This is a genomic window from Streptomyces sp. NPDC087845 (assembly GCF_044742755.1).
Taxonomy (GTDB): domain Bacteria; phylum Actinomycetota; class Actinomycetes; order Streptomycetales; family Streptomycetaceae; genus Streptomyces.
On sequence record NZ_JBIUVC010000005.1, the window covers coordinates 169,992 to 225,110 of the forward strand.

Here is a 55,119-nt window from a genome sequence, read left to right on the forward strand (position 1 = left end):
CAGGATCTTGTGCACCGACACGGGGGTCCGGGCGAGCTTCACGAGGTGGGCGTTGTCGAGTGTGAAGGAGAACGTCGGCCCCGGCGGGCGGGGCGGAAGCTGGTAGGTGCATTTGAGCTGCACCTTTATGGTCACTTCGTCGTCCACGGTGTGGCCGGGGGCGCCGTGGCTGACGTGCCAGTCGATGCCGTTGTCGGGGAAGGGCTGCGACAGGGAGCACCCCGCCGCGGCCGCGACGGCGTGCAGGTAACCCACCTGGAGCGTCTCCATGCAGGCGGTGGTGGCGAGTGTGCCGCGCAGCGGTGCGATCCGCTGGGACAGCAGCCCGCTCGGGTCTGGCTGCGCGAGCGCCATGGCTGCGTGTGCCTTCCGGGCTGTGCCGATCGGTTCTTCGACGGAGGGATGCCGGGAGAGGAACGACGGACAACTTCCTTTCCCGTCATCTGTGTTGTCACCGCACGGAACAGCGCGCAAACGGCGTATCAGGCAAAGGGTGCGGGTATCACCGGACCGGGCAGGGGAATCACACCATCTGCCGTTCGGGCGCAAGGAGTTCGGGGATGACTCACTGGTACGAAGGGCCACTGGCCGCTTTTGACACGGAGACAACGGGAGTGGACGTCGAGGAGGACCGGATCGTTTCGGCCGCCCTGGTCGTCCAGGACACGGCGGGCGGGCGGTTGCGGGTCACCCGCTGGCTGGTGAATCCGGGGGTTCCGGTACCCGCGGGGGCGACCGAGATCCACGGTCTGACCGACGATCACCTTCAGCGCAACGGCCGCTGGCCGGCGCCGGTGGTGGAGGAGATAGCCCGCGCGCTCACCGAGCAGTGCGCAGCCGGCCGGCCGCTCGTCGTGATGAACGCGCCGTTCGATCTGACGTTGCTGGACCGGGAGTTGAGGCGCCACCGCGCGTCGTCGCTCGCCGGGTACCTGCAGAACGCACCGCTGTGCGTGCTGGATCCGCGCGTGCTCGACAAGCATCTCGACCGCTACCGCAAAGGGCGGCGGACCCTCACCGATCTCTGCGAGCTGTACGGGGTGGCGCTGGACGGCGCGCATGACGCGGCGGCCGACGCGGCGGCCTCGCTGGAGCTGGTACGGGCGGTGGGGCGGCGGTTCTCCTCCCGTCTGGAGCGGCTGACCCCGCCGGAACTGCACACCTTGCAGGCCGTGTGGCATGCGGCACAGGCACGCGGTCTCCAGGCGTGGTTCGCGAAGAACGGCACCGTGGAAGCGGTGGATCCCGCGTGGCCGCTGCGCCCGGAAGTTCCCGCCGCGGCATGACCGGACGGGCGGGGCCGATGGACACCGGCACGGCCCCCGTGCCCGGACACGCAGAAGCCGGTCCGTCGATTCTGCTGACGGACCGGCCTCTCCCGGGTGGGCGATACTGGGTTCGAACCAGTGACCTCTTCGGTGTGAACGAAGCGCTCTCCCACTGAGCTAATCGCCCGGGAACGGGTTGAACCATACAGGGCTCGGCGGGTCCGGTTCAAACTCCTTCCAGCCAGGCCGCGAGGCCCCGGCGTCCGGCGCGCATCATCAGGGCGTGGTTGGCCCGGAACACGGCCCGTCCGGGCACCGCGAGGAGTCGCATCAACCGCCTGTTCACCTCGACCTCCTGCTCGTACGTGGCACGGCTGCCGGTGCCGTGTGCGATGACCGTCCACCGGGCCCAGCCGACGAGATCACCCCCGAGGGCCGCTTCGAGGATCCGGGCCCCGGGGTCGCGGCGGCGTTCGCGGACGGTCATGACGAGGTCGTACGGGAGGAGGGAGCGGATGCGCGTGGTGCCGGTGGTGCCGTCGACCGTGGTGACCTCGCGGACCTGCGGCCACCATCGGGGGTAGTCGTCGGCGCGTTCGAGGATCCCGTAGACGGTGTCGGGCGGCCCCGGCAGGTCCCAGATACTCACAAAGCGGTAGTGACTCCAGTCCATGGCCCCAGTCTGCGCGTACTCAGCCGGGGAACTGAGTATCCGAGCGCATGTCCGATCCGGTGGCTCGCGCCACACTCCCGGTCATGGAACATGTGCCGCCGCCCGCCGAGGAATTGGCGCTCCTCGATCGCGAGCTGGCCCGGTTGGACGCCCACCGGTCCCAGCTGCTGGTTCGCCGTGCCTGGCTGGTGAGCGTGCTGGCGCAGCCCGTCGCGCGCCCCGCCGTGCCGCCCGCACCCCCGTTCGCCCCGCCGGCGCCGGTCCGGCCGCAGTCCCCGTTCACGGCGCCGTTCGGGCCTCCCGCGCCGCCTGCCGGGCCGCGCAGCGCGCAGAACGTGCTGCTCACCCTGGGCGGTCTGCTGCTGACGATCGCCGCGATCGCGTTCACCCTGGTCAGCTGGGGTCACATGGGCATCGGTGGCCGCTCGGCGGTGCTCGGGGTGGTGACGGTCGCCGCGCTCTCCGCTCCCGCCGTGCTGGTGCGGCGCGGGCTGCCCTCGACGGCCGAGGCGCTCGCCGCCCTGGCGTCGGTGCTGATGGTGCTGGACGCGTACGCGCTGCACCGGGTGGCGGTGCCGGAGGCCGGCGGTCCCGGTTTCGCCGCGGTCGCCTCGGCGGTGCTGGCCGTGCTCTGGGGTGCGTACGGGCTGCTGCTCGACCGGCTTCGGCTGCCGTTGCCGCTGGCGGTGGTGACCGCGCAGCTGCCGCTGGTGCTGTGGGCGTGGTCGGCGGGTGCGGGGGCCATGGCGTTCGGCTGGGCCCTGCTGGTGACGGCTGCGCTGGACTGTGCGATCGCGGTGCGGGGCAAGGGCGTCGCGGTACGGGTGACGGCCTGCGTCTGCTGCTGGGCGACGGGTCTGCTGGGACTGCTGGTGGCTCTGGGGCAGTCGGTGTCCGCCGACGCGGCGGCGGCCGCGGCGGCGCCGGGTGCGCTGCTGCTCGTGGGTGCGGCGGTCGCCGTGTCCGGGGCGTGGCGTGCGCCCGAGGGGCTCGCGGTGGCCGGCGGTGTGGTGGCCGGGCTCGGCGGAGTGGCCGCCGTGGGCGGAGTGCTGGCTGCCGGGGTGACCGGGAGCTGGTCGGTGCCGCTGTATCTGCTGTGCGGTGTGGTGCTGTTGGCGGCGGTGCGGGCTCCGCTGCCGCGCCGGGTCGGACAGGGGCTGGTGTGGGCTTCGTCGGCGGTGGTGGCGGGGGCGGTGCTGGCCGCGGTGCCGCCCGTCGGTCTGTCGCTGACGGGGGCGGTGTCGCAGCTGGTCCGGGTGTGGTCGGGTGAGCCGGACGGTGGCGTCCGGGGCGCGCTGGGCGTGGAGGGTCCGACTTGGTCCGCCATGGCTTCGGCCCCGGTGGTGCTGTTGGCGGTGGCCGCCCTGTCGGGGGCGGCGTACCGGTCGTGGGAACGGTTGGTACGGGTGGCCGGGCCGGTGCTGGTGCCGGGTGCGGCGTGGCGGGGTGCGGCGGGGGCCGTCGCGGTGGTGCTCGGCTGGGCGGGGTTCACCGCGTTGCCCGCGGTGCTGGGGCTGTCGTACGCGGCTGCTGTGTCGGCGCACGCGGCGCTGGTCGCCGGGGTGTTCGCGGTGGCAGTGCGGGGCTTGCGCCGGGGGACGGACGGGGTGGGGCCGACCGCGCTGGCGTGCGGTCTGGTCGGTGCGGTGAGCGTGGGGATGCTGTCGCTCGCCACTCAGGCCGCCACGTATGCGGTGTTCACGGTGTTGCTGGTGGTGTTCGGGGCGGCTGCGGTGGTGCTCGGAGGCGCCGCCGTGTCGGCGGCTCGGTCCTTGCCGCCGCTGCCAACCGTTCAGGCGGCGCGCGCGGCAGGGGTGCTGCGGACCGTGCAGGCGGTGCCCGCGTGCGGTGCGGTGGTGTGCGGGCTGGTGCTGGCCCGTGCGGCGGGGGCGTCGTGGGGACTGGCCGGGTATCGGGCGGCACCGGTCGTGCTGGTCGTCCCTGCGGTGACGGTGCTGCTCGGGGCGCGGCTGCGGGGCCGCCCGTCGGCTCTGCCGGTCGAGCTGACCGGGGCGGTGGCGGGTGTCGTGGCGGTGGGCATGGCGGTCCCGGACCGGCCGTTCCTGGCGTTGGTGCTGGCGCTGTGCGGGGTGCTGGCGGCCGGTACGGCCGTACGGCCCGAGCGCCGGCCGGTGGCCGGGTATCTGGCGACGGCGCTGTTCGTCCTGGCGGCCTGGCTGCGGCTGTCGGCTTCGGGGGCGTCCACCCCGGAGGCGTACACCCTGCCGGTGACGGTGCCCGCCCTGGCGGTCGGGATGCTGCGCCGGCGCCGTGATCGGGAGGCGTCGTCCTGGACGGCCTACGGGGCGGGTCTCGCGGCGACCCTGGTGCCGAGTCTCTTCGCGGCGTGGGCCGATCCGCACTGGGTACGGCCGCTGCTGCTCGGCGCCGCGGCGCTGGCGATCACCCTCGCGGGCGCGCGGCTGCGGCTGCAGGCTCTGCTGCTGCTCGGTGGTGCGGTGCTGGCGCTGGACGCCCTGCACGAACTCGCGCCGTACGTGGTGCAGGTCGTCGGCGCGCTGCCGCGCTGGCTGCCGCCCGCGCTGGCCGGGGTGCTGCTGCTGGTGGTCGGAGCGACGTACGAACAGCGGCTGCGCGACGCGCGGCGCCTGAAGGACGCCCTGGGCCGGATGCGCTGACGGGGTGCCGCATGCCGGCCCGGGACGTCCTCGGAGTCCCGGGCCGGCATGCGGTCTCCGGCGGGGGCGGGGTTCTCCTTGCCGGGATTTCCGTCCTTCACCCGGGAATTGAGATCGAACAGCACCCTTGCGTCCGTCGTCGTACTCGCGCGGGAATGCGACGGAGTTCCGGGAGACATCGGGTGCATTGCCCGCAGGGGCTTGGGTGTTGAACTCCTTCCAGGAATTCCCGTGGCCCTGGAAGTCCGTCGTGATCGCGGCGCTTCGGTCACCTCTTCCCGAAAAGCGCGAGCGTCCTGCCGATGAGCGTGGCCCGCTTCCAGCGGCCGTACGGGGAGCAGCACCCGTCCCGAGCGGGAAACGCAGAGGGCCCGTGAGACTCTGCGGTCTCACGGGCCCTCTGTCCCGGGGTGGGCGATACTGGGTTCGAACCAGTGACCTCTTCGGTGTGAACGAAGCGCTCTCCCACTGAGCTAATCGCCCGGGCGCAGGCCAAACATTACCGCATGTCAGCGGCGCCCCGTGACCATCCCCCGGTCACTCGTGGATCTTCCACGGCATGGTGATGCCGAACTTCCAGACGTAGATCCCCATGAGCACCGCGATGATCACCAGACCGATCACGGTGAGGATGATGTTGCGCCGCCGGACCTTGGGATCGAGCGCCCGCTGGGCGGCCTCGGTGACCTTCCGCCGCGTCCAGCGCAGCACCAGCTGCGCCCAGACGAACTCGGTCGCCCAGATCGCCATGCCGCCGAAGATCACCAGCCAGCCGGGGCCGGGCAGCGGCAGCATGATGATCCCCGCCACGACCACCGCGAGGCCGATCACGAAGACCCCGACCTGCCAGCTCAGGTGCAGCGTCCGCGACGCCCTGATGAACCCGGGCGCGCGGGAGCCGAGCTCCCGGTCCTCCTTCGTCACACCCTCCGTGACGTCTCCCGTCACGCCCTGGGTCACATCCCCCGTGGCGGATACCGGTTTCGCCGGTACGGCGCTCCCGGCCCGCTCGTCACTGTCCGCGCTCATGGGAGCCAACTTACCGGAACGCTCTTCGTCACCGGAATGGCCGTATAACCGAAAGTTACACACCGCCGTACGAGCTACCTGAAGGGACACAAAAAGGTCAGAGGGGTTTACAACGCCACCGTAGGTGGCATGTCGATTTCGCCGACGTGCGAATCCCCGAGCGCACACTGAGCGAAAGGCCCTGGCGCTTATGAACACCACGGTCAGCTGCGAGCTGCACCTGCGCCTCGTTGTGTCGAGCGAGTCCTCACTGCCTGTACCCGCGGGCCTGCGGTATGACACGGCCGATCCTTATGCCGTGCACGCCACCTTCCATACCGGAGCGGAGGAAACGGTCGAATGGGTTTTCGCCCGTGACCTCCTTGCCGAGGGGCTGCACCGGCCCACCGGCACCGGAGACGTCCGCGTCTGGCCATCCCGTAGTCACGGCCAGGGCGTCGTCTGCATCGCACTGAGCTCCCCAGAGGGCGAAGCCCTGCTCGAAGCCCCGGCGAGGGCCCTGGAGTCGTTCCTGAAGCGGACCGACGCCGCGGTTCCTCCGGGCACCGAGCATCGCCACTTCGACCTCGACACGGAGCTCTCACACATCCTGGCCGAGAGCTGAGCCAGGCCGAGAGCTGCACGGCGCCGTCCGACTCGGGGAGACGGCGCCGCGCGGACAACCTCATAGGGCTGACACCGACGCCGTCCTCACGGAATCCACCGTGGTGACGGCGTCGGCGCGTGTACTCCCCGTACCGGCACGCACCCGCTCCGCGCACCGGTGCGCAGCCGCCGGCCCGGACGCCCGCCGACCGCCCCGGCAGGCGGCCACCGGCCAGGGATGCCCATGGGTGGCCGGTAAGCGCTCCCCGCACCCCTCATGGGCCCTCTCGGGCCTCTGTGCGGCGGCACCGAGCCAGTAGAGTCAGCCGCCATCGGATCGGCGGGCACCCGCCCGCCGGAGGCCAGGGAGCGGAAGCGTGCTGATCCCCCACGACACCAGGATCGCCCTCGACACGGTGGTCGATCTGCTGAACACGGCGCCGGAGAGCGAACCGCCGGCGAGCGGGCTGCCCGGGGCCGGGCCGGCCGACGGCCTCGTCGGCATCGAAGCGCTGTACGACTTCACGCGCCGCCATCGCATCAGCGGGGTGGGCGAGCTGCACGAGAAGGACCTGCGCGCCGTACGGGACGTACGGACGCGCTTCGCCGAGATCTTCGCGACGGACGACGCCGTGACCGCCGCCTCGCTCGTCAACGCCCTCGTCGCCGCCGCCGGCACCACACCGCAGCTCAGCAACCACGACGGCTACGACTGGCATGTGCACTACTTCGCTCCGGACGCCTCGATCGCCGACCATCTCGCGGCCGACTGCGGCATGGCGCTGGCGTTCATCGTGGTGGCGGGCGAGCAGGAACGGCTGCGTCGCTGCGAGGCGCCGGACTGCCGGCACGCCTTCGTCGACCTCTCCCGCAACCGCTCCCGCCGCTACTGCTCAAGCCGCACCTGCGGCAACCGTCTGCATGTGGCCGCGTACCGGGCACGCCGCAAGGAAGCGGCCGGCTGACCGCTCACAGCATGAAGAGATCATGCACCGCGGCCATCAGCAGAAGACTGCCGATCACCGCGAGGAAGATCATCAAAGGGGGCTGGGAAAGCGCGAAGAGGCAACCGCGCGGCTCTTCGGCAGGGCTTGCGGGGGCATCGCCCCGGGAGGTGTCCACCATCTCGGGACGATCATGACTCAGACCGGGCCCCGTTGGCGATCAAGATGCCTTGTTTCGCCGGGAGTTCACCCGTCCCCGGGGCGCGATTCGCTCCGGTGTCCGATCGGTCGTCAGATTTTCGGTACGACAGCCCCTGAAGGGAACGTCGTTGACCCCGTCGCATCACAACAGCACAGCCCTGACCTTGAGTTCGGGACCGCCGGATGCGGGTCGGGCAACGCGCGGCGCACCGCCGGGGACCTCGGAGCCGCCCCCTTCGCCGGAATCCGCGCACCGGCAAGGGAGTTGGGCCGGGAGCGGCGCGAGGAAAGCGGAGCGGGCAGGCCCGCGCCCTCAGCGCGGTGCCGCGCTGGAGGCGCGCACCACGAGTTCCGGCTGGAGCACCACGCCGCGGTGCTCGTGGGTACCGTCCTCGTCGTCCGCCTCCTCCAGGAGGAGTTCCGCGGCCATCCGGCCCATCACGGCCGCGGGCTGACGGACCGAGGTCAGCGGTACGGCAGCGGCGGCGGCGAACTCGATGTCGTCGTAGCCGACGATGGCGATGTCGTGCGGCACCCGCACACCCGCCGCGTACAGCGCCTGCAGCACACCGAGGGCGAGCAGGTCGTTGGCGCAGAACACCGCGGTCGGCCGGGGCACAAGCCCGAGCAGCCTGGCCCCCGCGTCGCGCCCCGCCGCCACGTCCAGACGGCCGGAGGGGATCTCGACGAGGGCCTCCGGCGGCAGTCCGGCGCCGGCGAGGGCTGCCAGGGCACCCTCGCGCCGGTCCCTGATCTGGTGGAGGTCACCGGGCCCGCTGACGTACGCCACCGAGCGGTGCCCGGCCGAGACCAGGTGACCGACGGCGAGCGCACCACCACGGACGTCGTCGACGGAGACCGCGCAGGTCCCCGCGCCGGACGCCACCCGGTCCACCAGCACGAACGGGATCCGGTGACGGCGGAAGGCCTCCAGATTGCGGCCGGTCGCGTCGGCCGGGGTGACCAGGACGCCGCACACCCGCTGCTCGGCGAAGAGCCCGAGGTACTCGGCCTCCTCCGTCGGACTCTGGTCGCTGTTGCAGACCATGACGCCGAGACCGGCCTCACGGGCGGCGCGCTCGGCGCCACGGGCCACGTCGACGAAGAACGGGTTGCCCATGTCCAGGACGAGCAGTGCCATGATCCGGCTGCGGCCCGCCCTGAGCTGGCGGGCCGACTCGCTGCGCACGTACCCGAGCTCCTCGATGGCGGCCAGCACCCGGGCGCGGGTCTCCGGCAGCACCGCCTGTGGCCGGTTGATCACATTGGACACGGTGCCCACGGAGACTCCGGCCTGCCGGGCCACATCCTTGATCCCTGCCACGCGCGCCACTTGCCCTGCCCCACTGAATGCCCTCGGCCGCACCCGTCCACGGCGCCGCCCCGACGTACGGGCGTGCCCGCGAGCCGCCCGGCCGTTGCGGGCCGGCTGCCCCGGGGCCGCCCGCCCTCGGAATGATCGGAATGAATTGTTTCAAACCGCTCGGGACGCTAGCTCCCTCCCGCAACACCGTCAAGGCGCTGCATGAATCGATTCACTCCCGTCTGGAACAGCGCGCCCCCGCCGGGAGGGGGCGGGGGCGCGGGTCAGATGCCGTGCTTCTTCAGGATGGCCTCGATGTCACTGAAGTCCTCACCGGGCGACGCGGACTGATCCTTCGCCTTCGCCCTCGGGGCCTGCGCCCGGGTCGCCGGGAGCCCGGACCCCAGGGAGGGTGCCGAGGCCGCCGGGGCGACGGCCCCGTCCCGCGCCGCCCGTGCGGCGGCCTTGCGCTCCTGACGGGTACCGACGCCTCGGCGTTCGACCGCCCGTGTGGTCATGAACAGCAGCCAGGCCACGGCGAGCACCCCGAAGCCGAGCCAGACGCTCGGCTTGAAGGCGATTCCGGCGACCCAGTCCACGATCCCGGTCAGGACCAGGCCGATCGGGACCAGGGAGTAGGCGGCGATCCGGGCCGCCGCGAGGAAGCGCTTCCGGTACGCGGTGACGGCGGCGATGCCCAAGCCCGCCGCGGACACCGCGGAGCAAATGGTCTCGGCAAGCATCGGGGCCTCCATGCGCAAGGGGAAACGTCCCTTCCATCCTGCACCGCCCACCACCCGGGCGGCCATGATCCCGGACCACATCAGGGACATTTCAGGGCCGGGATCCTCCCCAGGTGCCGATTCCGAAGCACTCCGGCCGCGCGGAGCCGGGTCGGGCCCGACGCGGATTGGGACGCTCGCCCGGACCCTGGGAGACTGGCCGCATGAGCGATTCCACCCCCGCGGCGCCGGTCGTCCTCGACCTCTGGTGCGAGCTCCAGTGCCCCGACTGTCATCAGGCCCTCACCGATGTGCACGCCCTGCGGGCCAGGTACGGCGACCGGTTGGAGGTGCGGCTGCGGCACTTCCCGCTGGAGAAGCACAAGCACGCCTATGCCGCCGCGCAGGCCGCCGAGGAGGCGGCCGTCCAGGGCAAGGGCTGGCCGTACACCGAGGCGGTTCTGGCCCGCACCGACGACCTCGGCCGCACCGGCGAACCGCTGCTGATCGAGGTTGCGCGGGAACTCGGCCTGGACGCCGAGGAGATGGACACCGCCCTGATCGACGGACGCCACCTGCTGATCGTCGACGCCGACCAGGCCGAGGGCAAGGCGATCGGGGTCACCGGCACGCCGACGTACGTGATCGGCGACGAGCGGCTGGACGGCGGCAGGAGCCAGGACGGGCTGCGCGCACGCATCGAGGAGATCGTCGACCGGCTGCTCGCCAAGCAGGGCTGAGCCCGCCGGTCACGGCACTAGAGCGTCTTGGCCAGGCTGTACAGAGTCGTCCGGTAGCCGAGCGACTCGTACAGCCGCAGGGCCGGCGTGTTGGAGGCGAGGACATGCAGACCGATCCGGTCGTCGCCCGCCTCCAGCGCGATGCGTTCGGCCTGGAGCATCAACGCGCGGCCGTATCCCCGTCCCCGGAACTCCTCGCGCACCTCGACGTCGAACACGTACCCCACCAGCATTCCCGGGTGCATCTCGAATCGCGCCACCCAGACATGGCCCACGTCCTCGCCCTCGTGGACGAGGACGTGCAGATGCGCCCCCTCGGTGGCGAGGCCGTCCGGCAGATTCAGGGCGTGGCTCGTCTCGGCCTTCCTCATGGCCTGCTCGGCGGGAACGCCACGGGCGATCCAGGTCTGCGCGTACGCGGTGATCGCGTCGCGCTCCCAGTGCGTGAACTCGTCGTCGGTCATCGGGCGGCCCACGACACCGTCCGGCAGACCGGGCGGAGCCTGCGGCAGTTGTTTGACCATGTTCCGGCTGCGCTCGGCATAGCCCAGCGCCGTGGCCAGCCCCTGCGCCGCCGTCTCGTCCGCCCGGACCGCCGCTGTCACCTGGGTGCAGCCCCATCCGCGCAGCACCTCCTCGGCCGCAAGCACCGCGATGGTGCCGCGACCGCGCCTGCGTCGGGTTTCGTCGATGCGCAGGGAGCGGAGCACACCCGCCTGTGCGCCGAAACCCGGATCCGTGCCGATCTCGACTGCGCCGACGGGCCGCCCGTTGTCGCACACGTCGTACGCACGGTTCTTCACGCCGTCGGCGCCTTGCTGGATCGGCCCGGTCGGCCGGAGGGTCGTGGTCATCGGAGACGTTCTATCCGGTGAGCCCCGCCGCGTCACCCGTTTTTACGGGTTCGAGGCACGGGTTCTACGGGTCGAGGTCGTTCCCGGCCCGCTCGTCGAAGATCCGCATGGCCTTGAGGGTCACCGGCCCGGGCCCGCCGGGCAGCTCCCGGTCGTCCACCCGGTGGACGGCCTGCACATCACGCAGGGTGGAGGTCAGGAAGATCTCCTCGGCCCGCTCCAGGACGTCGAACGGCAGGTCGGTCTCCTGAGCCCCCGTCCACTCCACGGCCAGCGCGCGGGTGATCCCGGCGAGGCAGCCGGAAGCGACCGGCGGGGTGTGCAGCTGCCCGTCGAGCACGACGAAGACATTGGACCCGGTGCCTTCGCAGAGCCGTCCGACCGTGTTGGCGAAGAGCGCCTCGGACGCGCCGTGCCCGTGGGCGCGGGCGAGGGCGACGACGTTCTCGGCGTACGAGGTCGTCTTGAGCCCGGCGAGCGCGCCGCGTTCGTTGCGCGTCCAGGGGACCGTGATCACGGCGGTCGTGTCGGGGCGGCGCCCCGCCTCCCCGAGGGCGACGACGAGGCCGGGGCCGGCGTGGCCGCGGTCCGAGCCGAGCGGGGAGAGTCCTCCGGTGTAGGTGATGCGCAGCCGGCCGAGCGCCGTCGGATTGGCGTCGACGACGGCGGCGCAGGCGCGGCGCACCTCGTCGAGGTCGGGGTCGGGGAGGCCGAGGCCGCGGGCCGAGCGGGTCAGCCGGTCGAGGTGGCGGGTGAGGGCGAAGGGCCTGCCGCCGACGGTCTTGACCGTCTCGAAGATGCCGTCCCCCACGGTGAGCCCGTGGTCGAGTACGGACACCCGGGCGTCGTCGGCGTCCCGCAGTCCGCCGTTGACCCAAATCCTCATCACGCGGTCCTTCCAGTCTCTTCGTGAGCGCCCGACGCTACAGCGAGCAGCCGGGCGGCCTTCAGTTCGGTCTCGTCCCATTCGCGCTCCGGGTCCGAGCCCCAGGTGATACCGGCCCCGGTGCCGAAGCGGAGGGCCGGGGCGGCGCCGGTCCGGTCGATCCAGAACGTCCGTATGCCGACGGCCAGGGCGGCGGTGCGGCGGTCGGCGTCGACCCAGCCGATGCCGCCGCAGTAGGGCCCGCGCGGCGCGGTCTCCAGGGCCTCGATGATTCCGAGGGCGCTGGACTTGGGCGCGCCGGTGACGGAGCCGGGCGGAAACGCTGCGTCGAGGAGTTCGGGCCAGCCGGTGCCCTCGGCGAGCTCCCCGCGCACGGTGGAGACGAGGTGGACGAGGCCGGGGTGCTTCTCCACCACGCAGAGGTCGGGGACCGTGACCGATCCGGTGGCGCAGACCCGGCCGAGGTCGTTGCGGACCAGGTCGACGATCATCACGTTCTCGGCGTGGTCCTTCTCCAGCAGATCGCCCTCGGTCCGCCCGGTGCCCTTGATCGGTCCCGACTCGACGGTCCGGCCGTCCCGCCTCAGGAAGAGCTCGGGGGAGGCGGTGGCGATCTCCACACCGTGCGCGGGCAGCCGGATCGTTCCCGCGTAGGGAGCCGGGTTGCCGCGCGCCAGCAGGGCGGTCAGCGCGTCCACGTCCGAGGCGGCCGGGTCGGGCAGTGCCGCGGTCATCACCCGGCAGAGGTTGGCCTGGTAGACCTCGCCCGCCGCGATGTGCTCGCGGATCCGCCGCACACCCGCGGTGTAGGCGGCACGGTCCAGGGACGAGCTCCAGTCACCGGCCCCGGGCCCGCGCCAGGCGCCGCGGACCGGGGCGGGCACCGCTTCCGTACGTACCGTGCCGAAGCGCGCGCAGACGAGTCGTCCCTCGAAATCGGCGGACACGGCCCAGAAGCCGGACGAGTCGAGGGCGGTGGGATCACTGGTCACGTCCTGCAGATCGGACGCGACGAGGCCGCCGAAGCGGGCCATTGGGGCGAGGGCGTGCACGCCGTTGAGTCTAGGACGGTGCGTGATGACCTGCGCCGGGACGAACGCACCTCAGCACGCTGCACAAACGCGTTTTTGTACTGGCCCGGGAATCCGCTAGAGTTCAACACGTCGCCGGGACGCGCAAGCGGACCGGGAAAGACAAGCGGACGTAGCTCAGTTGGTAGAGCGCAACCTTGCCAAGGTTGAGGTCGCCAGTTCGAACCTGGTCGTCCGCTCGCAGAAAGTGGGGGATCTTCCCGAACCCCCACTCCTGGTGGAGTGGCCGAGAGGCGAGGCAACGGCCTGCAAAGCCGTCTACACGGGTTCAAATCCCGTCTCCACCTCCAAGGACGATTAGCTCAGCGGGAGAGCGCTTCCCTGACACGGAAGAGGTCACTGGTTCAATCCCAGTATCGTCCACTGATCCACAAGGATCCCCGCGCGATTAGCTCAGCGGGAGAGCGCTTCCCTGACACGGAAGAGGTCACTGGTTCAATCCCAGTATCGCGCACGCAGTACACGCAGGTTAACCCTGCGCGATTAGCTCAGCGGGAGAGCGCTTCCCTGACACGGAAGAGGTCACTGGTTCAATCCCAGTATCGCGCACCAGCACAAGCCCCAGTCGTCTCGACGACCGGGGCTTCGTCGTTTCCGCGGTGAGCGGCGGCCCGTGCGTCGGCGCGCTGCGGGCCCGGACACCTCCCGCCGGACGCTTTCCGTCCGTGCCCGCAGCGCCTTCGCTCAGGAGGAGAAGAGCATGTGGCCGAAGCTCTTGTGCCGGTAGTGACCGCCGTGGTGGCCACCGTGGTGCTGCGGGGCGCCCCAGGCAGGCGCAGGGGCGGCCGGATAGGCCTGCGGGGCGGGCGGGTATGCCTGCGGCGGGGCGGGCGGGGCGGGTGGGGCCTGCTGCGTCCACTGGGCCTCGATGCGGGTCAGGGACTCCAGCTCGCCGTAGTCGAGGAAGATCCCCCGGCAGCCGCTGCACTGCTCGATCTGTATGCCATTGCGGTTGTACGTCTGCATCTGTGCGTGGCACTTGGGACACTGCATGGTTCGGCTCACTCCTCGCCGTCGGGTCGCCGCCGCCGGAATGCATGCCCGGCGGCGGTCGGTTCAGCCTACGACGAGTGTTCGGCGGCCAACTCGGGCGGGAGAGAGGCAATTCGGGCACAGGCATCGATCATGGTCTGTTCCACCTCATCCGGAGTCCGGCCCTCCGCCGCGGACTTGGCGAGGGCGAGTGCCGCGGTCTGAACGGTCAGGGCACGGGCCGGGACGTCCAGTTCGGGCCAGGGGTCGCCCTCGGCCGGTACGGCGGGTCCGCCCGCCGCCCGGTAGGTGTCCAGGAAGCGGAGCCAGACGCCGGGGGGCAGCAGTCCGGCCGCGTACCACGCCGCGGGGCGGGCGAGGTCCCAGGCGGGGTCACCGAGACCGGTGTCGTCGATGTCGATGAGCAGCCAGGGGCCGTGCGGCGCGGGGTGGCGGACGAGTTGGCCGAGGTGCAGATCGCCGTGGCAGAGGAAGCCGGATCGGTGCGATGGTGCGGCGGCCTCGCCGCGGGCCCAGCCGGGCAGGCGGTGCCAGGCTTCGAGTACGGGGGCGGTGGCCGGGTCGGCGGGGCGGGCGGCGCGCATCCGCGCAACGGCGAGCGCGGCCTTGGCGGGTCCCCGCATGGGCGGGAGGGCGAGGGAGGGCGGGGTCCGGTGCAGTCCGGCGAGCAGGGCGGCGGCCTCTTCCCAGGGGGCGGCGTCGGGGTCGCCGGGGTCGACGGGCCGGCCGTGGGGCCACAGGGTGACCGGGCGGCCGTGGAGCGTGGAGGCGCGGGTGCCCAGCGGGGCGAGCAGGATGCCGGTCAGGCGGGGGTCGTTCGCGAGGGTCAGGCGGCTCAGCAGGTCGGCGGTGTCCGTACCGGGCGCGTGAACCTTGGCGACGACGGGGCCGCTGCGGACCACCGTGCCGTCCGCGCGGTCCGCGAGCACGGCCGGTGGCGGGCAGGCGCAGTCGGCCTCGGGTCGGGTATGGGCGGCCCGGTGGGCGAGAGCGCCGAGCGCGCGTACGACTGCGGTGGTCACGGTCTCCCCCGGTGGCGGGTGCGGGCGGGGCCGGTCCGCTCCGGTCCCGTCGATGAGCGTACGCGCGCCGCACAAAGGGCCCGGACAGCGCGATGTCCGGTCAGCTCCCCAGCTGACCGGACAAACGCTGCCGTCCGCCGCACCCCCGTCCCCACGGGGTTGTTGGCCGGATGTCCCGGTCCGGACCGCTCTTCCGGACCCGGGGCGCCGCTCAGCGCCCCAGCATCACGCCCACGGACGACGCCTGTGTGACCACCGCGTCCCAGCCGCCGAAGACGACTGTGAGCAGGGCCGCCAGAGGAAGAACCATCGCCGTCGCCACCAGCGGGTGGCGCGTACCGGACGACGGGCGGCCGCCGAACGCGGCATGGACCCTGCGTCCCCGCGTGCGGGTCATGGTCCGCGTTGCCGTGTCCGCCATGGTTCCTCTCCTGACCGTATGTGGGGCGGCGGGCGTGTGACCTCGGGGGACGAGTACTGCACCCGCCGCTTGACCTCAACATTAGGGACGCCGAGGGCGTACGACGTCATGCCCTCGTACCGAATGCCGGGCCTCCCGGAGGATGAGCCGTGGGTAGCCGGTGTACTCCCCTGGGTGGAGATCGGGCGCCTGCATTCCGGGTCATCCCGGAGGGGTGCCCCGGGGGCTACCCGGAGCATTGCGGATCCGGCGGGCGGACGAATGCGGCGGCGGCCCGGACGCGGGGCTCGGACGAGGCCGTCTGCGGGTCGGACCATGACCATGACCGTGACTTCACTCACTCGCCCACGCCCCGGTTCCCGGCAACGGGCCGGTGCGGTGTCGTCCCGGCCGGTGCGGGCCCGTACCCGCCGGGTCGCCGTGCCCCGCCGCACTCGCCGGTGCCGCGGCCCTGCGAGCGCCAACCCCTCGTCACCGCAACCGCATTGAGAACCGGACGGCGTTCGGGGCCCGACCGGCCCTCGCCCCACTTCCCGTCATGGGCCGTGCCACGCACCGACAATCGATCCGCGGGCGAGGGCGCGGCCTCTGAGCGCCCCGGGCGCCGGGTACGTAAGCTGTGCCTCGTCAGGCGTACCAGGCAGCGGGGATGGGCAGACATGGCGATGATGCGGCTCCGGCGCGAGGACCCGCGTGTCGTCGGCTCGTTCAGGCTGCACCGGCGGCTCGGAGCGGGCGGCATGGGTGTCGTCTACCTCGGTTCGGACCGGCGGGGCCAGCGGGTGGCGCTGAAGGTGATCCGGCCGGATCTGGCGGAGGACCAGGAGTTCCGCTCGCGGTTCGCGCGCGAGGTGTCCGCCGCCCGGCGGATCCGCGGCGGCTGTACGGCGCGCCTGGTGGCCGCCGATCTGGAGGCGGACCGCCCGTGGTTCGCCACGCAGTACGTCCCGGGGCCCTCGCTGCACGACAAGGTGGCCGAGGAGGGCCCGCTGTCGGCGGCCGAGGTGGCCTCGATCGGGGCGGCGCTCTCCGAGGGGCTGGTGGCGGTGCACGAGGCCGGTGTCGTCCACCGCGACCTGAAGCCGTCGAACATCCTCCTCTCCCCCAAGGGCCCCCGGATCATCGACTTCGGGATCGCCTGGGCGACCGGGGCGTCCACCCTCACCCATGTCGGTACGGCGGTGGGTTCGCCGGGATTCCTGGCTCCCGAGCAAGTACGCGGCGCGGCGGTGACGCCCGCGACGGACGTGTTCTCGCTCGGTGCCACGCTGGCGTACGCCGCGATGGCCGACTCGCCTTTCGGACACGGCAGTTCCGAGGTGATGCTGTACCGGGTGGTGCACGAGGAACCGCAGCTGTACGACGTGCACGACGCGCTGGCGCCGCTCGTGAGCGCCTGTCTGGCGAAGGACCCCGAGGAGCGGCCGAGCACGCTTCAACTCTCCATGCGGCTCAAGGAGATCGCGGCACGGGAGGCGCAGGGACTGCACGAGAGCCGTCCGCCCGTCCAGCGTTCGGCGCAGGAGCTGGACCGGCCGACCGGCCGTATCGACGGCCCGTACACCGAGCAGCAGACCCGGCGTACGGCGCCTCCGCCGCCCCGTCGGCAGAAGCAGAAACAACCGCAGAGCGGTCGGCAGGCCACGTCGTCGCGGGCCGGGTCGCCGCGTACCGGTGGTTCGCGCCCGCAGCCGCATCAGCCGCCGCGCAGCACGACACGGTCCGGCAAGCGCCCGCAGGGCACGAACGGGACGAACGGCCGGCCGGGCACGCGCTCCGGGGTCCGCAAGACCTCGACGGGGCGGCGTCCCGCCAACCCGAGGCTGCTGCGCCAGCGGCTCGTCGTCTTCGTCGTGGTGACGCTGCTGGTGGCACTGGGCATCGCGGCGGCTCAGGGCTGCCAGGGGCCGGCCCGCGGGCTGGGCACCGACCGGCCCCAGGTCCAGCCGCAGAGCCAGGAGCAGGCGCAGAGCCGGGGCGAGGTGCGGGCCCGGGTTCAGGGGCTCCGGTAGCCGGTCAGCTCTGCGGGCGGCCCGAGGCCACGGCGTAGAACGCGACCGCGGCGGCGGCTCCCACGTTCAGCGAATCGACGCCGTGCGCCATCGGGATGCGCACCCATTCGTCGGCGGCGACCAGGGCCTGGGTGGAGAGTCCGTCGCCCTCGGCGCCGAGCATCAGCGCCACCTTGTCCATCCGGTGCGGTGCCGCCTCGTCGATGCTGCTGGCCTTTTCGTCCGGGGTCAGCGCGAGGAGTTCGAAGCCCGCTTCCCGTACGGTCTCCAGGGCCTTGGGCCAGGTGTCGAGGCGGGCGTAGGGGACGGAGAAGACCGCGCCCATCGAGACCTTGACCGAACGCCGGTAGAGCGGATCGGCGCAGTCCGGCGAGAGCAGCACCGCGTCCATGCCCAGGGCGGCGGCGCTGCGGAAGATCGCTCCGATGTTGGTGTGGTCGTTGACGGCCTCCATGACGACCACCCGGCGGGTCGTCGCCAGCAGTTCGTCGGCCGTCGGCAGCGGTTTGCGCTGCATCGAGGCGAGAGCGCCGCGGTGGACGTGGTATCCGGTGACCCGCTCGGCGAGCTCGGGGCTGACCGCGTACACCGGGGCGGGGACCTCGTCGATGACATCGCGCATCAGATCGACCCACTTCGCCGAGAGCAGCATCGACCGCATCTCGTACCCGGCGTGCCTGGCACGTCTGATCACCTTTTCGCCCTCGGCGATGAAGAGCCCCTCGGCGGGCTCTCGCCTGCGCCGGAGTTCGACATCGGTCAGTCCGGTGTAGTCGCGCAAGCGGGGGTCGTCGGGGTCGTCGACGGTGATGAGGTCAGCCACGGGTTTGATACTGCCTTGTCCGGTGTGTGGTGCCAACGGCTTGGGAGAAGATCTGTTACCGCTGGTTACTCGGCGGGGGTGCGGGCGGTGCTCGTGCCGGCTATGCGGCGGGCAGCGGTGCGGGGCCCGTACCGACGGCGACGACGTCGCCGATGACGATGACGGCCGGAGGGCGTACGTCTTCGGCGACGGCCCTTTCGGCAACGGTCGCGAGCGTCGCGTCGACCCGGCGCTGAGCCGCCGTGGTTCCCTCCTGGACCAGGGCGACCGGGGTCTCGGGGGCCTTGCCGTGGGCGATGAGGGTGCGGGCGATGGCGGCGATCTTGTCGACGGCCATCAGGAGCACGAGGGTGCCGCGCAGCTTGGCGAGAGCCTGCCAGTCGACGAGCGAGCGTGCGTCGTCGGGGGCGACGTGGCCGCTGACGACGGTGAACTCGTGGGCCACCCCGCGGTGGGTGACGGGGATTCCGGCCGCGCCGGGCACGGAGATCGAGCTGGAGATGCCGGGGACGACGGTGCAGGCGATGCCTTCGGCGGCGAGCGCGCGGGCCTCCTCCATGCCCCGGCCGAAGACGAACGGGTCGCCACCCTTGAGCCGCACGACGGCCTTGCCCGCCTTGGCGTGCTCGATGAGCGCCTGGTTGATCGCCTCCTGGGCCATGGAGCGGCCGTACGGGATCTTCGCCGCGTCGATCACCTCGACATGCGGCGGGAGTTCGTCGAGCAGGTCGCGCGGGCCGAGGCGGTCGGCGATGACGACGTCGGCCTCGGCGAGGAGGCGGCGGCCGCGCACCGTGATCAGGTCGGGGTCCCCGGGACCGCCGCCGACCAGGGCGACGCCGGGGGTCCGCATGCGGTGGTGGGGCGCGGCGAGCGTGCCCTCGCGCAGTCCTTCCACGATGGCGTCGCGGACGGCGGCGGAGTGGCGCGGGTCGCGGTCGTGGGTGTCGGTGGTGAGGACGGCGACGGTCACGCCTTCGCTGCGGCCGGTGGCCGGGGTCCAGGCCGTGGCGGCGTCGGCGTCGTCGCTGCGGACGCACCAGGTGCGGGTGCGCTCGGCCTCGGCGGAGGCGGCGTCGTTCGCCGCGGTGTCGTCGGACGCGATGAGCGCGTACCAGGCGTCGGCCAGGTCGCCGTCGGCGTACGCGCGGCGCTCCCAGCGGATCTCGCCGGCGTCGGCCATCGCCTCGACGGACGGGGTCGCGGCCGGCGATACGAGGAGGATGTCGGCGCCCGCCGCGATGAGCGCGGGAAGGCGGCGCTGGGCGACCTGGCCGCCGCCGACCACGACGACGCGGCGGCCAACGAGAAGCAGTCCGACGGGGTACGCAGGGTGATCGGCGTGATCTGCGTGCTCGGCCATGGCGGTGCGGGCTCCTCGTACGGGGGGACGGAGTGCGGCGGCCGCTGCGGCGGTGGAGCGGCTGTGACGTGCGGGCTTGTGGGCGGGGTCCACGATACGGGGTGGGGCGCGGGGGCGGCGGGATGCAAGGGGAGGGCGGGGCCGGGGCCCCGCGGCGGGCTTGCTCCCCCGCCCGCCCCTCCCCGGGACCGGGGCTCCGCCCCGGCCCCGCGCCCCGAACGCCGACGGGGCTTGTTCTCGGCCCCGCTACTTCTCCGTGACGCCCGCGGAGTCGAACGTGGCCACCTCGTGTATCGCCCGCGCCGCGCTCTGCACGATCGGCAGCGCCAGCAGCGCACCCGTGCCCTCGCCGAGGCGGAGGTCGAGGTCGACCAGCGGGCGCAGGCCCAGCTTGTTGAGTGCGGCGACGTGACCGGGCTCGGCGCTGCGGTGGCCCGCGATGCAGGCGGCCAGGGCCTCGGGGGCGATCGCGCGGGCGACCAGGGCCGCGGCGCCCGCGCTCACGCCGTCGAGGATGACCGGTGTACGGAGCGAGGCACCGCCCAGCAGGAAACCGGCCATCGCCGCGTGTTCGAGGCCGCCGACCGCCGCCAGGACACCGATCGGGTCGGCCGGGTCGGGCTGGTGGAGTTCGAGGGCCCGGCGGACCACGTCGACCTTGCGGGCGTGCATCTCGTCGTTGATGCCGGTACCGCGACCGGTCACCTCCGCCGGGTCCATGCCCGTGTACACGCAGATCAGAGCGGCCGACGCGGTGGTGTTGGCGATGCCCATCTCACCGGTGAGCAGCCCCTTGTTGCCCGCCGCGACCAGATCGCGGGCGGTCTCGATACCGACCTCGACGGCCGCGAGGACCTCTTCGCGGGTGAGCGCGGGGCCGGTCGTGAAGTCGGCCGTTCCGGCGCGCACCTTGCGGGGAAGGAGCCCCGGCGTCGCGGGCAGTTCCATGGCCACACCGACGTCGACCACGCAGACCTCGGCGCCGACCTGGGCCGCGAACGCGTTGCAGACCGCGCCGCCGCCGAGGAAGTTGGCGACCATCTGGCCGGTGACCTCCTGCGGCCAGGCGGTGACGCCCTGGGCGTGCACCCCGTGGTCACCCGCGAAGATCGCGACGGCTGCGGGCTCCGGGATCGGCGGCGGGCACATCCGGGAGAGCCCCGACAGCTGCGCGGAGATGATCTCCAGCATGCCGAGCGCACCGGCGGGCTTCGTCATCCGCTTCTGCCGCTCCCACGCCTCGCCGAGTGCCTTGGCGTCCAGCGGGCGGATGTTGGAGATGGTCTCCTGGAGCAGGTCGTGCGGTTCCTCGCCGGGCAGGGCGCGGCGGCCGTACGTCTCCTCATGGACGACCCACGACAGCGGGCGGCGCTTGGACCAGCCCGCCTGCATCAGCTCGGGCTCCTCGGGGAACTCGTCGACGTAACCGACACAGAGGTACGCGACGACTTCGAGGTGCTCGGGCAGGCCCAGGGCGCGGACCATCTCGCGCTCGTCGAAGAAGCTGACCCAGCCGACGCCGAGACCCTCGGCGCGGGCGGCGAGCCAGAGGTTCTCGACGGCGAGTGCCGAGGAGTACGGGGCCATCTGCGGCTGGGTGTGCCGGCCGAGGGTGTGGCGGCCGCCGCGGGTGGGGTCGGCGGTGACGACGATGTTGACCGGGGTGTCGAGGATCGCCTCGATCTTCAGTTCCTTGAACTGCTTGGCCCGGCCCTTGGGAAGCGACTTGGCGTAGGCATCGCGTTGCCGCTGTGCCAGTTCGTGCATGGAACGGCGGGTCTCCGCCGAGCGGATGACGACGAAGTCCCAGGGCTGCGAGTGGCCGACACTGGGCGCCGTGTGCGCGGCTTCGAGGACGCGGAGCAGGACCTCGTGCGGAATCGGGTCGCTGCGGAAGCCGTTGCGGATGTCGCGGCGCTCGCGCATGACACGAAGCACCGCCTCGCGCTCGGCGTCGTCGTAGCCGGGAGCGGGCGGGGTGTCGGGGGCCCCGGTCTCCTCGAGCTCGGCCGCCCGGGGCTCGGGGGCCTCGGGGGCCTCGGGGGCCTCGGGGGCCTGAGCCTCCTCGGCGTCGGGCCGGGGCAGGCTCTCGGACCGCGGGGACTCCACCTGCGCGGTCACCGCGGCTTCCGCGCTGTCCGCGGGGGCCGTGCTGTCCGGGGTCTCGATGACCTCCGGTCCCCGCTCGGGCTCGGGCACCGCCTCGGGGGCGGGGGCCGGCGCGGTGACCGGCTCGGGCGCCTCGGTGGGCGCTACGGTCTCGGCGGTCTCGGCCGGCGCCGCGGCCTCGGCGGTCCGGGGCTGAGCGGGCTGGACCGGCTCCATGGCGATCGCCACACGCTCGGGTTCGGGTTCGGCCTCCGCGGCCTGCTCCACGACGGGCGTCGGTGCCAGGTGCGGTGTGGTCGGCACCGGGCCCTCCACGGGCACGGACCCACCCGCGGGAACGGGTTCCTGGACCTCCGCCGACGCGGCCTCCTCCGGCACGGCGGCGGCGGTCTCCACGGCGGGAGCCCCGGCGCCGGCCTCGGCCGCTGCCTCGATCCCTGTCCCGTCCTCGGGCCGGGACTCGGACTCGGGCTCGGCCTCTGCCGCGCCCTCGACGCCTGCCCCGGAAGAGACTTCGGAAGGAACCTCGGCCGGAACCTCGGAAGAAACCTCGGCCGGGGTCCCGGCAGCGGTCGGCATCGCGTCGGCCGCCGGAGCGCTCATGGCCTCCGCGGACGGCACCGGCGCGACCTGCACGGGCTGCGCCGCGGGCGCCGGCTCGGCGACCGGCTCGGCGACCGGCTCCGGAACGACCGTTTCTGCCGCCACCGGGGCGGCGACCGGCTCGGGTGCCTGGGCCGCCCACGGGCTGCCGCCCTGCGGCAGGATCTCACCGAGCTGCGGGCCCGGCAGTACGGCCGCCTCGTCGCCCGGCGCCTCGAAGTACTCGGGCCCGACGGTGGGCGGTCCCGCGTGGCGTGCGGGCGCCTGGGGCTGGACCTGCGTCTGGGGGGCGTCCGCGGGTCCCCGGTCGGCCAGCGAACGGACCACTCCGCCGGTCGGCGATCCGCCGTAGGACGGCCCGCCGTCGGCCACGACCGGACCGCGATGCAGCGGTCGGCGCACCGGAGTCTGGGTCTGGGGCTGCGGCTGGGGCGCCGGAGCGGGGGCCGGGGTGGGCGAGGGGATGCGTACGCCCCGCAGGTCGACCGAACCGGAGTCGCGGCCACCGGACTCGTGCGTCCCCTGGCCGCTCTCGGGCAGCGGTCCGGCCGCCGGCTGCTGCGCCGCGTACACGTCCGCAACCTGGACGGACTCCTGCACCTGTACCTGGACGGGTTCCTGCACCTGTACCTGCACGTACCCCTGGGGCTGCCCGGGGGCCTCGAAGGCGGACTGGGGGTGGGCCGCCTGTACCGCGGCCCGGCCCTGGTGGGGGCCCTGTTCGGGCAGTGCCGCCTGTGCGGGGACGCCCTCGGGGTACTGGCCGGGGGCCGGTACCGTCTGCGGGTCGCTCCAGGCGCCCTGGGGGCTCGGCATCAGCAGGACGTCGTCGTCCTCGGGCACATGCGCGGAGGGAGCGAGGAAGGTGTACGCATCCGGGGCGGCGACGCCCGGCTGCTCCACCATGCCTGCGTTCTCCGGCAGTCCCTCACCCGGGATCTGGCCGGTGTCGGTCATGCGTACCCCTCGCCCATCGTCAGTGCTCCTTCGGCCCTTCGCCCGGGACGCCCGAACACGCCACGCCGGCGCTCGTCAACAAGAACGAGCGGGCACGCCGCGCGGCACGAAACGGTCGCGGACATACTGCATTCTCGCGGCCGTTCGCCGCCGCGGCAGCTCATTTCGCCACGGCCCGCTGTGGACTGCGCCACGTCGCGCGTCCCCCGGTTCTGCCGTACCACAACGAGGGCCAAAACGGTCCCCTTTTCCGGACATTGACGAACGAAGCGACGAACGTCCAGCCGCGGTGCAACGATCGGCCAGCCTACCTCGCGCCGCATGCCGGGAGGGTCAGGGGGCGAGGTCCGAACGCAGCGCGGAGAGCAGGAACACGACCGAGCGTTCGCGCTCCGACCACACGGCCGTGTCGAGCTCGACGGACTGGAGGAGCGAACAGCGGACGGTGTACCCGTTCCCGGCGAGTGCCGCGCCGAGCGCCTCGGCCTCGTCGCGCGTGGAGGCATGGGTCACGATGCGTTCCGGACGGCGTTCGGTGACGGCGGTGGCGACGGGGACTCCGCCGCCCCCGATCCGTACGATGTCGGGCTCCGGCAGCCGCTCCAGCACATGCGGTGCCCGGCCCTCGACGACCTGGAGCTGGACTCCGAAGAAGCGGGCCGCCGCCGCGGTGCGGGCGCAGGCCGCCGGGTCGCTGTCGACCGCCAGGACCGCCGCCCCGAAGCGGGCGGCCTCCACGGCCAGGGCTCCGCTGCCGGAGCCGATGTCCCACAGGAGGTCGCCGGTACGGGGGCCCAGGCGGGCCAGTTGGGCGGCGCGCAGCCCGGGGGACCCGCCCTCGCCGCTCTCGTCCCCGGCGTCGGCGGGCCCGCCCGGGTAGGCCGCCGGGGGCAGTGCCCAGCCGCGTACGCCATGGGGGTGGCGGCCGGCGATCCAGGCGCCGGCGGCCTGCGGTTCGGGGCCGCCGCCGATGACGATCACGACGTTGGGGTCGCGCCAGACGTGGTCGGCGGCCTTCTCGGAGGTGACGACGCTGACCTGTTCCCGCGCGGTGCCGAGTTCCTCGCAGATGACGAAGGTGCGATGGACGCCTTCGAGGAGCAGGGCGAGTTCGGCGGGGCCCGCGCCCGGCGACGTGAGGACGGCGACCTTGTGGTGGGCGCGGCAGACGTTGACGGCGCGGCGCAGGGTGCGGGGGTGGGCGACGACGATCTGGGCGTCCTCCCACGGCATTCCGGCGCGGGCGAACGCGGTGGCGACGGAGGACACGGCGGGGACTACCTCGACTTCGAGGCCGTGCTCGGGCGCGCGGAGGCTGCGTACGACTCCGAAGAAGCCGGGGTCTCCGTCGGCGAGGACCACGGCGCTGCCGCGGTGTCCGGCGATCCGGCGGGCGGCCAGGTCGATGGAGCCCAGGCGGATCCGCTCGGCGTGCGCCGGGACTTCGGGGAGTGCGAGGTGGTGGGCGGCTCCGGCGACGAGCGTGGCGGCCGAGAGGGCGGCCGTGGCCGCTCCGGTCAGTGGCGAGCCGTCCCAGCCGATCACGGTGACCCGATCGGCCATCTGTCGTCAGTCTCCTGGAGTTGTCGCAGGTGGGGCTGCCCGTGAGGGCGGGCAGGGTGAGAGTACCCGGGTCCGCACCAGCGGGGCGCCGGGGCCCCTGCGGGGGGTCAGTTCCAGTCGTTGTAGGCGCCGTAGCCGCCCGCGTCCGCGAGTTGCTCGGCGACCCCTTCGAGGTCCTCGGGGAGCAGGCCCCAGACGATCAGGTCGGTCCTGATGTCGGTCCAGCTTCCGTCCTCCCTCTGGGTGCGCGCTATGCGGGCGTTGCGCAGGACTCCCTCACTGATGCAGCCGAGCTTCTGGGCGACCTGCTGCGAGGCGGTGTTGTCGGCGGCGGTGCGCAGCTCGATGCGCTCGAAGCCCTGGTCGCGGAAGAGCCACTGGGCCAGCGCGAGTACGGACTCGGTGGCGTACCCCTCGCCGCGCGCCCAGGGGGCGGTGATGTAGGCGGCCTCGGTGGCGAGGGTGCGCCAGTCGGTGTTGCGCAGGCGGACCGAGCCGACGAGCCGCTGGGTGAGGAATTCGGTGACGGCGAAGACGATGCCGTCACCGGTGGTGCGCTGCGCGGGGGCGATCCTGCGGACCCAGCGCTCGGCGTCGACGCGGGTGTAGGGGTGCGGGGCATCGGTCCAGGCGGTGACGAGTTCGTCGTTCATCATCTCGATGTACGCGGGGACGTCCGCCATGTCGAACGGGCGCAGCACCAACCGATCCGTGCTGATGGAGATGTCCGGAAAGGTGGAAGTCATGCGCAGCTCCATGCCGAAGACCGTGTAAAGGCACAGCATGCAGCATCGGCCCGGCGTTGTGCATGGGCGGGTCCGTACGACGGAGCCCCGCGCCCCCGTGGTGGTGGGGTGCGCGGGGCCCGTCGGGCAAATGCCGTGCGCGTGTCAGGACTTGGCCGCGCTGCCGAAGGCCGGGACGACCGAGCCCTGGTAGGTGTCCTCGATGAACTTCTTGACCTCGTCGGAGTGCAGGAGCTTCACGAGCTTCTCGACGCGGGCGTCCTTCTCGTTGCCCTTCTTCACGACGACGATGTTGGCGTACGGGTTGCCGTCCGCCTTCTCCAGCGCGAGGGCGTCCTCGGAGGGCTTGAGCTTGGCCTCGATGGCGTAGTTGCCGTTGATGACGGCGGCGTCCACGTCGTTCAGGGCGCGGGGCACGGTCGCGGCCTCCAGCTCCTTGAACTCCAGGCCCTTCTTGTCGGTGATGTCGCTCAGCTTGGCGTCGGTGCCGACGCCGGCCTTGAGGGTGATCAGGCCCTTCTCGGCGAGCAGCTGGAGGGCGCGGCCCTCGTTGGTGGTGTCGTTGGGCACCGCGATGGTCTGGCCGGACTTGATGTCGCCGATGGCCTTGACCTTCTTGGAGTAGAGGCCGAGGGGCTCCAGGTGGACGGTGCCGACGGAGACGAGGTGGGTGTTGTTCTTCTTGTTGAAGTCGTCGAGGTACGGCTGGTGCTGGAAGAAGTTGGCGTCGACCTGGCCGGTCTCGGTGGCGGTGTTCGGCAGGACGTAGTCCGTGAACTCCTTGACCTCCAGCTTGAGGCCCTCCTTCGCCGCCAGGTTCTTCTTGACGAAGTTCAGGATGTCGGCGTGCGGCGTCGGGGACGCGGCGACGACGAGCGCCTTGGAGGTGTCGGCCTTGGCGCCGGTCGCGCTCTTGGAGGCCGGGTCGGAGTCCGTACCGCAGGCGGTGAGGCCGAAGGCCAGGGCGGCGGTCGCGGCGGCGGCAGCGGTGATCTTGATGTTCTTGCGCACGAAAAGTGCCTCTTTCGGTGGTGAGGGTGGTGCGCCCGGACAAGGAGTTCGGGCTTGAGCGGAAAGGAGGTCTCAGGTGGTGGTGCGGCCCCGGCGGGCCAGCAGGCGTACGGCTCCGTCGCCGATCAGCTGGATCACGGTCACGATGACGATCAGCAGCGCGACGGTGATGAGCATGAACTGGTTGTCGAAGCGCTGGAATCCGTAGGTGACGGCCTTGGAGCCGAGCCCTTCGCCGCCGACCGCGCCGGCCATCGCCGAGTAGCCGATGAGCACGATGACGGTGGTGGTGGCGCCGGAGACGAGCGAGGGCAGCGCCTGCGGGAGCAGCACCTTGCGGACGATCGTCGGGATGGATCCGCCCATCGACTGGACGGCCTCGACGAGCCCGTGGTCGACCTCGCGGACGGCGGTCTCGACGAGCCGCGCGAAGAACGGGATGGCGCCGACGGCGAGCGGCACGATCATCGCGGTCGGGCCGATGAAGGTGCCGACGACCCAGGTGGTGAAGGGGATCAGGGCGATCAGCAGGATGATGAACGGCAGCGAACGGCCGATGTTCACGATCACGCCGATGATCTTGTTGACCGGGGTGTTCTGGAGCAGTCCGCCCTTGTCGGTGAGGACCAGCAGGACGCCGAGCGGCAGTCCCACGAGGACGGTGACGAGCGCGGACCAGAGCACCATGTAGAGGGTGTCGACGGTTCCCTGGGTGAGCAGCGGCTGCATTTCGGACCAGGTCACTTCGCCACCTCCTTGGTGAGCGGGGCGGGGGTCTGTACAGGGATGGCGGCGGGGTCGTGCTCCACGACCTCGGCCTGGAGTCCCTGCTCGCGCAGGAAGCCGATCGGAACGACGTTCTCCTCGAAGCGGCCGGGCAGCTCGATGCGCATCCGGCCGATCTGCTTGCCGCCGACGGTGTCCATCGCGGCGCCCAGGATCGAGATGTCGATGTTGTACGTACGGGAGAGCTGCGAGATCACCGGCTGGGTGGCGGCCTCGCCGTGGAAGGTGACGTCGACGACCGTGCGGTCGGGGCCGGAGGCCGTACCGCCGACGGGGAACAGCTCGTGGGCCAGTTCGGAGCCGGGGGTGGCGAGGAGTTCGCCGACGGTTCCGGACTCGATGATGCGCCCCTTCTGCATCAGCGCGGCGGAGTCGCAGATCGTCTTGACGACGTCCATCTCGTGCGTGATGAGCAGGACGGTCAGGCCGAGCTGCTGGTTGAGGTCGCGCAGCAGCTGGAGGATGGAGCGGGTGGTCTCGGGGTCGAGGGCGGAGGTCGCCTCGTCGGAGAGCAGCACCTTGGGGTCGCCGGCCAGTGCGCGGGCGATGCCGACGCGCTGCTTCTGGCCGCCGGAGAGCTGGCCGGGGTAGGCCTTGGCCTTGTCGGCGAGGCCGACCAGGTCGAGGAGTTCGAGGGCCTTGCGGGAGCGGTCCCTGCCCGGGACGCCGAGGATCTCCAGTGGGAGTTCGACGTTGTTCTGGACGGTGCGGGAGGCCAGCAGGTTGAAGTGCTGGAAGACCATGCCGATGCGGCTGCGTGCCTCGCGCAGTTCCCGGCCGGCCCGGCGGCCCCGGCCGGCGAGGGCGGTGAGGTCCTGGCCGGCCACGGTGACCGTGCCGGAGGTGGGGCGTTCCAGGAGGTTGACACAGCGGATGAGGGAGGATTTTCCGGCGCCGCTCTGTCCGATGACGCCGTACACCTCGCCCTCGCGGACGTGCAGGTCGACGCCGTCCAGGGCGGTGACCTCACGGCCGCGCGACTGGTAGACCTTGGTGAGGCCCGTAGTGGTGATCACAGGGTTTCCGTCACTGTCGAGTGCGCGGCGCGGTGTCCGCCGGGCACGGGGCATTCGTCTGATGGGACTGTCCGGACGTTTCGATCGGACGTCCCGGGCGGGGTCTCGGCACGGCCGGACGCGGCGGGTGGCCGGGGCAGCGGTGCTCGGGCGGGCTCGTTCCGCTGGGTGCGGACGGCTCGGGCTCGGTCTCGCTTCGGGGCGCGAGGATCGGGCGGGGGCCCTCAGAAGGTGCGCATTCGACACATACAACGAGCACCGGGCGTCGTGATCGCCTCGGTCGCAAGGGTGCGGTCGCTCGTCGTGGTCATGCGGCAAGTAAAACAGACGTAACGTTCCGCCCGACCAGCGTGTCCGTATAGCGGACAGCCGTGGATGGTGGCGCCGGCCGGCTGGGCGGGTTGTCGCGATTCCCGCTTTCCGGGCTGTGACCTGCACCGATGTGGCTGATTGGTCATCGATGACGCGTTCCGCGGCGGGTCCGGGGTGCTCGTGCGTTGTGGTCAAGGCCACGGTCCCGACCGCGGCCGGGGGCCCATCGGTACCGGAAGGGACCACGACACCGCGGGGGCCGTCCTCGGCCTCCGGCCGCCCGGCGCCGGTCCGCCCTCCGGGTGCGGGGGCGCACGCAGGGGGCCGTCCGGTCCGTAATACCCTCACCTCATGCTTGACGCCCTGACGGTCGCGGTCGCCGTGGCCGCGCTCGCCCTCACCGCCTGGTGCGGACTGGCCGCATACCGGGACCAGCCGACCAAGGACTGGCACTTCATCGGGATGGCCGTGGTCTCGCTGCTGGCGCTGGCCCAGCTGGTGGTGGGCATTGTGCAGCTGTCCCGGGGCGAACGGCCCGAGCAGGGCATGACGATCTTCATCGCGTATCTGATCGGGTCCTTCCTCGCCGTGCCCGCGGCCGGCTTCCTGTCGCTCACCGAGCGGACCCGGTGGGGTTCGGTGACGGTGGCGGCGGGCGCGGTCGTGCTGGCCGTCCTCGAAGTACGGCTCTACGACATCTGGGGAAACTGACCGTGACCGACACCGATCGCACCTCCTCCGCCGCCCCCACCGGCCAGAAGCAGCCCTTCGACCTCGGCACCGGTCCCGGCCGGGTACTGGTCTGGTTCTACGGGGTGTTCACCGTCGCGGCGGCCTCCCGCTCGATCGTCCAGATGATCCTGGACTTCGACCGGGCACCGCTCGCCTACGTGCTGTCGGCCGTCGCCGCCGTCGTGTACGGATTCATCACGTACTCGCTGGTGCGCGGTGGCGAGAGGGCGCGCAGGTCGGCGCTGGTGTGCTGCGCCGCCGAGCTCCTGGGTGTGCTGGTGGTGGGGACCTGGACGATGGTGGAACCCTCGGCGTTCGCCGACGCCACCGTCTGGTCCGACTTCGGCATGGGCTATCTGTTCATCCCGGTGATCCTGCCGATCACCGGGATGATGTGGCTGCGCCGCGCGAAGAACGCGTAGGACGGGGGCGTCGGACGCGAATCGGGCGGACGACGCGCAACCCGTGCGGCGTGCTGCCGGTGCTACGCGCTCGCCACGTAGGCGGGTGCGGTCGCGTCCTTCTCCAGCAGGATCATCCGGACGCCGTCCTGACCGGTCGCGTTGCCCACGGGGGCGTAACCGGCCCGCTGGTAGAGGCGCAGATTGCTCTCGCTGCGATGCCCGGTGTGCAGCCGGAAGCGGGTGGCCGACCGTTCGTCGGCGAGTCCCGACTCCGCGGCCCGCAGCAGCCGGGCGCCGAGGCCGTGCCCCTGGAGCCGCGGGTGGACGCAGAGCCGCCCGATCTGCCCGGTGCCGTCCTGATCGGTGGATCCGCGGACCGAACCGACGACTTCGTCGCCCAGCCGCGCCACGAACACCAGCTGTGTGGCGATCTCGGCGCGCACCGAATCGAGCGTCTGGACGAGCGGGTCGATCCGGTAGTTCCCGTACAGCTCCGCCTCGCTCTGGAAGCAGAGGTACTGAAGTTTCAAGATCTGTTCGGCGTCCTGTGCCGTCGCCGCCGAGATGATCACACTCATGCCCATGTGCGCATGCCTCCGCCCACCTGATCCACCGGTTGTCTAACGCTCCTTTCCCCGCGGTTCAGGAGCGACAACCTCCGCCGCCAGCATTCTGCGCAGACATCCAAGGCATCGGGAACGGACCGGACCCAAACTCCCCTGTGACATACCCAACTTCCCTGCGATTTCCCGGTAGGTGGGATCTCCGGGCGCGAGCATCGCCGCCAGCAGCCGGGCGCAGCGGCCGGGCAGCCGGTCCACCGCGGCGTGCAGCGCCCGGCGTTCGTCGGCTCCCACGGCGATCCGCTCGGGGCAGCCGGCCGGATCCGCGGACGTCTCGTCGCGGTAGGGGCGTTCGTGCCGGGCGGTACGGCGGGCCCGGCGGGCCTCGGCCCGTACGGCGTCCCGCACCCAGCGCGCCGTGTCCGCCGGCGGCCCGCCCACCGCGAGCCGCTCCAGCAGCCGCAGCCAGACCGCCTGTTCGAGGTCGGCCGGTTCGACCGCCGGGCCCGTCGCCGAGGCGGCCGCCTCGGCCGTGGCCTCGGCACTCACCAGCGGACGGAGCGTTCGGACGACGGCCGCGGGGGCGGCCTCGGGCCCGGCGGGGGCGAGATCGGGAAGCGTCATGCTCCGGCAAACGCATCCGCACCGGCGGCCGGTTGCCGTACCCGGTGCGCACCACCCGACCGGGGCACGCCCCGGCCGGGTGCTGACGCCGGTCTCACTTCGCGGCGAAGTCCGCCGCGGCGAGAAGGGCCGTGTCCGGGTTGTCGGAGAAGATTCCGTCGATCCCCGTCGCGAAGTACGTCCGGAACGCGCCGAACGCGTCGCCGTAGGCGTTGGGGTCCGTGCCGCGCCGGAAGTCGGCGGGCAGGAAGGTGTTCTCGTTGCGCATGGTGTAGGGGTGCAGGACCAGGCCCCGGGCGTGCGCGTCCTTCACGAGGGTGGTCGGCGCGGTGAGCCGCCCCGAGGCGTCCTTGGGAATGATCAGGTCCAGGGTGGGCCCGATGCCCTGGGCGAAGGAGGCCATCCACTTCAGGCCCTCGGGCTTCACCAGGTCGGCGACGGTGCGCGGGTCGCCGGAGGTGACGAAGTCCCAGGGGCGCTCGCCCGCGCCGGAGAGCAGGACGACGCGCGGGGTGGCGACGAGTCCGGCCAGGCGCTGGATGCTGCCGGGCTCGAAGGACTGGAGGATGAGCGGCGACTGCTTGCGGTGGCGGTTGTAGCGGCGCAGCAGCTTGGCGAGGGGCTCTTCGAGGCCGAGGCCGAGGCCGCGGAAGTAGGTGGGGTGCTTGGTCTCGACGTACAGCCAGACCGGCTTGCCGCGCTTGCGTCCCTCGCGGTCGGCCCAGCGCAGCACCTCCTCGAAGGTGGGGATCTCCCAGCGGCCGTCGTAGAGCGTGTTCTTCTGGCGGGTGCCGGGGATGCGCTCCTTGGCCCGCAGTGTCTTCAGCTCGGCAAGGGTGAAGTCCTCGGTGAACCAGCCGGTGAGCGAGACCCCGTCCACCTTCTTCGTGGTCTTCCGGCTCGCGAACTCGGGGTGGGCGGAGACGTCGGTGGTGGCGGTGATGTCGTTCTCGTGGCGGCAGACGAGATGGCCGTCCTTGGTCGGCACCAGGTCCTGCTCGACGATGTGCGCGCCCATGTCGAGGGCCAGCTGGTAGGAGCCGAGGGTGTGCTCGGGCCGGTAGCCGCTGGTGCCGCGGTGTCCGATGACGGTCGGCACCGGCAGATCGAGGCGGAAGCCGTGGCCGCCGCCGTGGCCGTCCGGCCGTTCGGCGGCGTTCTGGGCGGCGCCGGCCGGGCCGCCGGCCAGTCCGAGGGCGGCCGTACCCAGTACGGCGGCCCCCGCCCCGAGCAGGGTCCTGCGGCCGGGACCTGCCTGTGCGCGCTCTGTCATGAATGCTCCTCGCGTGTGATGTCTCGCACCTGTCGGACGCGGCCCGAGCGTAGGCAGTCGTACCGTCTCAGGAGCAGCTCCTGGGCGAACATGGCGGAAACAGACGTCAACACTGCGTATCCACTCGGTGAACCCGATGTGCGGTAAGCGAGTACCCGCGAGTATCGTCCTCACCTGCATGGACCGTCACGATCCCGCGCCTCGGCCGGCCCGGCCACTACACCGGAGGAACCGTTGTCCCGACACGCACTCATCAAGGCAGTGCTCGGACCGATCTTGCGCCTGATGTTCCGCCCCCAGGTGGAGGGTGTGGAGAACATCCCCGGGGACGGTCCGGTGATCCTCGCGGGCAACCATCTGACGTTCATCGACTCGATGATCATGCCGATCTGCTGCGACCGGCCGGTGTACTACATCGGCAAGGACGAGTACGTGACGGGCAAGGGGTTCAAGGGCCGGGCGATGGCCTGGTTCTTCACGGGCTGCGGCATGATCCCGGTGGACCGGGACGGCGGCCGCGGCGGTGTAGCGGCGCTGATGACGGGCCGTCGGGTACTGGAGGAGGGCAAGGCCTTCGCCATCTACCCGGAGGGCACCCGCTCCCCCGACGGCCGCCTCTACCGGGGCCGTACGGGCATCGCCCGGCTGACGCTGATGACGGGTGCGCCGGTGGTGCCCTTCGCGATGATCGGCACGGACAAGCTGCAGCCCGGGGGTGCCGGTCTGCCCCGTCCCGGCAAGGTGACGGTCCGGTTCGGCGAGCCGATGGAGTTCTCCCGCTACGAGGGCATGGACCGCGACCGCTATGTGCTGCGGGCGGTCACCGACTCCGTGATGGCCGAAGTAATGCGGCTGTCCGGTCAGGAGTACGTCGACATGTACGCCACGAAGGCCAAGGCCGCGTGAGCTGACGCACGGCGCATGGCATGGGGAAGGGCCCGTCTCCGGACGGGCCCTTCCCCATGCCGTCCCGGCCCGTGCGGGCCGGGACGCGGGCGGCTACTGGTGGACGATGCCCTCCTCCAGCTTCTGACCGCGCAACAGGAACCAGGCGGTGAGGGCCGTCGCCAGCAGGACCGCCGCGCCGACACCCGCGGCGAGCCGCAGCCCGTCGACGAACGACTCCTGTGCGGCGGAGACCAGCGCACCCGCCTGGTGCGCCGGAAGGCCGTGGGCCGCTTCGACGGCGCCGCCCAGCGATTCGTGGGCCGCTGCCGCATTGGCCGACGGGACGCCCTTCGGGGTGACGAAGTCCTGGTAGACACCGGTGACGATGGAGCCGAGCAGGGCGATGCCGAGGGCCGCGCCGAGTTCGTACGCCGTCTCGGAGACCGCGCCCGCGGAGCCCGCCTGCTCCTTCGGGACGCTGGAGAGGATCACGTCGGAGGTGACGGTGAAGGCGAAGCCCGCGCCGACGCCGACGACCAGCAGCACCGCGCCGATCAGCGGGTAGGCGGTCTCCTTGTGGATCAGGGTGACCGCGGCGAGCGCCAGGCCGATCGCCGCCAGGCCGCCGGAGACCACGGACCGTACGGAGTAGCGGCGGGCCACCACACCGGCGAGCAGCCCCGCGGTGACCGCGCCGGCGGCCGCGGGCAGTTCGGCGAGCCCCGCCTCCAGCGGTCCGCGTCCTTGGACCAGTTGCAGGAACTGGGAGAGGAAGAAGACCAGCCCGGACAGGCCGAGGATGGTCAGCAGGTCGGCGAGGACGGCGCCCGAGAAGCCCCGGTGGTGGAAGAGCCGCATGTCCAGCAGGGGCGCGGGGAGCGTGAGCTGCCGGCGTACGAACCAGCAGAGCGCGGCCAGACCGCCGAAGCCGGCGGCGGCGACGCCCCAGCTCGTACCGTGCGCGGCCAGCTCCTTGATGGCGTACACGACACCGATCATGCCGATGAAGGAGAGCGCCACGCTGAGCAGGTCCCAGGGGCCCGGCGCCGGATTCTTCGACTCGGGGATCATCTTGGCGCCGACGACCACCAGGACGGCCATGACGGGCAGGTTGATCAGGAAGACCGAGCCCCACCAGAAGTGTTCCAGCAGGAACCCGCCGACGACGGGGCCGACGGCCGCGCCCGCGGAGGCCATGGCTCCCCAGATGCCGATGGCGAGGCTGCGCTCGCGCGGGTCGTGGAAGAGGTTGCGGATCAGGGCGAGCGTGGACGGCATCAGGGTGGCGCCCGCGACACCGAGCAGCGCCCTCGCCAGGATCATCATCTCGGGGGTGCTCGCGTACGCGTTGAGCACGGAGACCGCGCCGAAGGCGACGGCACCGGTCAGCAGCAGCTTCTTGCGGCCGATGCGGTCACCGAGGCTGCCCATGGAGACCAGGAGCCCGGCGATGACGAAGGAGTAGACGTCGCCGATCCAGAGCAGCTGGGTGCCGGACGGCTTGAGGTCCTCGGTGAGGAAGGGGGTGGCGAGGCCGAGGACCGTGGCATCGACGGCCACGAGCAGCACCGCGAGGACGAGGACGGCCAGGGCTATCCACCGCCCCGGCCGGCGCAGCTCCTGGGCGGTCGGGGCGTGCTGTTCGAGACTGCTCATTGCTCTACGCTCCGGCGTGCGCCGCCGAGCAGCAACTCGACGATCATGTACTGGAAGTCCTTCCCGGCGACCCGGCCCTCCTGGACGGCCCAGGCCCCGGCGGAGATGAGCCCGTAGAGGGCCTCGGTCAGCCAGGCGGGGGTGAGGTCGATACGGAACTCGCCGCGCTCCTGGCCGCGCCTGAAGAAGGCGGAGACCCGGGCGTCGAGCCCGTTCCAGCCCTCGTTCACCTCGTCGCCCTCGAAGAGCTGATTCTCCGTGACGAGGAAGGAGAGGAGTCCGGCGCTCGGCTCGATGGCGGCGATCAGCCGGCGCAGCGCCTCCTCGGAGGTGCCCTCGTCGAGCACGGCGGCGTCCAGAGCCGCTCCGAACTCCTGGATTCCGAGGTTCTCCAATGCCCTGACCAGGGCGTCCCGTCCGGCGAAGTGCCGGTGCAGGGTGGCGCGTCCGATACCTGCGGCTCTGGCGACCTCGTCCATGGTGGCGGTCGATCTGCGGGTCAGCAGGGCGGCTGCGCTGCGCAGCACCTGCTCACGGTCGAGAGTCATGAGACAACCATAAACCATATGAGACACAAATGTCTCACCGTAGAGCCGTCGCCCTCCGCGGAGGGGAGAGAGGACCATGTCGGCATGAAGCCGCTGCTGCTGATCGACATCGACGGCCCGCTCAATCCGTACGCGGCACTGGCGCGCCGCCCGGTTCCGGACGGCTATGCGCAGCATCTGATGCGGCCGACGGGCTGGGACTACGGGCCTGCGCTGCCCGTCCTGCTCAACCCGCAACACGGCAAGGCGCTGCGCGGCCTGGCCGGGCGCTACGAGCTCGTCTGGGCGACGACCTGGAAGGACGAGGCCAATGAGTGGATCGGGCCGCGTCTCGGACTGCCCCCGCTGCCGTACATCGACTGGCCGTCGATGCACGGCAGCGCCCCGGGCGGCACCTACTGGAAGACGCGGTACGTCGTGGAGTACGCGGCGGGCCGCCCGTTCGCCTGGGTCGACGACGAGATCTCCCAGCCGGACCGGGACTGGGCCGTCGGGCACGGGGCGGCCGAGGCGCTGCTGATGTGGATCGACCCGTGGATCGGGCTGCTGCCGGGCGATTTCGAGACGCTCGAAGCGTGGGCCGACAGCCGCCGGGGCGGCGGCGGGCACTGAGCCGGCCGCACGACCGCCCGCCCCGGCCGCTGCCGTCCCCCCGGGCCCGCCGCCCCCGGTCAGTCGTTGAGGACGGTCGGGTCCGCCCGTGTCGATGGGCTCCTCGCGGCGGGAACGCCGGGAGCGGAGCATGTCCGGACACACCCGCCCGACGACCGTCCTCGGCCAGCCGCCCAGATGCTCGATCGCCCGGCTGTCCGAACGGCTGAGCCGGATCCAGGCTTCCTGGACCGCGTCCTGCGCCTCGTCCGCCGAGCCGAGCATCCGGTGGGCCACGGCCTTCAGCCGGGGCCGGTTCTCCTCGAAGCGTTCGGCCAGGAACTCATGTCGGTCCACCGTCACATTCCTCCGTGGTGTGCCGTCCGTGCGATGACGAACCGCGGCCCACCGATGTGACAGGGGGATCAGCTCGCCTCACCGGCTCCGAGGGCGCGCGCTCAGCTCCACGGCAGGGCGGCGCGGTGCCGCCAGTACGCCTCCGGCTCCTCCACGAGCGCGTCGAGCGAGGCGCGCCGCGCCTCGTCGAGGCCGACGACGGCCGCGTGCAGGTTTCCGGTGAGCTGGTCGACGGTCGCCGCGCCGGAGAGCACCACTCCGGCCCACGGCTGGTGCAGGACGAGCGCCAGCGCGATCGCGTCGCTGCCCAGGCCGGCCTCTGCGGCGATCTCCCGGACCACGGCGGGGGCATCCGTTCCGGCGAGCCGGCCATTGGCCATGGCTTCCTTGACGATCACGGTGAGCCCGGCGTCGTGGGCCTCGGCGAGCGCGGCTCCGGCCGAGGTCTCCAGGGCGTTGTAGGTGGCCTGGACGGTACGGAAGAGCGGCTCGCCGTCGACGGTGACGGCCAGGGCGGCCCGGATGGCATCGGCCTGGGCGGGCCCGCTGGTGGACAGCCCGACGCTGACCCCTTCCGCGGCGAGTCCGGCGAGCCGCGCGTGCAGCTCCTTGTCGGTGAGGGCCGGGCTGTCGGCGGTGACCGAGTGGATCTGGTAGAGGTCGAGCCGGTCCCCCAGCAGTGCGCGGGTCTCGGCGCGCTGGCGCAGATAGGTGGCCAGGCTGTGGTCCTTGACCTCGTGCGCCTCGGCCTCCACACGCCAGTCGGCGGTGTAGGTGTAGCCCCACTTGCTGCCGACGACGACGTCGTCCGCCTCCGGGTGCGCCGTCAGCCAGTCGGCCAGGAACTCCTCCGAACGGCCGTAGGAGCGGGCCGCGTCGAAGTAGCGGACGCCCTGCGCGTAGGCGGCGTCCAGCAGTTCATGGGTGCGCTCGCGCAGCGCGTCGACGCTGCGGTCGGCAGGCAGATCGCGGTCGCGGTGGAGGTTGATGTAGCCGGGCCTGCCGACCGCCGCCAGGCCGAGCCCGATGTGGGCGGTCGGAGTCGTCGCTGTGGCCAGCCGGGCGAAAGGCATCGTGGGCTCCTCGTCGATGGGGTGCACTCCCCCGTCAACGTAACCCAGCCCGGGGAAACCGGAAGGCGGGGAGCGTACGGCCGCTCCCCGCCCGGGTTCCGTCCTCGCCGCCGTCAGTTCTTCGCGGTCGCCCACGTCTCCTGGACGGCGAGGTCCGCCTTGACCTCGGCGAGCTGGACGGCGACGGCGGACGGGGCCGTGCCGCCGCGGCCGCTGCGGGAGGCGAGGGCGCCGGGCACGTCGAGGACCGTGCGCACCTCGGGGGTGAGGTGCTCGGAGATCTTCGCGAACTGCTCGTCGGTCAGTTCGTCGAGCTCGATGCCCTGCCGCTCGCACTCCTTGACGCACTCGCCCGCGACCTCGTGCGCGACGCGGAACGGCACTCCCTGCTTGACCAGCCACTCGGCGACGTCGGTGGCGAGCGAGAAGCCGGCCGGGGCCAGCTGCTCCATGCGCTCCCGGTTGACGGTGAGCGTCGCCATCATCCCGGTGAAGGCGGGCAGCAGCACTTCGAGCTGGTCGCAGGAGTCGAAGACCGGCTCCTTGTCCTCCTGGAGGTCGCGGTTGTACGCGAGCGGGAGGGCCTTCAGCGTGGCCATCAGGCCCGTCAGATTGCCGATCAGCCGGCCGGACTTGCCGCGGGCCAGCTCGGCGATGTCCGGGTTCTTCTTCTGCGGCATGATCGAGGAGCCGGTGGAGAAGGCGTCGTGCAGGGTGACGAAGGAGAACTCCTTCGTGTTCCAGATGATGACCTCCTCCGCGATCCGGGAGAGATTCACGCCGATCATCGCGGTGATGAACGCGAACTCGGCGACGAAGTCGCGGGAGGCCGTGCCGTCGATGGAGTTGGCGACGGAGCCGCGCTCGAAGCCGAGGTCGGCGGCGACCGCCTCCGGGTCCAGCCCGAGGGAGGAACCGGCCAGCGCGCCGGAGCCGTACGGGGAGACGGCGGTCCGCTCGTCCCACTGGCGCAGCCGCTCGGCGTCCCGGGAGAGGGACTGCACATGGGCCAGGACGTGGTGGGCGAAGAGCACCGGCTGGGCGTGCTGCAGATGCGTACGACCGGGCATCGCGACGTCCGGGTGTGTCTCGGCGAGGCCGACCAGTGCGCTCTGGAGCTCGGCGATCAGACCGCCGATGATCCGGGCGTGATCGCGCAGATACATCCGGAAGAGCGTGGCGATCTGGTCGTTCCGGGACCGGCCGGCCCGCAGCTTGCCGCCGAGGTCCGGGCCGAGCCGCTCCAGCAGGCCGCGCTCCAGCGCCGTGTGCACGTCCTCGTCGGCGACGGTGCCGGTGAACGAGCCGTCGGCGACGTCGGCTTCGAGCTGGTCGAGACCGGCGATCATGCGGTTCAGCTCGTCCCCGGTGAGCAGACCCGCCTTGTTCAGGACTCGCGCGTGGGCGCGGGAGCCGGCGATGTCGTACGGCGCGAGCCGCCAGTCGAAGTGGACGGAGGCGGACAGCTTGGCCAGCGCCTCGGCCGGACCGTCGGCGAAGCGGGCGCCCCAGAGGCGTACGTCGCTGTTGCCGTTGCCGTTGCTCACTGCGTGCTCCTCGGAAGGACAAGGGGGTGGATGTGCGACCGCCTCCCCGCACGGAGGGTCGGGGAGGCGGTGACGTAACTACTGGGGATCAGGCGAGGTCACGCTTGGCGGCGATCTTCGACGAGAGGCCGAAGATCTCGATGAAGCCCTGCGCCTTGGACTGGTCGAACGTGTCGCCCGAGTCGTAGGTGGCGAGGTTGAAGTCGTAGAGCGACTGCCCGGACTTCCGGCCGGTGACGACGGCGCGGCCCGCGTGCATGGTCATCCGGATGTCGCCGGTGACGTGCTGGTTGGCCTCGTTGATGAAGCCGTCCAGGGCGCGCTTGAGCGGCGAGAACCAGAGGCCGTCGTAGACCAGCTCGCCCCAGCGCTGCTCGACCTGCCGCTTGTAGCGGGCCAGCTCGCGCTCGACGGTGACGTTCTCCAGCTCCTGGTGGGCGGTGATCAGCGCGATCGCACCCGGGGCCTCGTACACCTCACGGGACTTGATTCCGACGAGGCGGTCCTCGACCATGTCGATCCGGCCGATGCCCTGGGCACCGGCCCGCTGGTTGAGCTGCTGGATCGCCTGGAGGACGGTGACGGGCTTGCCGTCAATGGCCACGGGCACGCCCTCCTTGAAGGAGATGACGACCTCGTCGGCCTCGCGCGGGGTGGCGGGGTTCTCGGTGTACTCGTAGATGTCCTCGATCGGCGCGTTCCAGATGTCCTCCAGGAAGCCCGTCTCGACGGCGCGCCCGAAGACGTTCTGGTCGATGGAGTACGGGGACTTCTTGGTGGTCGCGATCGGGAGGTTCTTCTCCTCGCAGAAGGCGATCGCCTTGTCCCGGGTCATCGCGTAGTCGCGGACCGGGGCGATGCACTTCAGGTCGGGGCCGAGCGCGGAGATGCCGGCCTCGAAGCGGACCTGGTCGTTGCCCTTGCCGGTGCAGCCGTGGGCGACGATGCCGGCGTTGTGCTTGTTGGCGGCGGCGACGAGGTGCTTGACGATGGTCGGCCGGGACAGGGCGGAGACCAGCGGGTAGCGGTCCATGTAGAGGGCGTTGGCCTTGATCGCCGGGAGGCAGTACTCCTCGGCGAACTCGTCCTTGGCGTCCGCGACCTCCGCCTCGACGGCACCGCAGGCGAGCGCGCGCTTGCGGATGACGTCCAGGTCCTCGCCGCCCTGGCCGACGTCCACGGCAACGGCGATGACCTCGGCGCCCGTCTCCTCGGCGATCCAGCCGATGGCGACGGAGGTGTCCAGGCCGCCCGAGTAGGCGAGTACGACGCGCTCGGTCACGGGTTTCTCCTTACGGTGCAATCACTGATGGGTATAACTATGCAGTCCTCCGTATGCTTTGTCAAAGGTGCAGGTGAGAGTGGTGTGTCGCAGGGCCTGAGCGAGGTGTCGTCGAGCATTGCGGGATCGGCGCCGAGCCCTACGGGGGCATCAGGTGCGCGGCGTCGCCCAGCGGCGTGATGCCGGGGACGTGTCCCCGGCGTGCGGGGCGGGCGGCACGGACACGGGCCGGCCGACGAACCCGCCGCCGTGGTGGCGCAGGAGGTGGAGCAGGCGCTCGTCCCAGCCGTCGGACACTTCAGCAGGTCTGTGCGCACCGCCACCGTGTCGTCGAGTGAAACGACCTGTTCCTCGTCGGAGCCGGCGACGAGAATGGCCGCCATGGGAAAAACGTACGAGCGGATCGACGGACGGATCAGGACCTTCATCGAAGAGCAGCACATCTTCTTCACGGCGACCGCACCCCTGGACGGCGAGGGCACGGTCAACCTCTCCCCCAAGGGCGTCAGCGGCTCGTTCGCCGTCATCGACGAACTCACCGTGGCCTACTTGGACTTCGCGGGCAGCAATGCCGAGACGGTCGCCCATCTCCGCGAGAACGGCCGCATCACGCTGATGTGGTGCGCCTTCCAGGGACCGCCGAACATCGTGCGGGTGCACGGCCGCGGCGAACCGGTCTTCCGCGACGATCCGCGCTTCGGCCCGCTGCTCGGCCACTTCCCCGAGGTGGACCCCGGCCCGCACGGGCTGCGCGCCATCATCGTGGTGAGGGCCGATCTGATCCGGGACACCTGCGGATTCGCCGTGCCCTTCATGTCGTACGACGAGGACCGGCCACTGCACGCCCGGCGCTTCGCCCGCGAGGACGACGCGTCGCTCAGTGCCTACTTCGAGAAGAAGGAGCACGTCGCGACGAGCATCGACGGGCTGCCGGGGCTGCCGCTCCCGCTGCCGGCCATGCCCCGCGCGGAATGAGACGTGGGAGGAGATTGAGCCGTACGGAGCAGATCGGGGGGTGACACCCCGCGGGACGGTCTAGCGTCCGTGGCATGCGCAGACCTCTGGCGATCGGCTCGGTACTGCTCGCGCTGGCGGGCTCGGTCGCGGCCCGGCCCGCCGCGGCGCCGGCCCTGCCGGTACGGCTGGCCGACACCGGCGGCGGCACCCAGTTGATCACGGCCGAGGCCCCGGCCGCGGGGTCCGCCACGGGCACCGTCACCTGGTGGAATCTGCGCCGGGGCACCTGGGTGAAGGGGGGCTCCGCACCGGCCCGGTTCGGCGCGAAGGGCCTGGCCGAGGGGGCGTCTCGCAAGCAGGGCACCAACACCACGCCCACCGGCCTGTACGACCTGCCGTACGCCTTCGGGATCAAGGCGGCACCGGCCGGCACCGCCCATCCGTACCGCCGGGTCAACAGCCGGTCGTGGTGGTGCGAGGACACCGGGGCGCGGGCCTACAACCGCTGGGTGGAGCCCCGGCCCGCGGACTGCCGGGCGGGCGAGGCGGAGCACCTGATCGCATATCCGACGCAGTACGCCCGCGCACTCGTCATCGGATTCAACTACGAGCGCCCGGTGCGAGGTCGTGGCGCCGGGATCTTCCTCCACGTCAACGGCCGCGGCGCGACCGCCGGTTGTGTGTCCGTACCGGCGGCCGCGATGGACCGGATTCTCGACTGGGCGGATCCGGCCCGCCGTCCGCACATCGCGATCGGGACCCGTTCGGGCCCGACCGCGATCACCCGTTACTGACGGCCCCGGGACAACTCCGGCCCGCTCAGCGCTCGTTCTGGGCCAGTCGCAGCAGATGGTCGGCGAGTGCCTGGCCGCCCGCCGGGTCACGGCTGATCAGCATGAGGGTGTCGTCGCCCGCGATGGTGCCGAGGATGTCGTGCAGTTCGGCCTGGTCGATGGCCGAGGCAAGGAACTGGGCCGCGCCCGGCGGGGTGCGCAGCACCACGAGGTTGGCCGAGGCCTCCGCCGAGATGAGCAGTTCGGCGGAGAGGCGCCGCATCCGCTCCTCCTTCGCGGACCCGCCCAGCGGTGCCTGCGGGGTGCGGAATCCGCCCTCGCTCGGCACCGCGTAGATCAGCTCGCCGCCGGTGTTGCGGATCTTCACCGCGCCCAGCTCGTCCAGATCTCGGGAGAGCGTCGCCTGGGTGACGCTCAGCCCGTCGTCGGCGAGGAGCTTGGCCAGCTGGCTCTGCGAGCGCACCGGCTGCCGGTTCAGGATGTCCACGATCCGGCGGTGGCGTGCGGTGCGGGTCTGCGGCACGGACGGCCCGCCGTGCTCGGTCTCCTGCGCCTCGGTCATCGTCGTCGCCTCATTCTCCGGATCGTCCGTCCCCTTTTGCCGCGTCGAGAGCGCCGGGCAGCGCCCGGAGGAACGCGTCCACCTCCGTGTCACCGATGATCAGCGGCGGCATCAGCCGCAGGACATCGGGGGCGGGTGCGTTCACCAGGATTCCGGCACTCTGAGCCGCCTGTTGCGCCTGGGGCGCGAGGGGCTCGGTGAGCACGATACCCAGCAGCAGTCCGGAGCCGCGGACATGGGAGACCAGAGGGTGCCCCAGGGCCTCCACTCCGTCCCGGATCCTCTCGCCGAGCCGCTTCACCCGGTCCAGGGCGCCGTCGGCCGCCAGGGTGTTCAGGACGGCGAGGCCGGCGGCGCAGGCGATCGGGTTGCCGCCGAACGTCGTGCCGTGCTGGCCCGGCTTCAGCAGCTCGGCCGCCGGGCCGAAGGCGACGGTCGCGCCGAGCGGCAGTCCACCGCCGAGGCCCTTGGCGAGGGTGACGATGTCGGGGTCGACGCCCTGGTGGGCCTGGTGCTCGAACCAGTGGCCGCAGCGGCCGATACCGGTCTGCACCTCGTCGAGGACGAGCAGGGTGCCGGTGGCCCGGGTGATCTCGCGGGCGGCCTCCAGGTAGCCCTTGGGCGGCACGACCACGCCGTTCTCGCCCTGGATGGGCTCGATGATCACCAGCGCGGTGTCGGTGGTCACGGCGGCCCGCAGCGCCTCAGCGTCCCCGTACGGGACATGGGTGACCTCGCCGGGCAGCGGCTCGAACGGCTCGCGCTTCCCGGGCTGGCCGGTGAGCGCGAGTGCGCCCATGGTCCGGCCGTGGAAGCCGCCGTCGGTGGCGACCATGCGGGTCCGTCCGGTCAGCCGGCCGATCTTGAAGGCTGCCTCGTTGGCCTCGCCGCCCGAGTTGGCGAAGTAGACCCGGCCGTCGCGGCCGAAGAGCTGGAGCAGCCGTTCGGCGAGCGCGACGGGCTGCGGCGCGATGAAGAGGTTGGAGACATGGCCGAGGGAGGCGATCTGGGTGGAGACCGCCTCGACGACGGCGGGGTGGGCATGGCCCAGCGCGTTCACCGCGATACCGCCGACGAAGTCGAGGTACTCGGTGCCGTCGGCGTCCCACACATGGGCGCCCTCGCCGCGGACGAGGGAGAGCGGAGGGGTGCCGTAGTTGTCCATCAGGGCGTGCTGCCAGCGCTGTGACAGCTCCTGGTTGCTCATGACTCCCCCTGTGCGTCGGGCACGACCATCGTGCCGATTCCTTCGTCGGTGAAGATCTCCAGCAGGATCGAGTGCTGGACCCGGCCGTCGATGACACGGGCGGTCTCGACGCCGTTGCGTACGGCGTGCAGGCAGCCCTGCATCTTCGGCACCATGCCGCTGGACAGCTCGGGCAGCAGCTTCTCCAGCTCGGTGGCGGTGAGACGGCTGATCACGTCGTCGCTGTTGGGCCAGTCCTCGTAGAGGCCCTCGACATCGGTGAGGACCATCAGCGTCTCGGCGTTCAGCGCGGCGGCGAGTGCGGCGGCCGCGGTGTCGGCGTTGACGTTGTAGACGTGGTCGTCGTCGGCGGAGCGTGCGATGGAGGAGACCACCGGGATCCGGCCGTCGTCCAGCAGCGCCTGGATCGCCCCGGTGTCGATGGCGGTGATCTCGCCGACCCGGCCGATGTCGACGAGTTCGCCGTCGATGGTCGGCCGGTGCTGGGTGGCGGTGATCATGTGGGCGTCCTCGCCGGTCAGGCCGACGGCGAGCGGGCCGTGCTGGTTGAGCAGGCCGACGAGCTCGCGCTGGACCTGTCCGGCCAGCACCATCCGTACGACGTCCATCGCCTCGGGCGTGGTGACGCGCAGACCGGCCTTGAACTCGCTGACCAGGCCCTGCTTGTCGAGCTGGGCACTGATCTGCGGGCCTCCGCCGTGCACGACGACGGGCTTGAGGCCGGCCTGCCGCAGAAAGACGACGTCCTGGGCGAAGGCCGCCTTGAGGTCCTCGTCGACCATGGCGTTGCCGCCGAACTTGACGACGACGGTCTTGCCGTTGTGCCGGGTCAGCCAGGGCAGCGCCTCGATGAGGATCTGCGCCTTCGGAAGTGCGGTGTGCTTCCGCGCCGTGGTCATGAGCTGTACGCGCTGTTCTCGTGGACGTAGTCGGCGGTGAGGTCGTTGGCCCAGATGACGGCCGACTCGGTGCCGGCGGCCAGGTCGGCGGTGATCTTCACTTCCCGGTAGCGCATGTCGACCAGGTCGCGGTCCTCGCCGACGCCGCCGTTCTTGCAGACCCAGACGTCGTTGATGGCGACATTCAGCTGGTCCGGCTCGAAGGCGGCCTTCGTCGTACCGATCGCGGACAGGACGCGGCCCCAGTTGGGGTCCTCGCCGTGGATGGCGCACTTGAGGAGGTTGTTGCGGGCGATGGAGCGGCCCACCTCGACGGCGTCGTCCTCGGTCGCGGCGTTGACGACCTCGATCCGGATGTCCTTGGAGGCACCCTCGGCGTCACCGATGAGCTGCCGGGCGAGGTCGGCGCAGACGGCCCGTACGGCCTCGGCGAACTCGCCCTGTTCCGGGGTGATTCCACTGGCGCCGGAGGCCAGCAGCAGCACGGTGTCGTTGGTCGACATGCAGCCGTCGGAGTCGACCCGGTCGAAGGTGGTGCGGGTGGCGGCGCGCAGCGCGGTGTCCAGCGCCGGGGCGTCCACGTCGGCGTCGGTGGTGAGGACGACCAACATGGTGGCGAGGCCCGGGGCGAGCATGCCCGCGCCCTTGGCCATGCCGCCGACGGTCCATCCCTCGCCGCCCGCGACGGCGGTCTTGTGGACGGTGTCGGTGGTCTTGATCGCGATGGCGGCCTTCTCGCCACCGTGCTCGCTGAGCGCGGCGGCGGCGGTCTCGATGCCGGGCAGCAGCTTGTCCATCGGGAGCAGCGTCCCGATCAGCCCGGTCGAGGCGACCGCGATCTCGCCCGCGCTGTGACCGGTGAGGATCTCGGCGGCCTTCTCGGCGGTGGCGTGGGTGTCCTGGAAGCCCTGCGGCCCCGTACAGGCGTTGGCGCCGCCGGAGTTGAGCACGACGGCGCTGACCTCGCCGCCCTTGAGTACCTGTTCCGACCAGAGGACGGGGGCGGCCTTGACGCGGTTGGAGGTGAAGACGCCCGCGGCGGCGTGACGCGGACCGTTGTTGACCACGAGGGCCAGGTCCGGGTTACCGCTCTCCTTGATTCCCGCGGCGATGCCCGCCGCGGAGAACCCCTGTGCTGCCGTGACACTCACGGTGCGACTCCGATCGTGGAAAGACCCGTGTCCTCGGGAAGTCCGAGGGCGATGTTCATGCTCTGCAGGGCGCCGCCGGCGGTGCCCTTGGCGAGGTTGTCGATGGCGCTGATGACGACGATCCGGCCCGCCGCCTCGTCGTGGGCGACCTGGATCTGCACGGCGTTGGAGCCGTATACGGACGCGGTGGCGGGCCACTGCCCCTCGGGGAGCAGCTCGACGAACGGCTCGTCGGCGAACGCCTTCTCGTACGCGGCCCGGACGGACTCGGCGCTCACGCCCGGCTTCGCCTTCGCGCTGCACGTGGCGAGGATGCCGCGGGGCATCGGCGCCAGGGTCGGCGTGAAGGAGACGGTGACCGGTTCACCGGCCGCCGCGCTGAGGTTCTGGATCATCTCGGGCGTGTGCCGGTGGACCCCGCCGACGCCGTACGGGGACATGTTGCCCATCACCTCGGAGCCGAGCAGATGCGGCTTGGCCGCCTTGCCCGCCCCCGACGTGCCGGACGCGGCGACGATCACGGCCTCGGGCTCGGCCAGCTGGGACGCGTACGCCGGGAAGAGCGCGAGCGAGACGGCGGTCGGGTAGCAGCCGGGCACCGCGATGCGCTTGGTCCCCGCCAGCGCCGAGCGCCCGCCCGGCAGTTCGGGCAGTCCGTAGGGCCAGGTACCGGCGTGCGGCGAACCGTAGAACTTCTCCCAGTCCGCGGCGTCCTTGAGCCGGAAGTCGGCGCCCATGTCCACGACGAGCACCCCGTCGCCGAGCTGCTCGGCGACGGCGGCGGACTGCCCGTGCGGAAGGGCGAGGAAGACGACGTCGTGCCCGGCGAGGACCTCGGCCGTGGTCGGCTGAAGCACCCGGCCGGCAAGCGGCCGCAGATGCGGTTGCAGGGCACCGAGCCTCTGCCCCGCGTTGGAGTTGGCGGTGAGGGCCCCGATCTCGACCTGGGGATGGACCAGCAGGAGACGGAGCAGCTCCCCGCCGGCGTATCCGCTCGCCCCTGCCACCGCTGCACGTACCACCATCGAAATCCTCCTCGTCGATGGCATGACTATACGCAACTCTGCACTTTTATGCAAAGATCCGCGGAGTTGTGTGCGCGCGTCCTTGTGACCGAGACTTTTAGTTGGCACATGGAGAGTGCTAGTTGGCAAATCTTGGCCCCGTAACGCTGTGTTGCGGTCAGTATCGAAGAAGTGTCCGCCGTGCTGGTCGAGTGATGCTGCTCTGGGTGAGTGAGCGAGGCAACGGTTGCGAAGATCCCGTCGGATTCAAGTCATCTAGATCAGCTTGTCCTGGCGTACGACGGGGACGCAGGGCTGCGGGATCGGCTGAGGCTCAGCGATGACTGGGTACGTCGGTGGAGCTCGACATGGCAGGTGGGTGACGGCAAGGTCTGTTGGCCAATCCGGGATATGTCTCACGTACCGCTGCTGTCGTCCCGCCCGCTGCGGGGGTTCACGTGGCGGGCGAAGCAACGGCATCGCCCCGGGCTTGAGGTGATGGCTTCAACAGGCCGACAGCACGGCTTCGAGTCGTTGGAGGAGGTGCGCCTGCTGGTCGCGCTGGACTTCCTGAGGGCATCGGAGGTGCTGTCGCAGCCGTTCCGGCTGGACTTCGAGCATGTGAGCGGTCATGCCTGGCACATCCCGGACTTTCTGGCTGTGATCGGCGGCGGGATGTGGCTCCTGGACGTCCGCCCGATGGAGCTGATCAAGGAAGAGGACGCGCTGAAGTTCGCGGCAGCCAGGGAAGTGGCGGCCGCCTGTGGCTGGCGGTACTCAGTGGTCGCGGGCTGGCGACCACATGTCTGGAGCGTCCTTGATCACCTATCCTCCCGTCGGCGGCCGACAAGGGACCTGCTCGGCATGCGCGAGCAGCTGCTCACCACTATCAGCGGGCAGCAGGGGCGTGCGATGACGTTCTTCGAGCTGGCGGACGCGACCAGCGTGCCTTCTGTTGGCCGGGCGAACATCGTCCGGCTGCTGTGGCAACGCGAGCTCGGCGTTGACCTGGGCAGTCCTTTGCGCGACAGCTCGCTGATCTGGGCGCTGTGATGGCAGCGAGGGGGTTCTTGCAGATCGCGCCGGGAAGGCGGCTCGCGCTCAATGGCGTCGAGTGGACGGTTGAAGACGTTCACGGCCAACTCGGCCGGCTCGTCCTCGTGGATGACGACGGTCGTGCGGAGACTCGCTCGTTCCGCTGGCTCATCAACCATGCTGACCTGCGGCTTCTTCGGACAGTCGAGGCGAGGCGCCCGTCGTCGGCCGCCCGGCAGCCGAGGACACTGGCAGACCTGACCAAGGACCAGTTGGAGCGGGCCCGGCTGCGGGCTGCGCACGTACTGGAAGTTGAAACGGGGTTCCGGGAGGGCCACCCGGCTCGAGCCCTGCCGGGTGAGCCCCGTCCGGCCTACGACCCGGACCGCACGACGCTGACCCAGCGTCGGTACGCGAAGGCTGCGGAGATAGAGGCGATGCCCCGTCTGGAGGCGATCCGGTGCGGTCTGCAGCACCTCAGCTACCGGACGCTGGTACGTCTGTCGGGACTGGCGGGCGACAGTCTCCTGATGGCCTGCGCGGACGGGCGCTGGACACGGCGACGCAGCGGCCACCGGAGTATCACGAAGGAGGTCCGGGAGGCGATTTTCGCTGTCAAGGCCGAATGTGGCGAACGCGCCCGCGTGAGTCTGGCTGCCAGGCACCGGTTGATGCACCAGTACATGAGTGAACGGTTCCCGACGTTTCCCACCGAGAAGATCCCTTCCCGCTGGACGTTCGCGGCCGTCTGGGAGGAGTGGTTCGGGCCTGGCGGGGCCCGGCCGCGCTACGGGCGCACAGCCGAAGCCGCCGCGGAGGCCGGGGTTTCCGGCCGGATGGTGGTCCATCGGCCGGGCCAGGTTCTGGTGCTGGACTCGACCCCGATGCCGGTGAAGCTGCGCGAGACGGTGTTCGGCGATGCGATCACCGCGACACTGACCCTCGCACTCGATCTCTACACGCATGGGCTGCCGGCCTTCCGTCTCACGCTGCAGTCCGACACCTCGGTCGACATCGCGATGCTGCTGCGGGACGTGATGCTGCCGCTGCCGATGCGAGATGGCTGGGGCGAGGACATGGAATGGCCCTACGCCGGAGTCCCGGCCGACGTGATCGCCGAGTTCACCGGGCACAAGGTCGCCGCTCTGCCGTTCTTTGCTCCGGAGACGGTGACCACCGACCACGGCGGCCCCTACAAGAACCACGACCTGGTGGAAGCCGAACGGGAGATCGGCTGCCGGATCTTGCCCGCCCGCGTCCTGCGTCAGACCGACAAGTATGCGGTCGAGCGCCAGTTCCACACCATCCAGACCATGCTCTTCGAGCACCTGCTGGGCTTCACCGGTGGCGACGTCGCGGATCGCGGAGCCGACCCAGAACGGGACGCGAGCCTCACGCTCACACAAGCCGAGCACGTCATCGCAACCTGGATCGTCCAGATCTGGCAGAACAGAAAACTAGGCGAATACGCTCCAAGCTGGGCGCCCGGGGAAGATCACAGCCCCAACACCCTGTTCGTCGCGGCGATGGAACAGGGCGGCTTCGATTTGGACTTTCCCGAGCCGGGCTTCTACTACAAGGTCTTGCGCAAGCACCACGTGAAGATCCATCCGCGACGCGGAGTGAAGATCCTCGGGCTCTGGTATCACCACCCGGCCCTGGACGAGCCGCGCTTCCTGCAGCCCTCCTCCCGAGGCGGCAAACACGCGGGGCAATGGGTGGTTCGTAGTGACCGAAGGGACCGCCGACAGACGTTTTTCCAGGACCCGACCGACCACGAGACCTGGCATATCCTGCGTTGGCGAGGACTGCCGCCCGAAGGCGAGGTCCCCGCCTTCTCGGACAAGACCGCTAACGACCTCCTGTCACACGTGAAGGCGAACCGCATCAGGATCCACTCCGAGAGCGAGCTCTTGGAGCATCTGTTGGAGATCCTCGGCTCGGTCACTCCCGTCGACCAATGGCCCAGCCAGGCCAAGAGGAAGGCCGGGAAGAAGCGGCGCGTCGCCCAGGCCCGTGAGATCACCCGCGCACAGGCTGCGGCGGTCGACCGCGCCCCCGGACCGGCCCCCGCAGAGGAGCCGTCTCCAGCCGAATTGCCTGCAGCGTGGGCTGAGCACGCCCGCACGATAGACCGCGCCGTGGATGCCGATCGCCGCCGACGACGTGAAGAAGCTTTGGCCGACACCAAGCCAGTCGCCCCGGCAACACTGAACGAGGCCCTCAACCGGCGCCCCATGTTCCGACTTCCACCACCTGATGGCTCGGAGGCCGATACGACTGGGCGGGAGGAAGACGCATGACCCGAGCTCCCTCTCGTGACGCTCTACTGGAGGGCCTGCCTTCACGAGCCGGGATCGCCGAGTTGATCCTGAGCAGCCACCCTCCCCGCGACACCTACGTCGGCTGGCAGCACTACCGCGCCCACTGCGGCCTGCTTGTCCCAGCTCCGGCGATCTCGTCGCAACAGTGGTCAAGGATCCCCGCCAGCCGTCAGTACGACTACGACCTCTACCGCGAGCTGACGAACGCGAACCTGCCGCTACAGGTCACTTCCATGCACGACAAGGTCGGCAAGCTGATCCGACGCCGGTTGAGCGGCAACACAAGGAAAAAGGATGACCCAACGCGCGCCGGCGTAATGGTCGGCGGTTGGGGCAACTACGGCAAGACTGCTTCCGTCTGCGCCGCCGGGGCCGTCTTCGAAGACCAGTGGTTGAAACTGCACGGCAGTCTCAACCCCGGGTCCTTGCCAGGCACGCGTGATCTCCACGCGCCGGTCGTGTACGTCTCGACCCCGGTGACAGCGACCCCAAAGAGTCTTTGCGCGTCAATCCTGGGCTTCTTCCGTGCCCCGATCCGCAAGGCGGCCGGACTGCCGGAACTGGTACGACAGGTCGCCGACTCCATCCACGACCATGGCGTCAAAGTGCTGATTTTGGACGACATCAGTCGGCTGCGGATGCACAGAGCCGATGACCAGGACGTACTTGACCTGATCCGGGCGTTCATGAGCCTGGACGTCACCCTGATTCTGATCGGCGTCAACATCTCCGGTATCGGGCTGCTGCGCGAGGCCAAGTGGAACAAGAAGACCCGGCAATGGGAGATGCCGCAGCTGGAATCGACCCGCATCCACGGCCTGGAGATCACTCAAACAGAACACCGCTTCGAGCTCATCGAAATCGACCGTTTCCGCTACACCACACCGAAGCAGATCCAGGCATTCGTCGACCACTTGGCGGGCATCGAGCGGCATCTGCGGCTCTTGAACGCGAAGGAGGGCATGCTCACAGGCGGAGCAATGCCGGAGTACCTGATGCGTCGCACCGGTGGTGTCGTCGGCCTGCTGGGACGCCTGCTGGAGGACGGCGCTTATGAGGCCATGGAGTCCGGGAAAGAACTGATCGACGAAAACCTGCTGGACGAGATCGTGCTCCGTCGGGACGAGCCCGAGCAGCCGCCTGACGAGCCAGTGACCCCGGTCGACCTATCGACCACCAAGAGAAAGAGCCCGCGGGCGAAGCGGTCCCGTAACACCGTTTTCGATGACCCCGGCCCTCAGGCCGAAGCGGCGGGGTGACAGATGAGACGAACCACCGACCCGCTGCCCAGGAGCCTTGAACCACTATCAGGGGAATCCATGGTCAGCTACCTGCTTCGGCTTGGACACCGCCTCAGCCTTCCGCCTCTGGATCTGATCCGTGCGGCGACCTCGGCCGAGCGCGCTCACACGCATCACGTCCCGAGCACCCTGCTGCTGGACCTCCCTAGGCAGCAGGCCGAAGCATTCGCCCACCTGACGCGGCAGACAGTTGAGGAAGTCTCGGCACTGACGCTGGCACAGTGGCGGGACCGGTACCCGCCGATCGCCCGGTCCACGCCCGGCCTGGGACATCAGACGAGGCTCGACGCATGGCTCTTCGTCGGCTCGCCCCGGTTCTGTCCCTCCTGCCTGGCGGGTGACGGCACTCCAGCCCAACAAGTACACGGCGGTCCCTGGCACAAGCTCTGGCACCTACCTGTCGTCTTCACCTGTATCAAGCATCGGACCTACCTGGAAGCCGACTGCCCAAGCTGTGGCCAGCCCCACGACACACCAAGCCATTTGATCCAGCGGGCCAACGATCACACTCTGCATCCAGCGCAATGCCGATGGACTATCGACGCCCAGACACAGAAGAGGAAGTCCCGCGCCTGCGGCGGTCGACTCGACCAGCCGTTTACCCAGCCCGCCACTGCCCAGCCACAACCGTCAGCGGACACTCTCCGCTTCCAGCAGACCCTCCTTGACCGCCTGACCGCGCCGGCTTCGGCAACGGACGCGTCCGAGTACTTCACCGACCTCCGACTTACTGCCGCGTTAATCAGCACCACCTGGCCGCAGGGATGGCACCTCTTCGACACCGACGCCGCTGAGCGGATCGACGTGTACTCCCGGACACTGCATGGTGATACAGGCAAGGGCCAATACCAACGGGTCCGCGACGCGCCACCGCGTGATGCCATTGCCTGCGGAGCTCTCCTGATGGCCGCAGACCGCCTACTTTCGAGAGAAGATCTCCCCGAAATACTCTCTGACTTCGTCATTGCCGCCTTCAAGGACCGTCCGAGCCGCACGCCTTGGGCTCTCGTCTTCGACCGGCACGAGGACGCCTGTTCCGAGCGACTCCGACAGGCCAGCGAGCCCGTCACCCGCTCTTTTCGCCGAGTCAACGGTCCCCAAGGCGTTCGAGCACCGCTGCAAACCGTCTACCGTGCCGAGCACATCCCGGCATTCCTAGAGCCGGACTGGTACCAGCGTCATCTCGCCAGTTGCGCAGGATCCGCGTCCAAGACCGTGCGAAGAACAGCCGCCGTCCGCCTCGTCCAGTGGGCCATGGGCGGCTCCCAGGACGAGGCAGCGTCATTCCTCGGGATCACATCCGCCCAGGCACACTTCGCGGCGCGCGGCGATGCCCGGCGCTGGCTGCGGGCCGGATGCGACCCCGTTGAGTTCGACAAAGCTCTCCGTGCTCTGGCCACAGAACTGCAAACTCCACGTCGACCGCCAACTGACTACCGACACAGGCGAAAAGCACTGAACGATTGGGTTCTCAGCGTAGATGACTGGGATACGCTCATCAGCGATCTCCCTCGGTCCCCCTATTCCACCCATGTCGACTTCGGCGACCGCAAGCGACAAACGGCATCTATCTACGTCTGGACTCTCGTCACACAGGGCGAGCACGTATTCGCTCCACACCCGCTGGAGGCCGCCCAACCTGCCACAGTCCAGCAGCAATGGGCCAAGCGTCGAAATACAACCTGGTTTCAGTTCGCCCGCCCTGATCCGATGCGCCACTACGCTGACCTGCGTCAAAACCTCACCAAGTACGCTGAGCGACTCTCGCGGGACATCGACATGACTGCCAGCGTCACCCGCGGAGCCAAGGCGTGACCCCGCGGGGTCAGCGGGTGTGGCTGTCTGCACCATCTGGCCTGGGAGCTGTGGTGGCTGCTGCCGATGAACTGCGGACCGGCGATACCATCACTCCGCCCGCGTTGGGAACCAGACACTGGAGGGACGGCTGATGGACAGCACTCGCGCGCTCACTCAAGTGAACGTCACTGGCCTGCTCGGCAGGTTCACGCACACGGTCGACTTCCCAGCCACCGACGAGTTCGTAATCGTCCACGGGCCTAATGGTGTGGGCAAGACGATGCTTCTCGACCTCATCAGCGCTATGTCATGGCCGGTAGACTTCACCAAGATCGCGCGCGTTCCGTTCCGGACTTTTCAGATGTCCTTCAGCGATGGTTCGCATCTCGTTGTCGAAAAATCCGGCCTGGAGAACATGAACGAAAGGGGCCAAGTCGCCCCAAGCGCCGAAAGCAGGACCGCTCCAGCATCTCTGTTCTTCCGTATTGAAGGACCCAGCCAAACTCATATCACGTGGTCGCCTAAGCTCCCCGAAGGGCGAGCGGAAGCCCGGCGCGCATTCATGCGTCTTGAATCAAGTCGCGCTGAACTGCTCTCCCGCAACCAAAGGTTGCTACGCAACCAGCTGGTGCATGGTGGCGATGAAGTCGCTGTGCTAGACCTGCTGGCACAGTGGGGAGACGATCTACCTGATGCGCTCAGAGACACGCTGAGCGAGCTCATGCCGACAGAGATGCGTGAGTACCTGACGAGCATCGTGGTTCATTCCATTGACACCCACCGCCTGCTTGGCCTGTCAGCGCCGGAGGACCGGTCTGGGCGGAGGCAGCGGCCCACACTGACGAAAGTCGAGGAGTTCGCTCAGGACCTGGCCCGCAGACTGGCGAAGGAACTGGCGGAGAATTCACGAACTTCGCAGGAGCTGGACCGTACTTATCCGCAACGCCTTCTGGAGAACCCTGCAGTCGACGTGAGCGAGCAGGCGATCCGAGAGCGCTACGACGCTCAGAATGAGCTGCGACGCCAGCTTGGCGACATCTCCCTCGTCGACGATCGTTCTAGCGTAATCGAGATCCCCGAACGCATGGAAGACTGGCAGCGCGCGGTGCTGTGGACCTATCTCCGCGACACTGAAGCAAAACTGGCGACGTTTCAGGACACCCTCGACCGAGTTTCCCGACTGCGTGAAATCCTCAACAGCCGGCTCCTCTTCAAACATCTCGAGATCGACCGCGAACGCGGCTTCCGACTGGTCAGCGACGACGGGCAGGAACTCGAACTAGCTTCTCTTTCTTCAGGAGAGCAGCACGAACTGGTGCTGGTCTACGACCTCCTGTTCAACGTTCCTTTGGGTGCTCTCGTGCTAATCGATGAACCGGAGATCTCCCTTCACGTGTCCTGGCAAAAGGGATTTATCACGGACCTCCGCAAGATCGCGTCTCTGGTGAAATTCCGAACTATCGTCGCCACTCATTCCCCTCAGATCGCTGGAAAGTGGGCGGATCGTATGGTCATGCTTGGCCCGGACGCGGAGTAGCAGACAAGGTGTTCAACGACCTCGATGCAGACGACCTCTACGCTGAACTGATCATGCTCCGCGCCAATGACACACGCGCGTTCATACTCGTCGAAGGCTCCGCAGACTGCGCAGTCTTCGATCGTTTCATAAATGCCGATAATTTCACCACGGTTCCTGCGCTAGGTAAGAAAAGAGCCCAGGGAGCCCTCGCGAGGGTCCACAACAGCGACCAGCTCGCAGCCGTCTACGCCATCCTTGACCGTGACTGGGTAGGGATGTTGGAGAACGGTATGGACCACCACACAGTGATCTACACCGACTTCTACGACTTGGACTCCTGCATCTTCTTCGCCCCGCAC

At 70.6% G+C, this 55,119-nt stretch carries 52 protein-coding genes, 7 tRNA genes and 1 pseudogene (2 of these 60 running past the window's edge); 23 read left to right on the top strand and 37 right to left on the bottom strand.

Annotated features, from left to right (window positions below; translation table 11 throughout):
- On the bottom strand, positions 1-354 hold the 5' portion of the coding sequence (locus ACIOMQ_RS15220; protein ID WP_362205571.1) for a DUF4365 domain-containing protein. It extends 213 nt beyond the left edge of the window; the window shows 354 of its 567 coding nt (coding positions 1-354); its start codon is at positions 352-354; the stop codon falls past the left edge of the window.
- Positions 355-560: 206 nt separating this feature from the next.
- On the opposite strand from ACIOMQ_RS15220, the gene ACIOMQ_RS15225 reads away from it, so the two are divergent.
- Positions 561-1,286, top strand: coding sequence for a 3'-5' exonuclease (locus ACIOMQ_RS15225; protein ID WP_401267270.1), 726 nt, complete (start codon positions 561-563; stop codon positions 1,284-1,286).
- 97 nt (positions 1,287-1,383) lie between these two features.
- Here the strand turns inward: ACIOMQ_RS15225 and ACIOMQ_RS15230 are convergent.
- Both ACIOMQ_RS15230 and ACIOMQ_RS15235 read right to left on the bottom strand, forming a co-directional pair.
- A tRNA-Val gene (locus tag ACIOMQ_RS15230) sits at positions 1,384-1,455 on the bottom strand.
- Between the two features lie 39 nt (positions 1,456-1,494).
- Entirely contained in the window at positions 1,495-1,941 is a 447-nt protein-coding gene (locus ACIOMQ_RS15235; RefSeq protein WP_362205565.1) for an SRPBCC family protein, read from the bottom strand.
- An 83-nt stretch (positions 1,942-2,024) separates the two neighbouring features.
- Here ACIOMQ_RS15235 and ACIOMQ_RS15240 point away from each other — a divergent pair, with 83 nt between their 5' ends.
- Complete coding sequence (locus ACIOMQ_RS15240) at positions 2,025-4,580, top strand: SCO7613 C-terminal domain-containing membrane protein (RefSeq protein WP_402189172.1); 2,556 nt, start codon at positions 2,025-2,027, stop codon at positions 4,578-4,580.
- Positions 4,581-4,991: 411 nt separating this feature from the next.
- On the opposite strand, the gene ACIOMQ_RS15245 is transcribed toward ACIOMQ_RS15240, so the two are convergent.
- Positions 4,992-5,063 (bottom strand) — tRNA-Val (locus ACIOMQ_RS15245).
- 54 nt (positions 5,064-5,117) lie between these two features.
- The gene (locus ACIOMQ_RS15250) at positions 5,118-5,609 is read right to left on the bottom strand and encodes a TIGR02611 family protein (RefSeq protein ID WP_362205559.1); all 492 of its coding nucleotides are present in this window, start codon (positions 5,607-5,609) and stop codon (positions 5,118-5,120) included.
- Between the two features lie 190 nt (positions 5,610-5,799).
- Here ACIOMQ_RS15250 and ACIOMQ_RS15255 point away from each other — a divergent pair, with 190 nt between their 5' ends.
- Complete coding sequence (locus ACIOMQ_RS15255; protein ID WP_003959770.1) at positions 5,800-6,213, top strand: SsgA family sporulation/cell division regulator; 414 nt, start codon at positions 5,800-5,802, stop codon at positions 6,211-6,213.
- 358 nt (positions 6,214-6,571) lie between these two features.
- Positions 6,572-7,159: a CGNR zinc finger domain-containing protein gene (locus ACIOMQ_RS15260; protein WP_362205556.1), complete on the top strand. Its 588-nt coding sequence runs from the start codon at positions 6,572-6,574 to the stop codon at positions 7,157-7,159.
- A 4-nt stretch (positions 7,160-7,163) separates the two neighbouring features.
- Here the strand turns inward: ACIOMQ_RS15260 and ACIOMQ_RS15265 are convergent, their stop codons facing one another.
- The 3 genes from ACIOMQ_RS15265 to ACIOMQ_RS15275 form a co-directional block, all read right to left on the bottom strand.
- Positions 7,164-7,319, bottom strand: a complete 156-nt coding sequence (locus ACIOMQ_RS15265) for a hypothetical protein (RefSeq protein ID WP_266363071.1) — start codon at positions 7,317-7,319, stop codon at positions 7,164-7,166.
- A gap of 333 nt (positions 7,320-7,652) precedes the next feature.
- Positions 7,653-8,672, bottom strand: a complete 1,020-nt coding sequence (locus ACIOMQ_RS15270; protein ID WP_362205551.1) for a LacI family DNA-binding transcriptional regulator — start codon at positions 8,670-8,672, stop codon at positions 7,653-7,655.
- Positions 8,673-8,926: 254 nt separating this feature from the next.
- Positions 8,927-9,385, bottom strand: coding sequence for a hypothetical protein (locus ACIOMQ_RS15275; RefSeq protein WP_362205548.1), 459 nt, complete (start codon positions 9,383-9,385; stop codon positions 8,927-8,929).
- A 203-nt stretch (positions 9,386-9,588) separates the two neighbouring features.
- Here ACIOMQ_RS15275 and ACIOMQ_RS15280 point away from each other — a divergent pair, with 203 nt between their 5' ends.
- Positions 9,589-10,104 carry a DsbA family protein gene (locus ACIOMQ_RS15280; RefSeq protein WP_362205545.1) on the top strand — a complete coding sequence of 172 codons (516 nt, stop codon included), beginning with the start codon at positions 9,589-9,591 and terminating at the stop codon, positions 10,102-10,104.
- 17 nt (positions 10,105-10,121) lie between these two features.
- Here the strand turns inward: ACIOMQ_RS15280 and ACIOMQ_RS15285 are convergent, their stop codons facing one another.
- The 3 genes from ACIOMQ_RS15285 to ACIOMQ_RS15295 all read right to left on the bottom strand — a co-directional run bounded on the left by ACIOMQ_RS15285 (position 10,122) and on the right by ACIOMQ_RS15295 (position 12,878).
- Positions 10,122-10,958 (bottom strand): GNAT family N-acetyltransferase, encoded by an 837-nt coding sequence (locus tag ACIOMQ_RS15285; RefSeq protein ID WP_362205542.1) that lies wholly within the window; start codon positions 10,956-10,958, stop codon positions 10,122-10,124.
- Positions 10,959-11,022: 64 nt separating this feature from the next.
- Positions 11,023-11,844, bottom strand: coding sequence for an aminotransferase class IV (locus ACIOMQ_RS15290; protein WP_401267282.1), 822 nt, complete (start codon positions 11,842-11,844; stop codon positions 11,023-11,025).
- Positions 11,844-12,878: a chorismate-binding protein gene (locus ACIOMQ_RS15295; RefSeq protein ID WP_402189301.1), complete on the bottom strand. Its 1,035-nt coding sequence runs from the start codon at positions 12,876-12,878 to the stop codon at positions 11,844-11,846. The genes ACIOMQ_RS15290 and ACIOMQ_RS15295 overlap by 1 nt, the downstream gene beginning before the upstream one ends.
- A 163-nt stretch (positions 12,879-13,041) precedes the next feature.
- Between ACIOMQ_RS15295 and ACIOMQ_RS15300 the strand changes: the two genes are divergently transcribed.
- The 5 genes from ACIOMQ_RS15300 (at position 13,042) to ACIOMQ_RS15320 (ending at position 13,487) form a co-directional block, all read left to right on the top strand.
- Positions 13,042-13,114: transfer RNA gene (locus ACIOMQ_RS15300), tRNA-Gly, on the top strand.
- A 37-nt stretch (positions 13,115-13,151) separates the two neighbouring features.
- Positions 13,152-13,225, top strand: a tRNA-Cys gene (locus ACIOMQ_RS15305).
- A gap of 1 nt (position 13,226) precedes the next feature.
- A tRNA-Val gene (locus ACIOMQ_RS15310) sits at positions 13,227-13,298 on the top strand.
- Between the two features lie 19 nt (positions 13,299-13,317).
- A tRNA-Val gene (locus ACIOMQ_RS15315) sits at positions 13,318-13,389 on the top strand.
- 23 nt (positions 13,390-13,412) lie between these two features.
- Positions 13,413-13,487: transfer RNA gene (locus tag ACIOMQ_RS15320), tRNA-Val, on the top strand.
- A 132-nt stretch (positions 13,488-13,619) separates the two neighbouring features.
- On the opposite strand, the gene ACIOMQ_RS15325 is transcribed toward ACIOMQ_RS15320, so the two are convergent.
- The 3 genes from ACIOMQ_RS15325 to ACIOMQ_RS15335 all read right to left on the bottom strand — a co-directional run bounded on the left by ACIOMQ_RS15325 (position 13,620) and on the right by ACIOMQ_RS15335 (position 15,371).
- Entirely contained in the window at positions 13,620-13,928 is a 309-nt protein-coding gene (locus ACIOMQ_RS15325) for a zf-TFIIB domain-containing protein (protein ID WP_362205536.1), read from the bottom strand.
- Positions 13,929-13,996: 68 nt separating this feature from the next.
- Complete coding sequence (locus ACIOMQ_RS15330; protein ID WP_401938680.1) at positions 13,997-14,950, bottom strand: phosphotransferase family protein; 954 nt, start codon at positions 14,948-14,950, stop codon at positions 13,997-13,999.
- Positions 14,951-15,161: 211 nt separating this feature from the next.
- Entirely contained in the window at positions 15,162-15,371 is a 210-nt protein-coding gene (locus ACIOMQ_RS15335; protein WP_362205530.1) for a hypothetical protein, read from the bottom strand.
- Between the two features lie 659 nt (positions 15,372-16,030).
- On the opposite strand from ACIOMQ_RS15335, the gene ACIOMQ_RS15340 reads away from it, so the two are divergent.
- The gene (locus ACIOMQ_RS15340; protein WP_401755453.1) at positions 16,031-17,383 is read left to right on the top strand and encodes a serine/threonine-protein kinase; all 1,353 of its coding nucleotides are present in this window, start codon (positions 16,031-16,033) and stop codon (positions 17,381-17,383) included.
- A gap of 4 nt (positions 17,384-17,387) precedes the next feature.
- Here the strand turns inward: ACIOMQ_RS15340 and ACIOMQ_RS15345 are convergent, their stop codons facing one another.
- The 8 genes from ACIOMQ_RS15345 to ACIOMQ_RS15380 all read right to left on the bottom strand — a co-directional run bounded on the left by ACIOMQ_RS15345 (position 17,388) and on the right by ACIOMQ_RS15380 (position 28,360).
- Positions 17,388-18,206: an RNA methyltransferase gene (locus ACIOMQ_RS15345; protein ID WP_362205524.1), complete on the bottom strand. Its 819-nt coding sequence runs from the start codon at positions 18,204-18,206 to the stop codon at positions 17,388-17,390.
- A 100-nt stretch (positions 18,207-18,306) separates the two neighbouring features.
- The gene (gene cobA, locus ACIOMQ_RS15350; protein ID WP_402189175.1) at positions 18,307-19,569 is read right to left on the bottom strand and encodes a uroporphyrinogen-III C-methyltransferase; all 1,263 of its coding nucleotides are present in this window, start codon (positions 19,567-19,569) and stop codon (positions 18,307-18,309) included.
- Positions 19,570-19,815: 246 nt separating this feature from the next.
- Positions 19,816-23,238, bottom strand: a complete 3,423-nt coding sequence (gene cobT / locus ACIOMQ_RS15355) for a nicotinate-nucleotide--dimethylbenzimidazole phosphoribosyltransferase (RefSeq protein ID WP_402189177.1) — start codon at positions 23,236-23,238, stop codon at positions 19,816-19,818.
- Positions 23,239-23,571: 333 nt separating this feature from the next.
- On the bottom strand, positions 23,572-24,801 hold the full coding sequence (cbiE, locus tag ACIOMQ_RS15360) for a precorrin-6y C5,15-methyltransferase (decarboxylating) subunit CbiE (protein ID WP_401755447.1): 1,230 nt from the start codon (positions 24,799-24,801) through the stop codon (positions 23,572-23,574).
- Between the two features lie 107 nt (positions 24,802-24,908).
- Positions 24,909-25,586 (bottom strand): GNAT family N-acetyltransferase, encoded by a 678-nt coding sequence (locus ACIOMQ_RS15365; protein ID WP_401755444.1) that lies wholly within the window; start codon positions 25,584-25,586, stop codon positions 24,909-24,911.
- A 105-nt stretch (positions 25,587-25,691) separates the two neighbouring features.
- Entirely contained in the window at positions 25,692-26,558 is an 867-nt protein-coding gene (locus ACIOMQ_RS15370) for a MetQ/NlpA family ABC transporter substrate-binding protein (protein WP_362205509.1), read from the bottom strand.
- Positions 26,559-26,630: 72 nt separating this feature from the next.
- Positions 26,631-27,302 (bottom strand): methionine ABC transporter permease, encoded by a 672-nt coding sequence (locus ACIOMQ_RS15375; protein ID WP_362205506.1) that lies wholly within the window; start codon positions 27,300-27,302, stop codon positions 26,631-26,633.
- Entirely contained in the window at positions 27,299-28,360 is a 1,062-nt protein-coding gene (locus ACIOMQ_RS15380) for an ATP-binding cassette domain-containing protein (protein ID WP_362205503.1), read from the bottom strand. Before ACIOMQ_RS15380 ends, ACIOMQ_RS15375 begins: the two co-directional genes overlap by 4 nt.
- A gap of 663 nt (positions 28,361-29,023) precedes the next feature.
- Here ACIOMQ_RS15380 and ACIOMQ_RS15385 point away from each other — a divergent pair.
- Together ACIOMQ_RS15385 and ACIOMQ_RS15390 are read left to right on the top strand one after the other, a co-directional pair.
- A complete protein-coding gene (locus tag ACIOMQ_RS15385) occupies positions 29,024-29,383 on the top strand; it encodes a hypothetical protein (RefSeq protein ID WP_401267308.1) in 360 nt (119 codons plus the stop codon).
- A 2-nt stretch (positions 29,384-29,385) separates the two neighbouring features.
- Positions 29,386-29,826: a hypothetical protein gene (locus ACIOMQ_RS15390; RefSeq protein ID WP_362205497.1), complete on the top strand. Its 441-nt coding sequence runs from the start codon at positions 29,386-29,388 to the stop codon at positions 29,824-29,826.
- A 62-nt stretch (positions 29,827-29,888) separates the two neighbouring features.
- Here ACIOMQ_RS15390 and ACIOMQ_RS15395 read toward each other — a convergent pair whose 3' ends face one another.
- From ACIOMQ_RS15395 to ACIOMQ_RS15405, 3 genes are all read right to left on the bottom strand, one after another.
- A complete protein-coding gene (locus ACIOMQ_RS15395) occupies positions 29,889-30,392 on the bottom strand; it encodes a GNAT family N-acetyltransferase (RefSeq protein WP_362205494.1) in 504 nt (167 codons plus the stop codon).
- Between the two features lie 36 nt (positions 30,393-30,428).
- Positions 30,429-30,995 (bottom strand): sigma-70 family RNA polymerase sigma factor, encoded by a 567-nt coding sequence (locus ACIOMQ_RS15400; RefSeq protein WP_401267314.1) that lies wholly within the window; start codon positions 30,993-30,995, stop codon positions 30,429-30,431.
- A 94-nt stretch (positions 30,996-31,089) separates the two neighbouring features.
- Complete coding sequence (locus ACIOMQ_RS15405) at positions 31,090-32,268, bottom strand: glycerophosphodiester phosphodiesterase (RefSeq protein WP_401755439.1); 1,179 nt, start codon at positions 32,266-32,268, stop codon at positions 31,090-31,092.
- 234 nt (positions 32,269-32,502) lie between these two features.
- On the opposite strand from ACIOMQ_RS15405, the gene ACIOMQ_RS15410 reads away from it, so the two are divergent.
- On the top strand, positions 32,503-33,174 hold the full coding sequence (locus ACIOMQ_RS15410; RefSeq protein ID WP_362205485.1) for a lysophospholipid acyltransferase family protein: 672 nt from the start codon (positions 32,503-32,505) through the stop codon (positions 33,172-33,174).
- 93 nt (positions 33,175-33,267) lie between these two features.
- On the opposite strand, the gene ACIOMQ_RS15415 is transcribed toward ACIOMQ_RS15410, so the two are convergent.
- Positions 33,268-34,812: an MFS transporter gene (locus ACIOMQ_RS15415; protein ID WP_362205482.1), complete on the bottom strand. Its 1,545-nt coding sequence runs from the start codon at positions 34,810-34,812 to the stop codon at positions 33,268-33,270.
- Positions 34,809-35,360 (bottom strand): TetR/AcrR family transcriptional regulator, encoded by a 552-nt coding sequence (locus ACIOMQ_RS15420; protein WP_401267570.1) that lies wholly within the window; start codon positions 35,358-35,360, stop codon positions 34,809-34,811. Before ACIOMQ_RS15420 ends, ACIOMQ_RS15415 begins: the two co-directional genes overlap by 4 nt.
- Before the next feature lie 84 nt (positions 35,361-35,444).
- On the opposite strand from ACIOMQ_RS15420, the gene ACIOMQ_RS15425 reads away from it, so the two are divergent.
- Positions 35,445-35,972: a hypothetical protein gene (locus tag ACIOMQ_RS15425; RefSeq protein ID WP_362205479.1), complete on the top strand. Its 528-nt coding sequence runs from the start codon at positions 35,445-35,447 to the stop codon at positions 35,970-35,972.
- A gap of 171 nt (positions 35,973-36,143) precedes the next feature.
- Here ACIOMQ_RS15425 and ACIOMQ_RS15430 read toward each other — a convergent pair.
- The 5 genes and pseudogenes from ACIOMQ_RS15430 to ACIOMQ_RS15450 form a co-directional block, all read right to left on the bottom strand.
- Positions 36,144-36,236, bottom strand: a pseudogene (locus ACIOMQ_RS15430) (RNA polymerase subunit sigma-70); the annotation flags it as partial.
- 173 nt (positions 36,237-36,409) lie between these two features.
- Positions 36,410-37,381, bottom strand: coding sequence for an aldo/keto reductase (locus ACIOMQ_RS15435; RefSeq protein WP_362205476.1), 972 nt, complete (start codon positions 37,379-37,381; stop codon positions 36,410-36,412).
- Positions 37,382-37,494: 113 nt separating this feature from the next.
- Positions 37,495-38,928 carry an argininosuccinate lyase gene (gene argH / locus ACIOMQ_RS15440; RefSeq protein WP_362205473.1) on the bottom strand — a complete coding sequence of 478 codons (1,434 nt, stop codon included), beginning with the start codon at positions 38,926-38,928 and terminating at the stop codon, positions 37,495-37,497.
- Positions 38,929-39,016: 88 nt separating this feature from the next.
- A complete protein-coding gene (locus ACIOMQ_RS15445) occupies positions 39,017-40,210 on the bottom strand; it encodes an argininosuccinate synthase (RefSeq protein ID WP_362205470.1) in 1,194 nt (397 codons plus the stop codon).
- 150 nt (positions 40,211-40,360) lie between these two features.
- Positions 40,361-40,507, bottom strand: a complete 147-nt coding sequence (locus ACIOMQ_RS15450; protein WP_362205467.1) for a hypothetical protein — start codon at positions 40,505-40,507, stop codon at positions 40,361-40,363.
- A gap of 84 nt (positions 40,508-40,591) precedes the next feature.
- Here ACIOMQ_RS15450 and ACIOMQ_RS15455 point away from each other — a divergent pair, with 84 nt between their 5' ends.
- The gene (locus ACIOMQ_RS15455; RefSeq protein ID WP_362205464.1) at positions 40,592-41,185 is read left to right on the top strand and encodes a pyridoxamine 5'-phosphate oxidase family protein; all 594 of its coding nucleotides are present in this window, start codon (positions 40,592-40,594) and stop codon (positions 41,183-41,185) included.
- 74 nt (positions 41,186-41,259) lie between these two features.
- Positions 41,260-41,961, top strand: a complete 702-nt coding sequence (locus tag ACIOMQ_RS15460; RefSeq protein ID WP_401938702.1) for a L,D-transpeptidase — start codon at positions 41,260-41,262, stop codon at positions 41,959-41,961.
- Between the two features lie 25 nt (positions 41,962-41,986).
- Here ACIOMQ_RS15460 and ACIOMQ_RS15465 read toward each other — a convergent pair whose 3' ends face one another.
- From ACIOMQ_RS15465 to argC, 5 genes are read right to left on the bottom strand one after another with little or no spacing between them, the layout of a single operon-like run.
- On the bottom strand, positions 41,987-42,523 hold the full coding sequence (locus tag ACIOMQ_RS15465; protein WP_093541137.1) for an arginine repressor: 537 nt from the start codon (positions 42,521-42,523) through the stop codon (positions 41,987-41,989).
- A gap of 10 nt (positions 42,524-42,533) precedes the next feature.
- Complete coding sequence (locus ACIOMQ_RS15470; protein ID WP_401938704.1) at positions 42,534-43,730, bottom strand: acetylornithine transaminase; 1,197 nt, start codon at positions 43,728-43,730, stop codon at positions 42,534-42,536.
- Positions 43,727-44,629, bottom strand: a complete 903-nt coding sequence (gene argB / locus ACIOMQ_RS15475; RefSeq protein ID WP_362205455.1) for an acetylglutamate kinase — start codon at positions 44,627-44,629, stop codon at positions 43,727-43,729. The genes ACIOMQ_RS15470 and argB overlap by 4 nt, the downstream gene beginning before the upstream one ends.
- The gene (argJ, locus tag ACIOMQ_RS15480) at positions 44,626-45,780 is read right to left on the bottom strand and encodes a bifunctional glutamate N-acetyltransferase/amino-acid acetyltransferase ArgJ (protein WP_401267325.1); all 1,155 of its coding nucleotides are present in this window, start codon (positions 45,778-45,780) and stop codon (positions 44,626-44,628) included. Before argJ ends, argB begins: the two co-directional genes overlap by 4 nt.
- Positions 45,777-46,805, bottom strand: coding sequence for an N-acetyl-gamma-glutamyl-phosphate reductase (gene argC / locus ACIOMQ_RS15485; RefSeq protein ID WP_389800466.1), 1,029 nt, complete (start codon positions 46,803-46,805; stop codon positions 45,777-45,779). Before argC ends, argJ begins: the two co-directional genes overlap by 4 nt.
- Positions 46,806-47,195: 390 nt before the next feature.
- Between argC and ACIOMQ_RS15490 the strand changes: the two genes are divergently transcribed.
- The 6 genes from ACIOMQ_RS15490 to ACIOMQ_RS15515 form a co-directional block, all read left to right on the top strand.
- Complete coding sequence (locus ACIOMQ_RS15490; protein WP_366108936.1) at positions 47,196-47,837, top strand: TnsA-like heteromeric transposase endonuclease subunit; 642 nt, start codon at positions 47,196-47,198, stop codon at positions 47,835-47,837.
- The gene (locus ACIOMQ_RS15495) at positions 47,837-50,122 is read left to right on the top strand and encodes a transposase (RefSeq protein WP_402189303.1); all 2,286 of its coding nucleotides are present in this window, start codon (positions 47,837-47,839) and stop codon (positions 50,120-50,122) included. Before ACIOMQ_RS15490 ends, ACIOMQ_RS15495 begins: the two co-directional genes overlap by 1 nt.
- Positions 50,119-51,402: a TniB family NTP-binding protein gene (locus ACIOMQ_RS15500; protein ID WP_402189181.1), complete on the top strand. Its 1,284-nt coding sequence runs from the start codon at positions 50,119-50,121 to the stop codon at positions 51,400-51,402. The genes ACIOMQ_RS15495 and ACIOMQ_RS15500 overlap by 4 nt, the downstream gene beginning before the upstream one ends.
- A 3-nt stretch (positions 51,403-51,405) precedes the next feature.
- Positions 51,406-53,259 (top strand): TniQ family protein, encoded by a 1,854-nt coding sequence (locus ACIOMQ_RS15505; protein ID WP_401755430.1) that lies wholly within the window; start codon positions 51,406-51,408, stop codon positions 53,257-53,259.
- 133 nt (positions 53,260-53,392) lie between these two features.
- Positions 53,393-54,778 (top strand): AAA family ATPase, encoded by a 1,386-nt coding sequence (locus ACIOMQ_RS15510; protein WP_093821347.1) that lies wholly within the window; start codon positions 53,393-53,395, stop codon positions 54,776-54,778.
- Between the two features lie 8 nt (positions 54,779-54,786).
- Positions 54,787-55,119, top strand: partial view of a hypothetical protein gene (locus ACIOMQ_RS15515; protein ID WP_366108932.1) — the beginning only. It continues 555 nt past the right edge of the window; the window shows 333 of its 888 coding nt (coding positions 1-333); its start codon is at positions 54,787-54,789; its stop codon lies beyond the right edge, outside the window.

Bases quoted from the DNA above. Each gene is read 5' to 3' on its own strand.
- ACIOMQ_RS15510 (WP_093821347.1), top strand. From the start codon at position 53,393: ATGGACAGCACTCGCGCGCTCACTCAAGTGAACGTCACTGGCCTGCTC.
- ACIOMQ_RS15280 (WP_362205545.1), top strand. From the start codon at position 9,589: ATGAGCGATTCCACCCCCGCGGCGCCGGTCGTCCTCGACCTCTGGTGC.
- cobA (WP_402189175.1), bottom strand. From the start codon at position 19,569: ATGGCCGAGCACGCAGATCACGCCGATCACCCTGCGTACCCCGTCGGA.
- ACIOMQ_RS15285 (WP_362205542.1), bottom strand. From the start codon at position 10,958: ATGACCACGACCCTCCGGCCGACCGGGCCGATCCAGCAAGGCGCCGAC.
- ACIOMQ_RS15420 (WP_401267570.1), bottom strand. From the start codon at position 35,360: ATGACTCTCGACCGTGAGCAGGTGCTGCGCAGCGCAGCCGCCCTGCTG.
- ACIOMQ_RS15470 (WP_401938704.1), bottom strand. From the start codon at position 43,730: ATGAGCAACCAGGAGCTGTCACAGCGCTGGCAGCACGCCCTGATGGAC.
- ACIOMQ_RS15490 (WP_366108936.1), top strand. From the start codon at position 47,196: ATGTCTCACGTACCGCTGCTGTCGTCCCGCCCGCTGCGGGGGTTCACG.
- ACIOMQ_RS15290 (WP_401267282.1), bottom strand. From the start codon at position 11,844: ATGAGGATTTGGGTCAACGGCGGACTGCGGGACGCCGACGACGCCCGG.
- ACIOMQ_RS15265 (WP_266363071.1), bottom strand. From the start codon at position 7,319: ATGGTGGACACCTCCCGGGGCGATGCCCCCGCAAGCCCTGCCGAAGAG.
- ACIOMQ_RS15395 (WP_362205494.1), bottom strand. From the start codon at position 30,392: ATGGGCATGAGTGTGATCATCTCGGCGGCGACGGCACAGGACGCCGAA.
- ACIOMQ_RS15435 (WP_362205476.1), bottom strand. From the start codon at position 37,381: ATGCCTTTCGCCCGGCTGGCCACAGCGACGACTCCGACCGCCCACATC.
- argC (WP_389800466.1), bottom strand. From the start codon at position 46,805: ATGGTGGTACGTGCAGCGGTGGCAGGGGCGAGCGGATACGCCGGCGGG.
- ACIOMQ_RS15295 (WP_402189301.1), bottom strand. From the start codon at position 12,878: ATGGCCCGCTTCGGCGGCCTCGTCGCGTCCGATCTGCAGGACGTGACC.
- ACIOMQ_RS15465 (WP_093541137.1), bottom strand. From the start codon at position 42,523: ATGACCGAGGCGCAGGAGACCGAGCACGGCGGGCCGTCCGTGCCGCAG.
- ACIOMQ_RS15495 (WP_402189303.1), top strand. From the start codon at position 47,837: ATGGCAGCGAGGGGGTTCTTGCAGATCGCGCCGGGAAGGCGGCTCGCG.
- cobT (WP_402189177.1), bottom strand. From the start codon at position 23,238: ATGACCGACACCGGCCAGATCCCGGGTGAGGGACTGCCGGAGAACGCA.
- ACIOMQ_RS15340 (WP_401755453.1), top strand. From the start codon at position 16,031: ATGGCGATGATGCGGCTCCGGCGCGAGGACCCGCGTGTCGTCGGCTCG.
- argB (WP_362205455.1), bottom strand. From the start codon at position 44,629: ATGACCACGGCGCGGAAGCACACCGCACTTCCGAAGGCGCAGATCCTC.
- ACIOMQ_RS15335 (WP_362205530.1), bottom strand. From the start codon at position 15,371: ATGGCGGACACGGCAACGCGGACCATGACCCGCACGCGGGGACGCAGG.
- ACIOMQ_RS15425 (WP_362205479.1), top strand. From the start codon at position 35,445: ATGAAGCCGCTGCTGCTGATCGACATCGACGGCCCGCTCAATCCGTAC.
- ACIOMQ_RS15400 (WP_401267314.1), bottom strand. From the start codon at position 30,995: ATGACGCTTCCCGATCTCGCCCCCGCCGGGCCCGAGGCCGCCCCCGCG.
- ACIOMQ_RS15415 (WP_362205482.1), bottom strand. From the start codon at position 34,812: ATGAGCAGTCTCGAACAGCACGCCCCGACCGCCCAGGAGCTGCGCCGG.
- ACIOMQ_RS15240 (WP_402189172.1), top strand. From the start codon at position 2,025: ATGGAACATGTGCCGCCGCCCGCCGAGGAATTGGCGCTCCTCGATCGC.
- ACIOMQ_RS15500 (WP_402189181.1), top strand. From the start codon at position 50,119: ATGACCCGAGCTCCCTCTCGTGACGCTCTACTGGAGGGCCTGCCTTCA.
- ACIOMQ_RS15385 (WP_401267308.1), top strand. From the start codon at position 29,024: ATGCTTGACGCCCTGACGGTCGCGGTCGCCGTGGCCGCGCTCGCCCTC.
- ACIOMQ_RS15325 (WP_362205536.1), bottom strand. From the start codon at position 13,928: ATGCAGTGTCCCAAGTGCCACGCACAGATGCAGACGTACAACCGCAAT.
- ACIOMQ_RS15235 (WP_362205565.1), bottom strand. From the start codon at position 1,941: ATGGACTGGAGTCACTACCGCTTTGTGAGTATCTGGGACCTGCCGGGG.
- ACIOMQ_RS15405 (WP_401755439.1), bottom strand. From the start codon at position 32,268: ATGACAGAGCGCGCACAGGCAGGTCCCGGCCGCAGGACCCTGCTCGGG.
- cbiE (WP_401755447.1), bottom strand. From the start codon at position 24,801: ATGGCCGATCGGGTCACCGTGATCGGCTGGGACGGCTCGCCACTGACC.
- ACIOMQ_RS15505 (WP_401755430.1), top strand. From the start codon at position 51,406: ATGAGACGAACCACCGACCCGCTGCCCAGGAGCCTTGAACCACTATCA.
- ACIOMQ_RS15365 (WP_401755444.1), bottom strand. From the start codon at position 25,586: ATGCTGTGCCTTTACACGGTCTTCGGCATGGAGCTGCGCATGACTTCC.
- ACIOMQ_RS15460 (WP_401938702.1), top strand. From the start codon at position 41,260: ATGCGCAGACCTCTGGCGATCGGCTCGGTACTGCTCGCGCTGGCGGGC.
- ACIOMQ_RS15455 (WP_362205464.1), top strand. From the start codon at position 40,592: ATGGGAAAAACGTACGAGCGGATCGACGGACGGATCAGGACCTTCATC.
- ACIOMQ_RS15275 (WP_362205548.1), bottom strand. From the start codon at position 9,385: ATGCTTGCCGAGACCATTTGCTCCGCGGTGTCCGCGGCGGGCTTGGGC.
- ACIOMQ_RS15225 (WP_401267270.1), top strand. From the start codon at position 561: ATGACTCACTGGTACGAAGGGCCACTGGCCGCTTTTGACACGGAGACA.
- ACIOMQ_RS15250 (WP_362205559.1), bottom strand. From the start codon at position 5,609: ATGAGCGCGGACAGTGACGAGCGGGCCGGGAGCGCCGTACCGGCGAAA.
- ACIOMQ_RS15255 (WP_003959770.1), top strand. From the start codon at position 5,800: ATGAACACCACGGTCAGCTGCGAGCTGCACCTGCGCCTCGTTGTGTCG.